At 68.4% G+C, this 57,067-nt stretch carries 54 protein-coding genes and 1 pseudogene; 19 read left to right on the top strand and 36 right to left on the bottom strand.

Annotation, left to right across the window (positions count from 1 at the left end):
• Positions 1-6: 6 nt before the first annotated feature.
• From ABZ671_RS14150 to ABZ671_RS14090, 13 genes are all read right to left on the bottom strand, one after another.
• Positions 7-1,281 (bottom strand): glycosyltransferase family 4 protein, encoded by a 1,275-nt coding sequence (locus tag ABZ671_RS14150; protein WP_357856609.1) that lies wholly within the window; start codon positions 1,279-1,281, stop codon positions 7-9.
• Positions 1,282-1,296: 15 nt separating this feature from the next.
• Positions 1,297-2,565, bottom strand: coding sequence for a PP2C family protein-serine/threonine phosphatase (locus ABZ671_RS14145; RefSeq protein WP_357856606.1), 1,269 nt, complete (start codon positions 2,563-2,565; stop codon positions 1,297-1,299).
• Positions 2,537-3,004: an ATP-binding protein gene (locus ABZ671_RS14140; protein ID WP_357856603.1), complete on the bottom strand. Its 468-nt coding sequence runs from the start codon at positions 3,002-3,004 to the stop codon at positions 2,537-2,539. Before ABZ671_RS14140 ends, ABZ671_RS14145 begins: the two co-directional genes overlap by 29 nt.
• A 5-nt stretch (positions 3,005-3,009) precedes the next feature.
• Positions 3,010-3,330, bottom strand: coding sequence for an STAS domain-containing protein (locus ABZ671_RS14135; RefSeq protein WP_357856600.1), 321 nt, complete (start codon positions 3,328-3,330; stop codon positions 3,010-3,012).
• A gap of 34 nt (positions 3,331-3,364) precedes the next feature.
• Positions 3,365-3,703, bottom strand: coding sequence for an STAS domain-containing protein (locus ABZ671_RS14130; protein WP_357856595.1), 339 nt, complete (start codon positions 3,701-3,703; stop codon positions 3,365-3,367).
• 234 nt (positions 3,704-3,937) lie between these two features.
• Positions 3,938-4,711, bottom strand: coding sequence for an SDR family NAD(P)-dependent oxidoreductase (locus ABZ671_RS14125; protein ID WP_357856592.1), 774 nt, complete (start codon positions 4,709-4,711; stop codon positions 3,938-3,940).
• Between the two features lie 234 nt (positions 4,712-4,945).
• Entirely contained in the window at positions 4,946-5,299 is a 354-nt protein-coding gene (locus ABZ671_RS14120; RefSeq protein ID WP_357856589.1) for an STAS domain-containing protein, read from the bottom strand.
• Positions 5,300-5,356: 57 nt separating this feature from the next.
• Positions 5,357-7,486 carry a glycogen debranching protein GlgX gene (gene glgX / locus ABZ671_RS14115; protein WP_357856586.1) on the bottom strand — a complete coding sequence of 710 codons (2,130 nt, stop codon included), beginning with the start codon at positions 7,484-7,486 and terminating at the stop codon, positions 5,357-5,359.
• Positions 7,483-7,854, bottom strand: coding sequence for an STAS domain-containing protein (locus ABZ671_RS14110; protein ID WP_357856582.1), 372 nt, complete (start codon positions 7,852-7,854; stop codon positions 7,483-7,485). Before ABZ671_RS14110 ends, glgX begins: the two co-directional genes overlap by 4 nt.
• A 93-nt stretch (positions 7,855-7,947) precedes the next feature.
• Positions 7,948-9,678: an AGE family epimerase/isomerase gene (locus ABZ671_RS14105; RefSeq protein ID WP_357856579.1), complete on the bottom strand. Its 1,731-nt coding sequence runs from the start codon at positions 9,676-9,678 to the stop codon at positions 7,948-7,950.
• A gap of 451 nt (positions 9,679-10,129) precedes the next feature.
• Entirely contained in the window at positions 10,130-11,524 is a 1,395-nt protein-coding gene (locus tag ABZ671_RS14100; protein WP_357856576.1) for a peroxidase family protein, read from the bottom strand.
• The gene (locus ABZ671_RS14095; RefSeq protein WP_357856574.1) at positions 11,521-11,841 is read right to left on the bottom strand and encodes a UBP-type zinc finger domain-containing protein; all 321 of its coding nucleotides are present in this window, start codon (positions 11,839-11,841) and stop codon (positions 11,521-11,523) included. The genes ABZ671_RS14100 and ABZ671_RS14095 overlap by 4 nt, the downstream gene beginning before the upstream one ends.
• A 34-nt stretch (positions 11,842-11,875) precedes the next feature.
• The gene (locus ABZ671_RS14090; RefSeq protein ID WP_357856571.1) at positions 11,876-12,772 is read right to left on the bottom strand and encodes an NAD(P)/FAD-dependent oxidoreductase; all 897 of its coding nucleotides are present in this window, start codon (positions 12,770-12,772) and stop codon (positions 11,876-11,878) included.
• A 684-nt stretch (positions 12,773-13,456) separates the two neighbouring features.
• Between ABZ671_RS14090 and ABZ671_RS14085 the strand changes: the two genes are divergently transcribed.
• A complete protein-coding gene (locus tag ABZ671_RS14085) occupies positions 13,457-14,641 on the top strand; it encodes an IS701 family transposase (protein ID WP_357856568.1) in 1,185 nt (394 codons plus the stop codon).
• Between the two features lie 208 nt (positions 14,642-14,849).
• Here ABZ671_RS14085 and ABZ671_RS14080 read toward each other — a convergent pair whose 3' ends face one another.
• The 10 genes from ABZ671_RS14080 to ABZ671_RS14035 form a co-directional block, all read right to left on the bottom strand.
• The gene (locus ABZ671_RS14080; protein ID WP_357856565.1) at positions 14,850-15,878 is read right to left on the bottom strand and encodes an aldo/keto reductase; all 1,029 of its coding nucleotides are present in this window, start codon (positions 15,876-15,878) and stop codon (positions 14,850-14,852) included.
• A 50-nt stretch (positions 15,879-15,928) separates the two neighbouring features.
• On the bottom strand, positions 15,929-16,408 hold the full coding sequence (locus ABZ671_RS14075) for a VOC family protein (RefSeq protein ID WP_357856562.1): 480 nt from the start codon (positions 16,406-16,408) through the stop codon (positions 15,929-15,931).
• A complete protein-coding gene (locus tag ABZ671_RS14070; protein ID WP_357856559.1) occupies positions 16,405-17,013 on the bottom strand; it encodes a DJ-1/PfpI family protein in 609 nt (202 codons plus the stop codon). The genes ABZ671_RS14075 and ABZ671_RS14070 overlap by 4 nt, the downstream gene beginning before the upstream one ends.
• Positions 17,006-18,589, bottom strand: a complete 1,584-nt coding sequence (locus tag ABZ671_RS14065; protein WP_357856556.1) for a GMC family oxidoreductase N-terminal domain-containing protein — start codon at positions 18,587-18,589, stop codon at positions 17,006-17,008. Before ABZ671_RS14065 ends, ABZ671_RS14070 begins: the two co-directional genes overlap by 8 nt.
• Before the next feature lie 12 nt (positions 18,590-18,601).
• Complete coding sequence (locus tag ABZ671_RS14060) at positions 18,602-18,976, bottom strand: nuclear transport factor 2 family protein (protein WP_357856553.1); 375 nt, start codon at positions 18,974-18,976, stop codon at positions 18,602-18,604.
• Positions 18,977-19,011: 35 nt separating this feature from the next.
• The gene (locus ABZ671_RS14055) at positions 19,012-19,464 is read right to left on the bottom strand and encodes a nuclear transport factor 2 family protein (protein WP_357856550.1); all 453 of its coding nucleotides are present in this window, start codon (positions 19,462-19,464) and stop codon (positions 19,012-19,014) included.
• Positions 19,465-19,466: 2 nt separating this feature from the next.
• Entirely contained in the window at positions 19,467-19,892 is a 426-nt protein-coding gene (locus tag ABZ671_RS14050; protein WP_357856547.1) for a nuclear transport factor 2 family protein, read from the bottom strand.
• A gap of 66 nt (positions 19,893-19,958) precedes the next feature.
• Positions 19,959-20,390 carry a nuclear transport factor 2 family protein gene (locus ABZ671_RS14045; protein WP_357856544.1) on the bottom strand — a complete coding sequence of 144 codons (432 nt, stop codon included), beginning with the start codon at positions 20,388-20,390 and terminating at the stop codon, positions 19,959-19,961.
• Between the two features lie 31 nt (positions 20,391-20,421).
• Positions 20,422-22,068 (bottom strand): thiamine pyrophosphate-binding protein, encoded by a 1,647-nt coding sequence (locus tag ABZ671_RS14040; protein ID WP_357856540.1) that lies wholly within the window; start codon positions 22,066-22,068, stop codon positions 20,422-20,424.
• A gap of 9 nt (positions 22,069-22,077) precedes the next feature.
• A complete protein-coding gene (locus tag ABZ671_RS14035; RefSeq protein WP_357856537.1) occupies positions 22,078-22,905 on the bottom strand; it encodes a type 1 glutamine amidotransferase domain-containing protein in 828 nt (275 codons plus the stop codon).
• Between the two features lie 348 nt (positions 22,906-23,253).
• On the opposite strand from ABZ671_RS14035, the gene ABZ671_RS14030 reads away from it, so the two are divergent.
• Genes ABZ671_RS14030 through ABZ671_RS14020 form a run of 3 tightly spaced genes read left to right on the top strand, consistent with a single transcriptional unit; the run spans position 23,254 to position 25,521 of the window.
• Positions 23,254-24,423, top strand: a complete 1,170-nt coding sequence (locus ABZ671_RS14030) for a low temperature requirement protein A (protein WP_357856534.1) — start codon at positions 23,254-23,256, stop codon at positions 24,421-24,423.
• 58 nt (positions 24,424-24,481) lie between these two features.
• Positions 24,482-25,111, top strand: coding sequence for a low temperature requirement protein A (locus ABZ671_RS14025; RefSeq protein ID WP_357856531.1), 630 nt, complete (start codon positions 24,482-24,484; stop codon positions 25,109-25,111).
• Positions 25,108-25,521 (top strand): low temperature requirement protein A, encoded by a 414-nt coding sequence (locus ABZ671_RS14020; RefSeq protein ID WP_357856528.1) that lies wholly within the window; start codon positions 25,108-25,110, stop codon positions 25,519-25,521. Before ABZ671_RS14025 ends, ABZ671_RS14020 begins: the two co-directional genes overlap by 4 nt.
• Before the next feature lie 47 nt (positions 25,522-25,568).
• Here the strand turns inward: ABZ671_RS14020 and ABZ671_RS14015 are convergent, their stop codons facing one another.
• Complete coding sequence (locus ABZ671_RS14015) at positions 25,569-26,354, bottom strand: hypothetical protein (RefSeq protein ID WP_357856526.1); 786 nt, start codon at positions 26,352-26,354, stop codon at positions 25,569-25,571.
• Between the two features lie 644 nt (positions 26,355-26,998).
• Between ABZ671_RS14015 and ABZ671_RS14010 the strand changes: the two are divergent.
• A pseudogene (locus tag ABZ671_RS14010) lies at positions 26,999-28,264 on the top strand (endo-1,4-beta-xylanase).
• Positions 28,265-28,517: 253 nt separating this feature from the next.
• A complete protein-coding gene (locus ABZ671_RS14005; RefSeq protein ID WP_357856523.1) occupies positions 28,518-28,997 on the top strand; it encodes a hypothetical protein in 480 nt (159 codons plus the stop codon).
• A gap of 8 nt (positions 28,998-29,005) precedes the next feature.
• On the opposite strand, the gene ABZ671_RS14000 is transcribed toward ABZ671_RS14005, so the two are convergent.
• Complete coding sequence (locus ABZ671_RS14000) at positions 29,006-29,683, bottom strand: DUF6308 family protein (RefSeq protein ID WP_357856520.1); 678 nt, start codon at positions 29,681-29,683, stop codon at positions 29,006-29,008.
• Positions 29,626-31,782, bottom strand: a complete 2,157-nt coding sequence (locus tag ABZ671_RS13995; RefSeq protein ID WP_357856517.1) for a UvrD-helicase domain-containing protein — start codon at positions 31,780-31,782, stop codon at positions 29,626-29,628. The genes ABZ671_RS14000 and ABZ671_RS13995 overlap by 58 nt, the downstream gene beginning before the upstream one ends.
• Positions 31,783-32,007: 225 nt before the next feature.
• Here ABZ671_RS13995 and ABZ671_RS13990 point away from each other — a divergent pair, with 225 nt between their 5' ends.
• From ABZ671_RS13990 to ABZ671_RS13975, 4 genes are all read left to right on the top strand, one after another.
• Positions 32,008-32,562 (top strand): Uma2 family endonuclease, encoded by a 555-nt coding sequence (locus tag ABZ671_RS13990; protein WP_357856514.1) that lies wholly within the window; start codon positions 32,008-32,010, stop codon positions 32,560-32,562.
• A 120-nt stretch (positions 32,563-32,682) separates the two neighbouring features.
• Positions 32,683-33,192 (top strand): hypothetical protein, encoded by a 510-nt coding sequence (locus tag ABZ671_RS13985; protein ID WP_357856511.1) that lies wholly within the window; start codon positions 32,683-32,685, stop codon positions 33,190-33,192.
• 225 nt (positions 33,193-33,417) lie between these two features.
• The gene (locus tag ABZ671_RS13980) at positions 33,418-33,852 is read left to right on the top strand and encodes an NUDIX domain-containing protein (protein ID WP_357856508.1); all 435 of its coding nucleotides are present in this window, start codon (positions 33,418-33,420) and stop codon (positions 33,850-33,852) included.
• Positions 33,853-33,865: 13 nt separating this feature from the next.
• Complete coding sequence (locus ABZ671_RS13975) at positions 33,866-34,465, top strand: GTP cyclohydrolase I (RefSeq protein ID WP_357856505.1); 600 nt, start codon at positions 33,866-33,868, stop codon at positions 34,463-34,465.
• Between the two features lie 10 nt (positions 34,466-34,475).
• Here ABZ671_RS13975 and ABZ671_RS13970 read toward each other — a convergent pair whose 3' ends face one another.
• Both ABZ671_RS13970 and ABZ671_RS13965 read right to left on the bottom strand, forming a co-directional pair.
• Positions 34,476-37,937: an NB-ARC domain-containing protein gene (locus tag ABZ671_RS13970; RefSeq protein WP_357856502.1), complete on the bottom strand. Its 3,462-nt coding sequence runs from the start codon at positions 37,935-37,937 to the stop codon at positions 34,476-34,478.
• 39 nt (positions 37,938-37,976) lie between these two features.
• Complete coding sequence (locus tag ABZ671_RS13965; protein ID WP_357856499.1) at positions 37,977-38,996, bottom strand: carbohydrate kinase family protein; 1,020 nt, start codon at positions 38,994-38,996, stop codon at positions 37,977-37,979.
• Between the two features lie 299 nt (positions 38,997-39,295).
• On the opposite strand from ABZ671_RS13965, the gene ABZ671_RS13960 reads away from it, so the two are divergent.
• Positions 39,296-39,895: a hypothetical protein gene (locus ABZ671_RS13960; RefSeq protein ID WP_357856496.1), complete on the top strand. Its 600-nt coding sequence runs from the start codon at positions 39,296-39,298 to the stop codon at positions 39,893-39,895.
• Between the two features lie 86 nt (positions 39,896-39,981).
• Here the strand turns inward: ABZ671_RS13960 and ABZ671_RS13955 are convergent, their stop codons facing one another.
• The 3 genes from ABZ671_RS13955 to ABZ671_RS13945 form a co-directional block, all read right to left on the bottom strand.
• The gene (locus ABZ671_RS13955) at positions 39,982-40,230 is read right to left on the bottom strand and encodes a hypothetical protein (protein ID WP_357856494.1); all 249 of its coding nucleotides are present in this window, start codon (positions 40,228-40,230) and stop codon (positions 39,982-39,984) included.
• A 68-nt stretch (positions 40,231-40,298) separates the two neighbouring features.
• A complete protein-coding gene (locus tag ABZ671_RS13950; protein ID WP_357856491.1) occupies positions 40,299-42,230 on the bottom strand; it encodes a hypothetical protein in 1,932 nt (643 codons plus the stop codon).
• A 121-nt stretch (positions 42,231-42,351) separates the two neighbouring features.
• Positions 42,352-43,323 (bottom strand): zinc-binding dehydrogenase, encoded by a 972-nt coding sequence (locus ABZ671_RS13945; RefSeq protein ID WP_357856488.1) that lies wholly within the window; start codon positions 43,321-43,323, stop codon positions 42,352-42,354.
• 263 nt (positions 43,324-43,586) lie between these two features.
• On the opposite strand from ABZ671_RS13945, the gene ABZ671_RS13940 reads away from it, so the two are divergent.
• Positions 43,587-44,174 carry a DinB family protein gene (locus ABZ671_RS13940; RefSeq protein WP_357856485.1) on the top strand — a complete coding sequence of 196 codons (588 nt, stop codon included), beginning with the start codon at positions 43,587-43,589 and terminating at the stop codon, positions 44,172-44,174.
• A 144-nt stretch (positions 44,175-44,318) separates the two neighbouring features.
• On the opposite strand, the gene ABZ671_RS13935 is transcribed toward ABZ671_RS13940, so the two are convergent.
• On the bottom strand, positions 44,319-44,444 hold the full coding sequence (locus tag ABZ671_RS13935) for a hypothetical protein (protein WP_357856482.1): 126 nt from the start codon (positions 44,442-44,444) through the stop codon (positions 44,319-44,321).
• A 296-nt stretch (positions 44,445-44,740) separates the two neighbouring features.
• On the opposite strand from ABZ671_RS13935, the gene ABZ671_RS13930 reads away from it, so the two are divergent.
• Genes ABZ671_RS13930 through ABZ671_RS13920 form a run of 3 tightly spaced genes read left to right on the top strand, consistent with a single transcriptional unit; the run spans position 44,741 to position 49,454 of the window.
• Positions 44,741-45,196: a hypothetical protein gene (locus tag ABZ671_RS13930; protein ID WP_357856479.1), complete on the top strand. Its 456-nt coding sequence runs from the start codon at positions 44,741-44,743 to the stop codon at positions 45,194-45,196.
• Positions 45,197-45,202: 6 nt separating this feature from the next.
• Positions 45,203-47,419: a hypothetical protein gene (locus tag ABZ671_RS13925; protein ID WP_357856476.1), complete on the top strand. Its 2,217-nt coding sequence runs from the start codon at positions 45,203-45,205 to the stop codon at positions 47,417-47,419.
• A 43-nt stretch (positions 47,420-47,462) separates the two neighbouring features.
• Positions 47,463-49,454 carry a LamG domain-containing protein gene (locus tag ABZ671_RS13920; RefSeq protein WP_357856473.1) on the top strand — a complete coding sequence of 664 codons (1,992 nt, stop codon included), beginning with the start codon at positions 47,463-47,465 and terminating at the stop codon, positions 49,452-49,454.
• Between the two features lie 154 nt (positions 49,455-49,608).
• On the opposite strand, the gene ABZ671_RS13915 is transcribed toward ABZ671_RS13920, so the two are convergent.
• From ABZ671_RS13915 to ABZ671_RS13905, 3 genes are all read right to left on the bottom strand, one after another.
• Positions 49,609-50,166 carry a dihydrofolate reductase family protein gene (locus ABZ671_RS13915; RefSeq protein WP_357856470.1) on the bottom strand — a complete coding sequence of 186 codons (558 nt, stop codon included), beginning with the start codon at positions 50,164-50,166 and terminating at the stop codon, positions 49,609-49,611.
• 63 nt (positions 50,167-50,229) lie between these two features.
• Complete coding sequence (locus ABZ671_RS13910; RefSeq protein ID WP_357856467.1) at positions 50,230-50,913, bottom strand: GNAT family N-acetyltransferase; 684 nt, start codon at positions 50,911-50,913, stop codon at positions 50,230-50,232.
• 290 nt (positions 50,914-51,203) lie between these two features.
• Positions 51,204-51,599: a hypothetical protein gene (locus tag ABZ671_RS13905; protein ID WP_357856464.1), complete on the bottom strand. Its 396-nt coding sequence runs from the start codon at positions 51,597-51,599 to the stop codon at positions 51,204-51,206.
• Between the two features lie 410 nt (positions 51,600-52,009).
• On the opposite strand from ABZ671_RS13905, the gene ABZ671_RS13900 reads away from it, so the two are divergent.
• A complete protein-coding gene (locus ABZ671_RS13900) occupies positions 52,010-53,725 on the top strand; it encodes a S8 family serine peptidase (RefSeq protein WP_357856462.1) in 1,716 nt (571 codons plus the stop codon).
• 113 nt (positions 53,726-53,838) lie between these two features.
• Here the strand turns inward: ABZ671_RS13900 and ABZ671_RS13895 are convergent, their stop codons facing one another.
• Complete coding sequence (locus tag ABZ671_RS13895) at positions 53,839-54,012, bottom strand: DUF397 domain-containing protein (RefSeq protein WP_357856459.1); 174 nt, start codon at positions 54,010-54,012, stop codon at positions 53,839-53,841.
• A gap of 731 nt (positions 54,013-54,743) precedes the next feature.
• Between ABZ671_RS13895 and ABZ671_RS13890 the strand changes: the two genes are divergently transcribed.
• The 3 genes from ABZ671_RS13890 (at position 54,744) to ABZ671_RS13880 (ending at position 56,707) form a co-directional block, all read left to right on the top strand.
• Positions 54,744-55,868 (top strand): hypothetical protein, encoded by a 1,125-nt coding sequence (locus ABZ671_RS13890; RefSeq protein ID WP_357856456.1) that lies wholly within the window; start codon positions 54,744-54,746, stop codon positions 55,866-55,868.
• A gap of 83 nt (positions 55,869-55,951) precedes the next feature.
• Positions 55,952-56,242, top strand: a complete 291-nt coding sequence (locus tag ABZ671_RS13885) for a hypothetical protein (protein WP_357856453.1) — start codon at positions 55,952-55,954, stop codon at positions 56,240-56,242.
• 102 nt (positions 56,243-56,344) lie between these two features.
• Positions 56,345-56,707 (top strand): hypothetical protein, encoded by a 363-nt coding sequence (locus ABZ671_RS13880; protein WP_357856817.1) that lies wholly within the window; start codon positions 56,345-56,347, stop codon positions 56,705-56,707.
• The last annotated feature ends 360 nt before the right edge of the window (positions 56,708-57,067 follow it).

The raw sequence follows: 57,067 nt of genomic DNA, 5'->3' as shown, positions 1-57,067 counted from the left end.
CGGCTGTCACGCCCCCTGCCGCAACAGGTTGCCCTCCGGAATTCTCAGCTCGGGGTACCCGTGCGCCACCAGCTCGGCGGCCCGGCTGGTCAGGAACGAGGACGTCCCGGCGGCCGCCGTCGCGTAGACCCGGCTGGTGCGCTCGGCGATGAGCGACCAGGAGAAGCGGTCGACCACCATGTGCTGCGCGGTACGCGCCATCCGCCGCGCGTTTCCGCCGTCGGCCAGCAGTTTTGACACGACGGTGGCCAGCGCGTCGGGGTTGGCGGCCGAGAAGTTCATCCCGGTCCGGCCCGGCTCGACGATCTCCTTGAGGCCGCCGGTCGACGCCGCCGCGATCGGCGTGCCGGTCGCCGCCGTTTCCAACGCGATCATGCCGAACGGCTCGTAGATGGACGGCACGACCATCGCGTCGGTGGCCGCCATCACCGACGGCAGGTCGCCGCCGAGGAATCCGGTGAAGGACACCGCCTGCTCCAGCCCCAGGGACTCGGTCAGTCCCACCAGCTTTTGCCGGTGTGGGCCGTCGCCGGCGACGATCAGGCGCAGCCCCGGGTGCTGCGCACGCACTGCGGGCAGCGCCGCGATCAGGTCCTGGACTCCCTTCTCGTACACCAGGCGACCGGCGAAGCCGATCAACGGCCCGTCCCCGGCGTACGCGCGGCGGGCATTGTCCGTCCGCACCGGATCGCTGCGCCACAGCTCGGGGTCGACGCCGTTGGCCACCACGTCGACACGCTGGTGCGGAACACCGAACAGCTGGTTGACCTCCCACCGCATGTAGTGCGAGCAGACCACGACCCGGTCGGACTCGTTGGCCAACCACCATTCGGTGGAGTGGATCGACCGGTTGGTGTCCGCGGGCAGCCAACCCTGGTGACGGCCCGCCTCGGTGGCGTGGATGGTGGTCACCAGGGGGATCCCCAGGTGTTCGCGGAGCGTCATTGCGCTGTGCGCGACCAGCCAGTCGTGGGCGTGGATGACGTCGAACCCGGCGGTGTCGGCGGCCCGCAACGCGGCGCGGGTCAAGGTGTGGTTCAGCGCCATCGTCCAGGCGAGCAGCGTCGGCCCGGAGAACGCGAACTGCGGAGGGTCCTCCGCCGCCCGGATGACCCGGACGCCGTCCACGTACTCCTCGTACGCGGCACCGGGCGCGTGCCGGGTCACCACTGTCACCTCGTGTCCGGCCTGCACGAGCGCCCTCGAGAGCGAATACACGTGCCGTCCCAGCCCCCCGACCATGACCGGCGGATACTCCCAGGACAAGAAGAGCGCCCTCATCGGGCCCTCACCCCTTCAGTCAAGACTCCCCCTTGGTTGTGGACGCGGTACGCCGGCTGGCCGGGCCCGGTCACTTTTCCCCTGCGACGGGCTGCGGTGCAGCCCCAGCATGGTCACGTCGTCGAACTGCTCGGCCGACCGGGAATGGGCGGTGATCGCCTGGACGAACCGGTCGACCACGACCGCGGCCGAACCGGGCTCGGCGAGCGTCTCGCGCATCCGGTCCTCGCCGAAGAACTCACCGTCGGCGTCCTTGGCCTCGGTGACCCCGTCGGTGTAGAGAAACAGCACGTCGTCCGCGCGCAGCGTCTCGCGTCCCAGTTGGAACTGGGCGTCGTGCATCAGGCCCAGGGCCGGCCCGGTGGGCATGAGACCGACCTGCTCGCCCCCGGACCGGCGGATCATCGGCGGATTGTGGCCGCAGTTGATGTAGACCAAATCGCCGCTTCGCGGGTCGATCACCCCGAAGAACAAGGTGGCGAAGTACGCCTGGTGCAGGTGGTTGGCGGTCAGGTAGTCGTTGGTGGTGCGCACCGCGTGCAGCGCCAGGTTGGCGCTGGCGTACGGCGGCTGGGCCTCGTCGCCGCCCCGCCACCCGCCCCGGGTGGCGTCGTTGGCGACCGCGGCCTGCCGCAGCAGGCTGCGGATCAGGGCCATGAACAACGCGGCCCCGACCCCCTTGTCGCAGACGTCGGCGATGGCAAAGCCGAGAAGGTTGCCGTTGATGATGTCGTACGCGTCGTAGAAGTCGCCACCGACCACGTGGGCCGGCGCGAAGTACGCGGCGATGTCCCATCCGTCGATCGCCGGCAGCGACGCCGGCAGGAAGCCTCGCTGGATCTCGCGGCCGATCTGCAGTTCCCGCTCGAACTCGCGCCGGTGCACGGCGGCCTCAATGCTGCGTACCGCCAGGCCCAGGTCCCGGCGCTGCCGTGAGGTGGCGAGGCGACGGCGGACCAGGTGCGGCTGGAACGGCGCCACCAGGAAGTCGAGGCCGTCCTCCACGTGCATCGTCAGCGCCTCGCAGTGCCCCTGCGAGAAGCACACCACGGCGGGTGGGCGTTCGGTGGCCTCGGCGAGGCGCTGGACGAGGCCACGCATGGTGACCACGTCCAGCGCCGCGTCGACGAGCAGCACGTCCGGCGTGCTTTCGACCGGCCACGAGTCGGCCAGCAGGGTCTGCGGCGTGCGGACGACCGACGGGATCCCCTCGTCCGTCAGCGCCCGCCACAGCTCCCGGGCTGCCGGGCTGCACTCACTGACGATCAGTGTCATCCCGGCCATGGCCGATCCGTCCATCCTCGTCCGGTCGAGCCCGCCACATGACGACGGTGGTCCGGTTGGCTCCGCCGACGTACTCGTGTGACGCCGCGTCCACGGCGTGCCGGATCAGGTACAGGCCCAGTTCACCCGGCTTCCGGTCCTGCAGGGGACGGTTCAACCCGGTCGGCGTACCCGCCTGAAAGGGATCGAAAGGTGGCGCGGTGTCGATGAGACGCACCCAGGCGCGCTCTGCGGACATGCCGCCTTCGACCACGATCCGGCCGTTGGGCCGGCCCGGCCCGTACCCGTGCCTGACGATGTTGACGAACAGTTCCTCCGTCGCCAGGCGGAGTTGGTAGGCCGCCTCGGGGCTGAGGCCGGCGTCAGCGGCCAGTCGCTGGACCAGCGCGGTCACCGGCTCCAGGGACTCCACGACCGCCGACACGGTGAGGGTCGGCATGACGCCTACTCCGGCACGTTGTCGCTGAACGTGACGCTCTGGTCGAAGCCGACCAGCCGGATGGTCTGGGCCACCCGCTTGCTCGCGCCGACCAGCACGACCCGAACGTCGTCGTCCATCTTCTGCCGGGCGTAGATCAGCTGCCGTAGCCCCGCCGACGAGAGGTAGTCGAGGTTGCTCATTTCCAGCACCAGTCGCCGCGGGTGGTGCGTGGCGGCCCGGTCCACGTTCTCCTGGAGAACCGGTGCGCCGTTGGCGTCGAGATCGCCGTTCAGCACGATGATCGCCGTCTCGTCCTGAGTGCTCAGGGTCGCGGTGAATCCCATTTCGAATCTCCTCCGGTTGAGGATTTCACGGTCATCAGTCTTTCCGCAGAACCGCGATTCCTTCGGTGACGCTGTCGACCACCTGGAAGAATCGCAGAAATCCGGTCGCGGAGAGGATGCCCCGGAGCGGATGCGAGACGCCTACCAATGCGATTGGAACGTCCTTCGTCTGCGCCTGCCGGTAAACCATCAGCATGGTGCGTAGCCCGGCACTGGACACGTAGCGGAGCTCGGCGAGGTCAAGCAGCACCGCGCTGCTCGTGGACAGGCCGCTCACCAGCCGGTCCTGCACGATCGATGCGGTGCGTGCGTCGAGTTCACCCATCAGGCTGACAATGGTCACCGAATCGAGCGTTCGTTGGGCGATCTGCATAGCTTCCTCCCCGGCCGGAAAGGCTGCGGAAACAGCCCCCGGACCATTTGCACCCAGCCGCTCAATGTCTCTGTACAGAGTCTTGTGGAACGGGCGCGGCCGACGCAACCGCATCCGCCCGCTGCACCCGGTGACATGGCGATAGCCCGCCGGTTTTCGTCAAGTCGGCCGGGCAGGCCGCCAAATCGGCGCTATTCACCAGGACATCGAATGAATCGAGGCTGGGGCGAGGCGTCAGTGCATCGCCATCCCGGTCAGCTCCGCGCACGCGGTCAGCAGCCCTTCCTGGAGGGACACCGAGAGGGTGGGCTCCGGCGGCTCGAGGAGCCGCATGTGTCGGAAGTAGCGTCCCGTGACCCGGGCTGCTGGCTCATCGCTGCCGGCCAGCCAGACCTGGGTGGCCGCGCCGGTCCGCAGGTCGGTCGGTGCCGAGGGGCCGCCCATCCGGGAGCGGACCCAGCCGGGGCAGACGGCGTTGCTGCAGACCTCCGGCTGCCGCCGCGCGACGGCGAACGCCAGGGCGATATCGGCGAGCTTCGAGTCGCAGTAGGCGCCCGTGCCGTCCCAGGGGCGTCGCTCGCGCTGCAGGTCGGTCAGGTCGATCGTGCCGCCCGAGGCCATTCCCGAGGTGAGGTAGACCAGCCGGTGAGGCAGCGGCATCAGCGCGGTCAACAGGTACGGCGCGAGCACGTTGACCTGGAAGACCCGTTCCAGCCCGTCCTCGGTGAGGGTCCGCCGCCGGGACCCCGAGTCGGCGATTCCGGCGTTGTGCACCACGGTCTCGAACGGGCCGTGGTCGGCGGCGGACTTGGCCAGGACCCGGGTCTGCTCCAGCGATGCGAGGTCACCGACGAGCACCGCCTCGGCTGCCGGCACCGCGGCCAGGGCCGCCTCGGCGCGTACGTCGTTGCGGGCGTGCAGGAAGACTTGGTGGCCGGCGTCGGCCAGCATGAGCGCGGTCTGCCGGCCGATGCCGTCGGCCGAGCCGGTCACGAGGATCTTCGCCACGAGTCAGCTCCCGATGGGGTCGTGGTGGTCATGGTCGTGCCGCCACGCGGCGGGGGCGGCACGCCAGCCGCTCGGCGGGCCCGACCAACTTTAGTGGCGGCGACGCCGCCGCGACGCCCTTCGGCCGTGCGAGGCCGGTGGCACCGCGCCACGCCGGGCGCGGTTCCGTTGTGACCGCACGCACAGATCGGCGGCACCGGGCAATCCCCGGTGCCGCCGATGGTGTCGGTGCGGTCAGGCGGTCGCCATCCCCGCTTCCCCCTCGCCGAACGGAGACCGATCGCTGAACTCGACGCTGTAGTGGAAGCCGACCAGCTGCATCGTCCGCTGGATCGCCTCGTTGGCGCCGACGAGCACGATCCGGCTACCGTCCGGCATCTTCTGCCGGGCGAAGATCAGGGTGCGCAGGCCGGCTGAGGACAGGTACTGCACCCCGCTCATGTCGAGCACGAGCTGGCTCGGCTGGTGCTGGGCGGCCCGCTCCACCTCCCCCCGCAGCGCCGGCGCGGTCAGCGCGTCCAGCGCTCCGACCAGGGTGATCAGAGCCGCGGTGCCATGGCGACGAAACGTGGTCCGAAACGACGTCAATGCATCCTCCCCCGTTGTTGGTGCTTCTCCTCGGACCGGCACCCGGCCTGGGCCGGTCTACACCCGCCGTCCGATCAGGACGATCGCGGAGCGGGGCCCGAGGTGCACCGAGTGCTGATTGTCGAGCGATGCCTCGCTACCCGGGGCGACGTTGCCCGGGGCAGCCGCGAACGTGTCGGCGAACAGGTGCCAGCTGATGCCGGAAGGAAGCTCCGGCAGTTGCAGGTCGTGCCCCTCCCAGTGGGAGTTGACCGCAACGTAGACATAGTCGGCAAGTCCCTCCGTCGTCAGTCCCGTCCTGAGGACTGCCAACAGGTGGCTGTCCGGGGCCCAGTCATCCGACCAGGCATGTACGCCGTGCCAGCTGATGTCCGGGTAGCCGAGGCCGTGGTGGTCCTCGCCGGTCGGATGCTGCCGGCTCCGCAGCAGGGGGTGGGCCATCCGGAACGCGATGAGGTTGCGCACGAAGTGGAACAGTTCACTGTTCCGCTCCGTGAGACCCCAGTCGAACCAGGTCAACGCGCTGTCGTGGCAGTACGCGTTGTTGTTGCCCTGCTGCGTCCGGCCCACCTCGTCACCGGCATTGATCATGGGGATGCCCTGGCTGGTGAGCAGCAGCACCATGGCGTTCTTCATCTGCCGCAGGCGCAGTCGTTGCACCTCGGCGTCGTCGGTCGGCCCCTCGACGCCGCAGTTCCAGCTGTTGTTGTCGTCGCCGCCGTCCCGGTTGCCCTCGCCATTGGCCTCGTTGTGCTTGGCGTTGTAGGTCACCAGGTCGTTCAGCGTGAAGCCGTCGTGGCAGGTGACGAAGTTGACCGAGGCGTTCGCCCCGCGGCGGGAGTACATGTCGGGCGAGCCGACCATCCGGGTGGCCAGGTCGCCGATCGTGTCGACGTCGCCCTTGAGGTAGCGGCGGACGGTGTCCCGGAACTTGCCGTTCCACTCCGACCAGCGCCCATAGTTCGGGAAGGAGCCGACCTGGTAGAGGCCGCCGGCGTCCCATGCCTCGGCGATGAGCACGCAGTCGCGCAGGACCGGGTCGAACGAGAGCGCCTCGATCAGCGGTGGGTTGGCCAGCGGGGCGCCGTCCTCGCCGCGGTCCAGGATCGCCGCCAGGTCGAAGCGGAAACCGTCCACGTGGTATTCGCTGGCCCAGTATCGCAGGCAGGACAGCACGTAGTTCCGCACCACCGGGTGGTTGCAGTTCAGCGTGTTGCCGGTGCCGCTGAAGTTGTAGTAGTAGCCCTCGGGCGTGAGGATGTAGTACGTCCGGTTGTCCAGGCCCCGGAAGTGGATGGTCGGCCCCTCCTCGTTGCCCTCGGCGGTGTGGTTGAACACCACGTCGAGAAGCACCTGGATGCCGGCGGCGTGCAGCTCCTTGACCATGTTCTTGAACTCGTCGCACTGCATGCCGAACCTGCCCGTGGCCGCGTAGCCCGCCTTGGGGGCGAAGAAGCCGACCGTCGAGTAGCCCCAGTAGTTCAGCAGCAGCTCGCCGGTGGTCGGGTCGACCCGCTGGTTCTCGAACTCGTCGAACTCGAAGACCGGCATGAGCTCGACGCAGTTGACCCCGAGAGACTTGAGGTAGGGGATTTTCTCCACCACGCCGGCGTACGTGCCGGGCTCGGCCACACCCGAGGACGGGTCGCGGGTGAAGCCGCGCACGTGCATCTCGTAGATGACCAGATCCTCCTGCGGGATCCGCAGCGGCTGGTCGTCGTCCCAGTCGAAGTCGTCGAACGCCAGCTTCGACCGGTACTGGTAGGGATCGTGCCAGTCGGGCTCGGCGCCCCAGACGTCGCGGCCGGACATCGCCCGGGCGTACGGGTCGGCCAGTATCCGCTCCGGGTCGAAGCGGTCGGCGATGTGGGGGTCCCGCGGCCCGTGCACCCGGTAGCCGTAGTCGAGGTTCTCGTAGTCCAGGCCGAAGACGGTGATCGCCCACACCCCGCCGATCCGGAACTCGTCCGGGATCGGCAGCTCGGCCAGGGGCGTGTGCTCGCCACGCCGGAACAGGACCAGGGCGACAGCCTCGGCGGTGCTGGAGTGGAGCGAGAAGTTCACCCCGCCGGGCACGAGCGTGGCGCCGAACGGCATGTGCCGTCCCGGGCGGACGCCGTAGCCGGCGATCTGGTGGGTGGGATACGAGTCGATCCGGTCCCGGACGACGTGCACCGGCGCGGTCATGCCGCCACACCCCGCCGCTGTTCCGTCCCCGCCTCGGTCCCGAGGGCCGCAAGCCCGCCGGCGAGGTCGTCCGCGACCGCGAAGAAGCGGAGGAACCCGGTGGCGGCCAGAGCCGACCGCAAATCGCGGTTCAGCCCCACCACGGCCACCCTGCCGTCGACGCACTGGGCCTGCCGGTAGATGACGAGCATCGTGCGGAGCCCGGCGTCGGAGACGTGCGACACCGCGCCGAAGTCGAGGAGGAGGGGCCGATGCTCCATCAGCATGGGCAGGATCTCCGCGTGCACGTCCCCGGCGGTCGAGCTGTCGAGGACCCCGGCGAGCCGGGCCACCGTGACGTCGTTGACGCTGTTCTTCGATATCTCCATGGCTTCTCCTGCCAAGAATGGTGGTGAGGGCGAGAGGAGGGTGGCGCCGCCGAGCCGGGTCCCCCACCCTGCCGACGGCGGCGCGGCGATCGGTCATTCCACCGGCGTGAGCTGGACCTTGACCGTCAGCGAGGACTCCGAGTCGGGCAGCGCCACGGTCATCGCGACCGGGTCGAAGCTCTCCCAGGGCTTGCCGTCGATCTCGACGTCGGTGAGCCGGACCCGACCGGGCGGCAGCAGGTCAGGCGCGACCCGCAGGGTCCGGTCGGCGTCCGGGCGGGGCTTGAACCAGAGGCTCAGCGGCTGCTTGGTGATGAGTAGGTTGGTGTAGACCGCGGCCAGATAGCAGAGCTCCGCGGAGTGGTACATGCTCATCGAGTGGCTGCCCTTGAGCCGCTCGGTGCCCAGCAGGTAGGGCATGCCGCTGGCCAGCACGTTGAAATAGACGGCACCCTCGTCGTGGTCCAGGAAGAAGGCGTTGTAGAAGGCGGTCGCCTGTCGGCCCTCGCGCTGGTTGGCCTCGCCGCCGATGCTGCCGAAGAGGATCAGGTACGCCAGGATCGCCTGCTCCTGCTGCCACCAGGCCTTGCGGTCGTGCCAGGCGAACCGGTGCCACTCCTGGCCGTCCTGGCGCACCCGCTCGACCACGTCGTACCAGCCGCCGCGCTGCCGGTCCGAGCCGACCGGCGGCATGATCTCGGCGATCTTCTCGGCCAACTCGCGGTAGCCGCGCTTCGGCGTGTGGGCGTACATGCGCATCAGGTTCCAGGCGATCTTCAGGTTGTGGCCGACGACCGCTCGGTTCTGCTGCCAGGTGTGCCCCAGGTCCTGGGACCAGTCGGTGAAGAACCGCTCGTTGACGAACGGGCTGGCGGCGTAGTCGGGGAAGTGCTCGACGATGGTGTCGAACGTCCGCTCCAGCATCTCCGCGTGCTTTTCGTCACCCGTGGCGAGCAGCAGATTCACCAGATACGCCGGAGCGTGGTCGCCCACGGAGTTCCAGTTCTTGCGGGACTTGTTGAACTTGAGCGAATCGTGGTGCGGGCTCATCAGCAGCGGGTCGATGTGGGAGAAGTATCCGCCGCCCTCGTAGTCCCGGAAATACTTCTCGAATAGCCGCAGCGTCGCGTCGATGTCGGTCGCGATCCGTCGGTCACCGGTCACCCGGAAGGTCTGCGTGGGGCCGGCGAGCGCGTAGATCTGCTCGTACATCGGGATGGCGTCGTAGTCGTCGTCGAACTCCGAGGTCAGCAGCTTCTTCTCGTAGTCGCCCTCGACCTTGACCCCGTGGTACCAGTACACGACGTCGGCGTCCGCGTCGACGAAGCGCATGTGCTTGCGCAGGTACTCGGTCCCCGCCTCGGCAGCCGCCAGGTAATCCTCGTTGCCGGTCAGCATGTAGGCGGAGGCCATGCCGTACACCAGTCGGGAGATCGTGTCGGTCTCCTGGACGTGGCTGTCGGTCTTCTCGCCGCCGAGCCGGATGTTCGTCCGGTAGTCCCGGTAATCGATCTTGCCGGTGCCGAACTGGGCCCTACGGTAGAACCGGGCCAGCGAGTCGATCTGGCGCACCCACCAGTCGGGCCGCTCGAAGTTGAAGTCGGTGACGCCGCGGCCGAGGAACAGCAGCCGCTTCGCCTCGTAGTGGTAGGTGCCGCCCTCGGGGTAGAAGACCCCGTAGGCGAACAGCTGGCGACCGGCGGTGAGCATATCCTCGACGTGCTCGCTCGCGTCCGCGTACGGCTCGTCCAGGTTGCGGAGCAGTTCCGCCGACATTCCGTCGGACAGACGCACGTCGACCCGCCTGTCATCGATGGTACTCATCGTGAAGACACCATTGTCGGGCAGGTATTCGACGACAGTCCCGGCAATCGTGTCCATAAACGGGAATTGCATGGTCTCACCCATGGACAACCAACCTTCCTTAGCGGCGGTGCAATCGACGGGTATCGGACACCGATATTCGGAACGGGCCCGAAGACTTCTGTGTCGCCCGCCGAACACTCTCGTTCCGGTTAGGTTGAATGGTGGCGAGACGGCAGTACAGCGTCAACGAAAGTCCCGTCGGCAGACCGCGAGGCACGGGATCGAGGGACATGCTTCGTCAAGTCGGACCCGAAGATGTTCGGCGGCGAGGAAATGATTGGCGACATCCCGCCCGCTATGAAAGCGACAGGTGCCAAACGGTACTTAGTCGGCATCCGCCAGAAAGCTCTTCTACGTAACGGGCCGGGACCTTCCGGTCCCGGCCCGCCCACCTTCGTCGGCTTTCCGACTACCGCCCCGCGAGTGGCGCCTGCGCGAACAAGAGAAGGTCGGCCAGGCCGAACTTCGAACCGGCCGACGGCAGGGTGGGCCGCCAGGCCGGGTCGGAGGTCAGGAACGAGTCCAGGTCCGCCCGGATCAATCCGATCAGCACCTCCGCGACGATCCGGCCGCCGACCGGGCCGAGCCGGTCTCCTCCGCCGCAGTACTGCGCCTCCTTGAGAATGTAGAGCCAGAGCGGCGTACCGCCGGCCCACTCCTCGCCGACCTGGATTGGGTCGAGCGGCTCCGCGTCGAAGAGGTGGGCGACCGCCTCACCACTCGGCAGGGCGGTCGCTCTTCCCCGCAGCATGTCCCGTACGGCCAGGGAGCGGTGCTCGGCGACGTCCACCTCCCCGGTGATCTGCTCAGGTAATGAGATGAGGCTCGCCGGCAGGCCGCCGTCGAGCCGCTTGGCGCGCTGCGCCGGCGGCCGGGACGGCAGATCGAACAACAGCGACCAGTCGAGCTGGTGCTCCGGACGGATCGGTCCGTGCCCGAACAGGTCGGGGAAGAGCGGATACTCCGGACCGCCCGGCTGGAGCCGGTAGCCGTGCCGGATCTGCCCGTGGCCGTAGCGGTACGCCGCGTCGGCGAACTCCAGCGGGATGAAGGCGGCACCCGGATCGGGCGTGAAGTACCGGGGCCCGTCGGTAAGCAGCTCGTCGACGAGTTCCGCGCCGACCAGCCGAGGCAGGAAGTCGTGGATCACGATCCACTGGTAGTGCCAGACGAGCGCACGCCGCGCCTCCTCGAAGATCTCAGACTCGGGCACGCCGTCCTCCCGCAGGCGGTTGACCAGCCCGTTGTGCGCGCGTAGGAAGGCCAGATGCAGCTGGGCGACGAAGCGGTGGACGTCGTTGCGCGGGTCGCCGACAAGGGCGGTGCCCTGCCAGTTGCGGGGCAGGTCCAGGCCGTCCGAGCTGGTGAGCAGCTTGGCCGGGTCACTGGTGTCGTAGAGGTACGGCGTGCCGACCGGCCCCTCGGCGTGCACCATCTCCAGGTTGAGCCGCGGCGAGCGCGCGTTGCGCAGGGCGATCACATCGGCCTCGATGCCCACCGGCGAGCGGTCCGCCGTGATGTCGTGGGCGACGAACTGGCCGAAGAACGGCCAGCCGGCCGCCTCGCCGCCGTCATCGATCGCATGCCCCGGGCGGCTCGGAAACCGCGAGGCGTCGCAGGCTCCGCCCGGTGTGCCGGCGGCGTAGAGCGCCTGGGGGTCGGCGATCAGCGGCGGCAGGCCGGGAAACATCCGTCCGTAGCGTGCCCCCTGCTCGGGGGCGTCGACCATCCGCCCGGGCGCCAGGCAGTGGTCCCGGATGGCGCGGAGGCTACCGTGTCGCGCCGTTTCCACCGCCGCGGTCACAGCGCCTCCTCGGGCAGGAGGAAGAGTTCGTCGACGTAGCACCAACCCCACTCCTCCCCCGGCTCGTACGAGCGCACCAGGGTGTGCGCGGCCTTGTGCCAGTGCGCGGTCGCATGCCGTCGCGGGGAGTTGTCGCAGCATCCGATGTGCCCGCACTCCAGGCACTCCCGCAGGTGCATCCAGCGGGTGCCCTCCCGTAAGCAGTCCTCGCAACCCCGGCGGGTGCTCGGCCGGACGTCGGCGACCCGGTCCAGGTGGTCACAGGTCCTCGTCGTCGGGTTGCCGTCGGCGTCTCCGGCCACGGTCCAAGCGGTCATTGGCGTAGCTCCTCGTGTCGGTTTCGGTCCGTGGTCAGTCCGCCTTGAGCTCCGGCGGGTAGAGGAAGTAGTTGGCCGCCGAGGCCGCCTGGGCTCCCTCGTGCACCGCGGCGGTGACCTGGTGGGAGTGCAGCGAGGTGACGTCGCCGGCGGCGTAGACCCCCGGCACGTTGGTCTTCTGCTCGCTGTCCACCCGGATCCAGCCGCTGGGGGCGAGCTCGACGCCGAGCTGTTGCGCCAGGCGGGTTTCCGGGGTGGCGCCCTGGATGCTGAACAGGGAGTCGAGCTCGAGTCGCTCGCCGCCCCGGGTGATGACGGCGACCATCATCCCGTCCTCCCCCTCCACCGACCGGATGTGGTCGTGCACGACGGGGATGCCGGCGTTGTTGAGTCGCTTCTGGAACTTCGGGCTGATGTCGAGGTACTCGCTGTTGGTCAGCAGCCGGACCCGGTCGGTCAGGCTGTGCAGCTGGAGGGCCTCACCGGCGGCGGCGTCGGTGTGCCCGACGACGAGTATGTTGCGCCCGCGGTTTTCGTAGCCGTCGCAGGTGATGCACCAGAACATGCTGCGGCCGACGTACGACTCCCAGTGTGGGAAGTGCGGGAAGTGGTCGAGCACGCCGGTGGCCAGGACCAGCACCCGGCCCTGCCACCGGTGGCCGCCCTGGGCCTCGGCGACGAAGCCTTGCTCGCCGTCTCCGCTGACCCGCTCGATCAGGTGGTGCACGAAGTGGATCCGGTTGTACCGGGAGAGTTGCTGCCGGGCGAGTTCGCGCAGCCCCACCGTGGCAATGCCGTCCGGAAACCCGAGGTAGTTTCGGTTTGTCTGGTGATGGGTCGAGCGGCCCCGGCCGTTGTCGAAAACGAGCACTTCACGGTTGTATCGAGCCAGATAGAGAGCGGCGGAGAGGCCAGCTGGCCCTCCGCCCACGATGATTGCGTCGGCACTGCGGGGAACCGGAACTGATCGCGTCACGATGATGCGTCCTTTGCGGTCGGAGCTCGTGGTTGATGCCGGCGTTCGGGACCAACAACGGCCGTCCGGCGTTATGCCGCCCCACGCCGATCGCACGTCGCGAGTGAATCACACGTCCGGCGGCGCCCACCGCATTCCGGGGAAAGGCGCGCGGACTACCGGAGGTCCGGGCTTGGATTAAGGCATGTCCGCAGGCCAGGGGCCGTTGCGCCGGGCAACGCCGAACCCTGGCACCTCGTCAAGTCTCCCCGCCAAGCAATTCATTCCGGACAGTCGGTTCGCATCCCGCATTCGATCATGACGGGAGAGTGCCGGAGGCTCCGGGGGCAGTTCCGCCGATCAGTGCACATCGGATCTTTCGGTCAGGCATCTGCCCTGTTCAGCGGAGTCCTCGACCCGATTTGAAACCCACCGTCGCGAGACAATTGCGTGACGTTACCGCACGGCGTCCCTTCCGACAGGGCCGAGGAGCCGGGCCCGCCACTCGCATGTCACCCACGCCGTCAGAATGCTGACTCTAGGATCAGTCAAGAACCGGGCAGCGACGCGACCCACGATTGGATGGACTCTGTCCGGAAGTGACCGACAATTGGCACGGCCACGATCAACAGGGGGAGGCATCAAGATGGTTGTGGCATCGTGAATGGCAATAGGGCGACTGACGAGGACTTCAGGGAGTTCTGTGCCGACGTGTTCGCCACACTCGGCCGAACGGACCAGCGCCAGGCGGCCGAGACCTACCTCAACGGGCTGCTCAGCTGCACTGGCCGGAAGTCAATCCGTCGTCTCGTCGCCGCAGCGCCAGGTCGCAGCGAACAGTCCCTTCAGCAATTCATCAACCAGAGTCCATGGGATCCTGATCCAATCCGGGAACGGCTCATGTACCGACTGGCCAAGGCCATTCGGCCGACCGCCTGGGTACTCGAGGAGGTTCACTTTCCCAAACACGGCCAGTACTCGGCGGCGGTCGAGCGGCAGTACGTGCAGGCCCTGGGTCGGGTCCGCAACTGCCAGCTGGCCATCACGGTCACGCTGACCGCCGGCCGGATCACCGTGCCGGTGAACTGGCGCCTGATCGTGCCCGATTCCTGGGGCCGGGACCACGAAAGAAGGGCCCGGGCCCGCATGCCGAGCCACGAACTGCCGCGGCCGTACTGGCAGTACCACCTCGAGGTGCTCGACGACATGGCCCTGGAGTGGGGCATGCCGGTGGCCCCGGTCGTCGTCGACACCAGCAACCGCGGAAACGTGGAGGCGTTCCTCGGCGCCCTCGAGCTGCGTCGCCAGCCGTACCTGGCGCAGGTCGCCAGCACCTTCCTCGTCGCCTACGACCAGCCGGCGAGGGCAAGCCATCCCAGCCGGGGCGCAGGCCCCGTGAACGGCTCGACCTCGACCTGGCGGGGGACCGCCGGCGACCTCATCGCCAGGACCGGTCACATCGCCCGGGAGACTGTCGAGTGGCGCAATGACGAAATCGACAGTGTCATGCGCTCCCAGTTCCTCCAGGTCCCGGTTCGGTCGTCCGTACCGGGCCGGGGTGCCGGCGCTGGGTCGACGCCGCCGGGTGCGCGAACGCTCATCGCCGAGTGGCCGCTGGGCAAGCCCGGTCCCCGCAACTACTGGATCACGAACATGACCGACCCGGCCCTGCCGGAGCTCGTCGAGCTCGCGAAGCTGCGAGAGTTGGCGACGCCCCGCATCGAGGAGTTCGCCGCCACGTACGGCCTGCGGGACTACGAGGGCCGCACCTTCGCCGGCTGGCACCACCACGTCACCCTCGCCACCGCCGCGTACATCTACTGCCTGCTGAACAGGCCTGGGTGACAACCCGGCTCCCGCGGCCAATTCGTCGAGCGCGGCCGACCCGTCGAACGCTGACGGCGCCGGCCGGGCCGGACGAGCGCAGGTCGAGCCCGAGCGCCCCGCTTCGCGGCGAGGGTCCGACCGACCCCGACGGAGCAGTCAGGAAAATGGTGATGCGGTGCCGGCAACGACCGGCACCGCATCACCGTCTTGGGGCCGCGGGCGAGGATCAGGCGCGCCCTCGACCGAGGAAGTCGACCCGTTGGCCGACCGGACCGTAGACGAAATCCCGCATGGAGCTGATGAAGTCACTCGGAAACCCGAGCTGGATCGCGCTGGCCTCGTCCAGCCTCCGCACCGACTCGTCGGGAAGCTCGAGTTCGGCCGCCGCGAGGTTGTCCATCAGTTGCTCCAGCCGGCGGGCGCCCACCACCGGGTGCACGTGCGCCCGGGAGGCCATCAGCCAGGCCAGGGCGACCTGTGACGAGGACACACCCAGTTCGTCGGCGACCACGTCCACCTCGCGGGCGATCCGCAGGTCCCGCTCGCTGAGGTCGTCCTTGCTGACCCGGGTGTGCGTGGTCGGATCCGAGCGGGTGAACTTGCCGGACAGGACTCCCCGGGCCAGCGGCGACCAGGCCGCGACGCCCAGGCCCAACTCGTCGGCCATCGGAAGCAGCTCCCGCTCGGCCTCGCGTTCGAGGAGGCTGTACGGCAACTGGAGCCCCACGAAGGGACTCCAGCCGCGCAGCTCCGCGATCGTGTTCGCCCGGGAGACCACCCAGGCCGGCGTGTCCGACATGCCGACGTAGAGCACCTTGCCGGCCCGGACCATGTCGTCCAACGCGCGCATCATCTCCTCGATCGGGGTGCCCCGATCCCAGATGTGCACCCACAGCAGGTCGAGGTAGTCGGTGCGCAGGCGCTTCAGGCTCTGCTCGACCGAGCGTACGAGACTTTTGCGGTGGTTGCCCGACGCGTTCGGATCGGCGCCGTCGTTGGACAGCGTGTACTTGGTGGCGACCACGAACCGGTCGCGGTCGGCGCCGAGGAGGTCGCCGACGATGCGTTCACTCGCTCCCTCGGTGTACTTGTTCGCCGTGTCGATGACGTTGCCACCGGCTTCGGCGTACGCACTGAACAGCTTGCGGCACTCCTCGACCGGCGCTCCCCAGCCCCAGTCCTCGCCGAAGGTCATGGTGCCGAGGATCAACTCCGACACCCGTAGCCCCGACTGGCCGAGCGTTCGGTACCTCAATGGCCCTACCCCTCCCATAGCGCACTGTCTGTTATGGGCAGAGGCTACACTCAGTGCGCATCACGTTGCGGCATGCGGCCGTGGCGGTGCGCCGCGGCAAGACTGGCCGGGTCCTGGTCCCGATACCCCTGGCTCACCTCGACGACCACCCCGTCCGGGTCGGTCAGCCAGATACTGCGCCAACCCGGGATGAAGTCGTCGAATCGCAGCGGGCCGAGGGAGACGGGGACCTCCGTGCCGATCCGGTCGAGGAAGGCCGCCAGGTCGTCGGTCTGGAACGCGACGTGCCGGGCGATGCCGACGTGCGGCGGGCCGTCCCCGGTCGAGGTGATCGGTGCGGGCTCCGGTGAGGCGAACAGCTCCAGGTAGACCGACCCCTGCCGGAGGAAGATGATCTCCTGATCCCCCAGCGGTACGACCCGCGCCCGCTGGAAGCCGAACCAGCGTCGGTAGAACTCCTCGGTGGTCCGCTGGTCGGCGCAGTTGAGCGCCACGTGCGACCAGCGCAGCGCCGGCGCCGGCGCGGTCATGCCGCCACCCGCCGATCGGTGAGCATGTCGATGATCTGCCGGGCGAAGAGGTGGGCGTGCATGCCCGTCCGGCCGGTGACCAGGTCGTCGCCGTCGATCACGACGTCCGCGTCGACGTACTCGGCGCCCATGTTGCGCACGTCCCCGACGAGGTTGTTGTGGCAGGCCACCTTGCGTCCGCGGATGGTCTGCGGGATCGGCGCGAGCAGCCAGAAGCCGTGGCAGATGACGCCCTTGAGGACGCCCGGCTCCTGGAAGGCGCGCCGGAGCAGGTCGACCGCCGGCGCCAACTCGTTCACGTCCTCGGTGTAGCGCAGCCGGTCGGAGACCATGCCCGAGGGCACGATCACCGCCGCGTACGACCGCAGCTCCGCGTCAGAGATGCCCTCGACGCTTTCCCGCGCCGTGAAGGGCGCCCGCCACTCGTGACCGTGGAAGGTGATCTCGGGCTGTCCCCAGAGACGGGTGAGGAAACGGACCTCCGCACCTTCCTCGGCGAACCGGCGATGGTAGTAGTGGATCTCGGGCTCGAAGTAGTCGCTCTCCACCAGCACGGCGATCTTCGTGCCGGACAGCGGGCCGTCCCGCAGGAGAAGGTCAGACATCGCGGGCCTCCTTGATCAGGTCGGCGGCCCGCTCGGCGATGGCGACGATGGCGGTGTGGCAGTTGCCGGAGGGCACCGCTGGCATCACGCTCGCGTCGACCACCCGTACGCCCTGCACGCCGTGCACCCTGAGCTGCGGGTCGACCACGGCGAGGTCGTCGATCCCCATCCGGCAGGAGCCCGCCTGGTGGTGGTAGCAGTCGGCCCGGTTGCGGACGAACTCCCGGATCTCCGCGTCGGTCCGGACGCCCGGTCCGGGCATCAACTCGCCCTTCAGGTGCTCCTTGAACGCCGAGGTCGCGAAGATCTCCCGGCTCAGCTTGAACGCCCGCACCAGCCGGTCGAGGTCGGACCGGTCGCCGAGGTAGTTAGGGTCGATCAGTGGGTGGGCGAACGGATCGGCGCTGGCCAGCCGGATTGTGCCCCGCGAGTTCGGCCGCACCACGCCGGGCAGGATGGAGACGGCGTTCGGGTGATTCTGCCCCACGATGATGTCGAAGGGCACGTGCACGAACGCCAGTTGGAGGTCCGGCGCCACCATGCCCGGCTGTGAGACCGTGAAGAGCGCCGACTCGGACAGGTTCTGCCGGCCCGGGCGCACCGGGTCCGCGGTCTCCGCGATCAGGCCGGTGAGCACGTGGTTGTGGAAGTTCTCCCCCACGCCGGGCAGGTCCGCCACCACCGGGATGTCGAACTGCCGCAACTGGTCGGCCGCTCCCAGCCCGGACAGCAGCAGCAGCTTGGGCGACTCGATCGCGCCCATGCAGACGATCACCTCGCGGGCGGCCCGCACGTCCCGGTCACCCGGCTCGGCACGGTCGACCCCCGGCAGTTCACGTCCGTCGCCGACGGTCGCCGCTGGCGACTGCTGCCGGTAGCGCACGCCCACGCAGCGGGTGCCTTCGAAGACCAGGCCGGCAGCCTGGGCGTCGGGGCGTACGGTGAGGTTCGGGCGGCCCAGCGCCGGCTCGAGGAAGGACTTCAGCGCCCCGCGCCGTTCACCGTCCCGCACGTCGAGGTGGTGCCAGCCGGCGCCCATCATCTGCGGCCCGTTGAAGTCAGGCACCTCCGGGTGCCCGAGTTCCTTGCAGGCGTCGATGAACACCCGGGACATCGGGTTGGCGTCCGGCCCACCCGCGTTGGTCACGGTCTGCGGCCCGCTGGTGCCGATCCGCGGGTCCGTCAAGTCCTCCTGCGCCTCCAGCTTGCTGAAGTAGGGCATCAGATCGGCGTACGACCATCCGGCCGCGCCCTGGTACGCCCAGTTGTCGAAGTCCGAGGAGTGCCCACGGACGTGCATCATGATGTACAGGTTGCTGCTGCCGCCGAGCAGCTTGCCGCGCGGCTCGTAGACGGTCCGGCCGTTGAGGCCCGGCTGCGGCACCGTCTGGTAGCCCCAGTCGATCGGGCTGCCGAGCAGGGTGAACCAGAGCGGCGCGGCGTCCACGTTGGCGGGCACGTGGCTCCCGCCGGCCTCCAGGACGAGGACGGTGACGTCCGGGTCCTCGGAGAGGCGGTTCGCCAGCACCGAACCCGCGGTGCCGCCGCCGACGACGACATAGTCGAACTGTTCCATGATCCGCCGCCCTCAGTCGTTGGACAGGACGGCGCGGAAGGGCACCGTGTCGTGGAAGTTGGCCATGTACGTGATGAGCCCGTCGACCACGCGGTAGTAGTTCACGACGTCCGCCTCCACCGTTTCCCCGGAGGGGGTGGTGGCCGAGATGTGCGAGACGACCGCTGCCTGATCGCCGTCGACGACGATGTGCCGGGGCACGTTCTGGAACCTGGCGTACATTCCGGGGAAACCCTTCATCATGTCCCGCAGGGTGTCCCGGCCCTTGACGGGACCCGCGAGCTGCTCGTCCATGACCTGGTCGGCCGCGAACAGGTCACACCACGCGTCCCAGTCGCCGGCGTTGGCGAGCTCGTAGTACCGGTTGACAACTTCCCTCGTGTTCATCGGTGCCCTTCCGCATCCGCGTGGCCGCGCGCCGGCTACGCCCCGACGCGCGTGGCGTCGGTGGCCAGTTGCGACCAGAACTGGTTGAACTGGGTGGTTCCGTCACCGAAGATCGCGCCGCGACCCTCGATCACCTTGTCGTCGCGCCACCGGAGCAGGTGAACCACGTCGATCTCCAGCCGGTCGTACGGCGAGGTGCTGCCGTCCTTCGCGGTGACCCGGGCGCCCACGTTGTGCGAGACGTCCGCGGACCACTCATCGGCCAGGAGAATGGCCGAACGGGTCATCACGAAGCTGCCGCCGGAGAGCTTGCCGACCTGCTCCATGAAGCCGAAGAAGCCGTCCAGTCCCTCCCACCAGCCGGCGAGCTGGTGGTTGCCCGGGACGAGCCAACGCATGTCCTCGGCCCAGTACTTCGCGACCTCGGCCCGGTCACCGGTGGCGAGCGCCTGGTAGGCGGCCTCCACCAACTCCTTCGTGACGGCCATGGTCAGTCCTCCGCGAGCCGGCTTGCGACGCTCTTCAGCGTGAAGCGCGACCACATGTAGCGGTCCACGCCGTGCTGGTCGGCGGTGTGCACCTGGACCGTCTTGATCCGGCCGTCCTCGATCCCGTAGGTGGTGCAGGTCGGGAAGAGGTACTCCTGGCCGTCCGCGTTGCCGTGCCCGTGGTGCTTCTCCACGACGGTGCCGTCGTCGAGCTCCCCGAAGTGGACGTCGTCCACGGTGATGCCGGCCTTGAAGAGGTCACCGAAGAAGGCGATGACCTCGTCGACGCCCTTCATCGTGCCGGACAGCGGGTGGTGCCCCGGCATGGCCCAGGTGACCTCCGGGTGGAAGACCTCCGCCCTGATCTTGTCCATGGCGCCGTTGCCGAAGTGTTCGTACATCTTCAGTACGAGAGCGGTGTTGGACATTGTTTCCTCCCTGTTGGTGGATCGCCCTGGCCGTTCCAAGGCGTGACTCGCCGACACCGTCGTCGACTAGAGCGAGGCCGATCCCGGCATCGGGTCGAGGCGGTCGACGGTGTAGGTCTTGATCTGCGGCGCACTCGCCGGGCCGGCGACAACCTCCCAGGTCTGGTAGGCGTCGAAGCCCAGCCACTGGCTCTTCGCCGCGGGCGGAGTCCAGATGCTGGCCTGCCAGTTCACGACGACCTTCAGGTCGGCGCGGCCGATGTTCAGGTTGCTGACGTCGACGGAGGTGACGGTGTGCACCTCGTCGAAGAACCGGTTGGTGACGGCCTTGTACCAGTCGGCGAAGCCGCCGTGTCCCCGCGCGGTGGCCTCGGGGAAGCGCATCTCCAGCCCGTCGGCGGCGAGGTACGTCAGCGCCTCGTCGAGATCGACGTGCCGGTCCAGCGCGGCGTACCAGTCCGCCACCATGGCACGGATCGCCGCTTCGGTGAACGCCATTTCCACTCCTTCTCGGTGTTGTGCGAAGCGGTCAGGACCGCAGGGTGTCGTCGGTGGCCAGGTCGATCAGGAACGGCCGGCGGGAGGTGAGCAGCCGCCCGACCGCCTCGGCGACCTGGTCCGGCTTGTCGACCCGCATGCCGTCCGCCCCGAAGGAGCGCGCCAGCCCGACGAAGTCGACCTCGGGGTGGGAGAGGTCGAACGAGCGTGGGTACTCGTGCCGGCCGATCGCGCGCTCCGACCAGTACTGCTCGATGTTCCGGTTGAGCAGCTCGTACCGATGGTTGTTGCAGACCACGAACGACGCCGGCACGTCGTGCCGGGCGGCCGTCCACAACGCCTGATACGTGTAGAGGCTCCCGCCGTCGCCGCTGAAGCTCACCACCGTCTTGTCCGGGTGGGCGATCTGCATCCCCACCGCGCCGGGAATGCCCACCCCCAGGGAGCCGCCTCTGGTGAGGTGGTAGTGGCCGGGCAACCGTGGTCGGAGGTGACGCGTGAGGTAGGGCGAGGCGGTCAACGCCTCGTCGAACACCATGAGGTCCGCCGGCGCCCGGCGGGCCAGCTCGGCCAGGAAGGCGGCGATGAGCGTGCCGTCGTCCGGCTCGATCTCGGGTCGTTCGGCCCGACGGCGGGCGATCCGGTCCCGCGCCGCGGCGTCCTGGTCCGGGGTACGGAGCCGGTCGAGGTGATCGGCCAGCGCGGCCAGGGTGAGCTTGGGATCGGCCACCAGGCCGAGGGTGACCGGATGGTTCTTGGCGATCTCCCAGTCGTCGAGGTCGATGTGCACCACCGGGGTATCCGGGTGGAACGGGCTGCTCAGGTCCGGGAAGACCTCGGGGAAGACGTACGTGCCGACGATGAGCACCGCGTCCGCGTCCGCCACCGCGGCCCGGCTGGCCGAGCCGAACATGTGCCCCAGCGGGCCGCGTGCCAGCGGGTGGTCCGCCGGCAGGTGGGCCTCGGACGAGTCCACGAACCACACGTCGGCGCCGAGCTTCTCGGCCACCCGGGTCAGCTCCGGCTCGGCGCCGGAGACCGAGACGCCGTCCCCGACGAGGACGAGGGGGCGCTCCGCCCCGGCCAGCAGGGCGCCCGCCCGGGCAACCAGGTCGGGCGCCGGCAGCGTCCGGGTCTCCGGTACGACGGTGGGCAGCACCGGCTCGTCGTTGAGCGCGTCGAGCACGTCCATCGGCAGGGCCACGAAGACCGGTCCGCGCGGCGGTGTCAGCGCCGTCTTGACGGCCCGCCGCAGCACCCTCAGCAGCGAGCGAGGGTCCACCACCCGCGTCGCCCACTTGGTCACCGGCCGTGCCATCGACACGAGGTCGGCGGCCATCTGGGCGTCCATGGCGTCGTACGCGACTCCGGCCTCGCCGGCGATCACCACCAGCGGCGTGTGCCCCCGCTTGGACTGGTACATCATGCCGATGCCGTTGCCCAGGCCCACCCCGCTGTGCAGCTGGAGCACGGCCGGCCCGCCCGTCGCTCGGGCGTATCCGTCGGCGATGCCGGCGGCGACGGTTTCCTGGAGCGTCAGGATGTAGTGGAAATCCGGAAACCCCTCCAGGGCGTCGAGGAAGCCCTGCTCGACTGTTCCCGGATTGCCGAACATGTGGGTGATCCCGTCGGCGAGGAACTGTTCGATGATCGCTACTTTTCCGGGACGTGCCGCCATGGAAATCCCCTACCAACCGTACCGGCGGAGTCCGTGCTCCAGCATTTCCACCATTTTCTCGCCGGTCCGGAACGAGTCCGGCGTCGACCGTCCGGTGACGAACGGATAGTCGACCACGACGGACACCTCCTTGCCGAAGTTGCCGTGGTAGGAACCGTCCGGACCGGTGGCGTCCCGCAGGATGTATTCCAGCGGGTACGGCGGCGGGCCCATGTTGAAGTCGGTGTTCAGGAACCCGGTGCCGTCCTTGTAGTCGTATTCCTTGCAGTGCCCGGTGACGTGCTTGCCCCAGATGATGCTGCGGCGGTCCTCCCAGTCCCGGGCGAAGGCCAGGCAGGCCACGCCGTAGCATTCGGCGCCGATGACCTTGCCGGCTCGCAGGAAGGCCAGGATCAGATCGTGCACCCGTCCGTTGTTGGCCAGGTCGACGATCGGCCCGCTGCCGCCCACGACGAGCAGCGCGTCGTACTCGGCGATCGCCTCGACGAGCGAGTCGCCGACCGCGCGGTTGTACGCCTCCAGCTTGCGCAGGTAGCCGTTCTCGCTGGTGTACGGCCGGTCCGGGATCCACTCGGCGAGGTTGAGGGGGTTGTCCAGCCGCGCCGCCGCGTCCACCTCGCGGGCGAGCTTGGCGACCTCCTCGGTGACCACGCTGCGGCCAAGCGGCGGGTCGATGAAGTCGGGCTGCAGGCTCGGCGGCAGGGCGTGCGGCCGACGGCCGGTCGGGGTGGCGAAGACGACCTCGTAACCACGCTGGTCGAAGTGACTCAACGGGCCGACGAGCTCCTCTCCCCAATAGCCGTACTCGGACAGCAATACCAGAATTTTCTTTGTCACGGCGACTCCCGAGTTAGGGGATTTCCTGGCGGCGGCGCCTTGTGTGCCAGGCCGATCGGCTCTTTCCGAATCGGATCCTCGGTCGCCGGGCGACATCCAGTCAACGCCGGGAAAAGCCATCCGGCGCAGGACGCGGGATTCGGTCCCAAGCTTCGTCAAGTCGGCCGCATGGGGTCTGATCTGTGCGGTGGTAGTGGGCTCAACCGGGCGTATGGCCGATATGGGAGCCAGTCCCCCAGCCGACCCGCGGAACGCGTACTTCGTCAAGTTGCCGACACGACTCCCGGTAGTACATTCGCCGGCCGGAAGGACGGCTCGGAAGGAGTCTCGGATGGCACAATCAGGCGCATGACCGAGGCATACCTGACGGACGCCGAGCCGCCGAAGCCGGTATCACCGTTCGAACTGTTCTTCGACCTGGTCTTCGTGTTCTCATTGACGCGGGTGACCAGTCTCGTCTTGGGGCACCCGGATGTCGCGGGTGTCGGCCGGGGCCTGTTGGTGCTGGCGCTGCTCTGGTGGGCCTGGGGCGCGTACGCGTGGCTGACGAACACTGTGAACATCGACACGGCGTCCTCCCGGGCGGTGATCCTGGGGGCGATGGCAGCCATGCTCATCGTCGCCGTCGCGGTGCCCCAGGCGTCCGGCCGCAACGCGCTGGCGTTCGCGCTGGGCTACTTCGTCGTGCGGCTGCTGCACCTGGTGCTGTTCGCGGTGGCCGGCGGCGCCAACCGGGCCGCCATCCTGCGCCTCGCGCCGGGCAACCTGGCCGCGTCGGTCCTGCTCATCATCGGCGTGTTCACCCCGACTACCGTACAAATGGGACTCTGGGCCCTGGCCGTGATGATCGACTACGGCACGCCGCTGATCACCGGCGTCGGTGGCTTCACGGTGCACGCGGGGCACTTCTTCGAGCGGCACACCCTTTTCATGATCATCGCCCTGGGCGAATCGGTGATCGCCATCGGCGCCGGCGTACTGCACACCTCGGGCAGCATCACGCCGATCGTGGCCTGCAGCATCGTCCTCGCGCTCGCCGCGATCAGCGGTCTGTGGTGGTCCTACTTCGACTGGGAGGCCGGGGTGACCGAGCGGGTCCTGTCGAGCTCGATGGGGTCCCGACGCGCGCACCTGGCCCGCGACCTCTTCAGCTATCTGCACCTGCCGCTGGTCACGGGCGTCGTGTTCGCGGCAGTCGGAGTGGAGAGCGTGACCTCACACCCGCTGGACCCGCTGCACGGCGTTCACGCCCTGGGCCTCGGCGGCGGGGTGGGGATCTTCCTGTTGGGGCTCAGCGCGGTGTGCGGTCGGCGGGGTCACCGCCCTCGCGTCGACCACCTGATCGGGGGGCTACTCAGTCTCGCCACGATCCCGGCGTCGACCGTCCTGCCCGGCCTGCTCACGCTCGGGATCCTCGTGGTCATCCTGCTCTTCATCGCCTTCGTGGACCGCCGCGCCCACAGCCGCTCCGGGGTCGGCGAACGGACGGACACCGTCGTAGTGCCGGTCCCCCGGTGAGCGGCATTTGCCGTAAATTGCTTGCGAGACTGGCCGGGTGCCGAGGCAGGTAGATGCGATGCGACCGGACCGGATGCCGCGAGGGGTGTGGCGAGTACGGGAGGGCACCCGCGTCTCCACCACGGAACTCATCTTCGACCTGGTTTTCGTCTTCGCGTTCATCCAGGTCACGACCCTGATGTCCAACAACTTCACCGGCCTTGGTGTGGTGCGCGGAGTGCTCGTGCTGGCCGTTCTCTGGTCCGCCTGGTCGGTGTCGGCCTGGCTCACCACCCGGGTACGGGCCGACTTCGGCGTGGTACGCGTCGGCTTTCTCACGGTGATGGCGGTGTTGTTCCTGCTCGCGGTGACTGCCCCCGAGGCGTTCACCGACCTCCCCGGCGGCTTGGACGGGCCGCCGGTGTTCGCCGTGTGCTATCTCATCGTGCGATCGCTGCTGCTGGCACTGCGCTGGTACACCCTGCCCGCGGCGCGAGGCCCGCAGCTGGCGGCGCTCGGGGTGCCGATGCTCGGCCCCGGTCTCATCCTCGTCGCCGCGTTCGTACCGCAGTGGATCTCTCACCGCACCGAGCTGATCGACCTCGCGACGTCGCGGCCCTCGCCGGCGAGCAGTCCCTGCAACAATGCCCGCCCGGACAGCGGCCCAAGATCGCCCGCGACGCCTACACCTACCTGCACCTGCCGATGATCGTCGGCATCATCATCCTCGCCCTCGGACTGAAAAAGGAGCTGGGCTACGGGTCACCGGAGAGCTACCGCCCGGGAACGGCGTTGTCGGGCGCCGCCCTGTACGCCCTCTACGGCGGCGTGGTGCTCTTCCTGCTCGCCCAGATCTGCTTCCAACTGCGGGTGACACGACTGTTGACCAGGATCATCTGGCCACGACTGGGGGCCGCAGGGCTGCTCGTCGGGCTGGTCCCGATCGTCAGACGGATGCCGGCGCTGGAGGTACTGGCCATCCTCACGGCAACCTGCATCACACTGATCATCGTCGAGGTGGTGGTGGCGGACGGGCAACGACGCCGGCTCCGCGAAACCGCCCTCCTGGAGCCGCCAGAGGCCAACCGGCAACAACGTGCCGGGCCAAGCACATCCTGACCCCGCCCGTGGGCGTCAAAACGCTGTCTGCGCCTGCATCCGCCTCCCTAGATGCGCTCGCCGTACAGTTCAGCCAGCTCCCGGTACGTCTCCCGAACCGTGATGAGGGCGCTCGGATCGTCAGCGACGTTCTCGGCAGCGATAGCGGCGAGCTCGAGTGCGGTCTGGATCCGGGCCAACTCCGCCTCGGTCTCCTCCCACAGTGCCCACGCTTTATTCCGCTGTTCGGCCAGCGCCTGAGCGGCAGGACTGCTCGGCGGCGCGTTCGGTGCGAGCTGTTGCTGGCGGACAACCCGAGGGCGAAGCTGCTGCCGACGGCTGAGAACGTTGGCGGCCTCCCACAACGCCTGCGCGATCAGCCGCCCGCCCTCAGCCGGCTCGATCACTTTCGCGACGGCAGGGAGGGCACGCCCGGCACGCTCGGCCAACCCCACCAGGCCAAGGAACTCCCTGCGCTCCTCCTTGGTGTGCAGCGTCAGGTGAAGCGCCGGGAACGCCGCCCGTTCCGGTGCCACCACCTGGGGAGGCGCGGCCTCCGACATCATCGCCGCCGAGCCGAGCCCCAATACCAGCACCGCCAGGACGAAGACCGCCAGCGGCGGCATACCGCTGAGGAAGAGCGCCCAAGCGCCGATCAAGGTCAGCGTGGCGAGCACGATGACACCGGCGACATTGGGTGGCCTCTGGAGCACCGGTACCGCTCGCAGGTCGGTGATGCTTCCCCACTCGTATCTGAGCGGTGCCCGGGAAATCTTGAGCGGTGCGAGGGCGACAACCGTCGTCGAGTCGTCTGCGGCAATCCAGAGGTGAAAGGGTGGCGCGGACGGGGACACCTGGGCTCCTCTCGGCAGGGGTCGGGAAGTCAAGGATGCCCTTGTTGTGGCGGATCAAGCGAGGTCGATCAGATCCAGCACGACAGGCGTGACCTCCTTGACGAAGGGCACCGCCTTGGCCGTAACGCCCACCACCGCGACGCAGCGGAACTCCAGCCCCTTCATCGCGTGCATCGTGGCGAGCCGGACCCCTTGAGCGTCGTTCTGAACCGTGCGCAGACCGCGATCTCGCTCGGCCCGACGCCCTGTTCCAGGATCAGCCGCAGACCGTCACCCATGCACTACCTCGACGGCGACCGGTACGCCGTCCGCGCGACCATGCCGCTCGCCTGGGTCCTCAACACCAAACCAACGGAGCACGACCTCGGCTGACCAGCGGCGACGACCAAGCTGCAGCAACCAGATGGGTCGACTCTGACCCGATCCGCCACGGGCGTCAGCCACCCCGACCTAGTGCTACGCCGCGTTAGTTGGGGGCTGTCCGGCCGGGGCGTGCTGGTGGTCCTAGACAACACCGCCACCACCTGCCCGGTGTCGGACCGCTGCGCTCGGCCCAGCTGGCCGAATCGACGCTCTTGGCTGCTTTCGGATCGGCGCGCGATCATGGGCAAGCATGATGACGATCCCGGCGAAGGAGAAGTGCCATGTCCGAAAACAACCTGCAACACCGTATGGGCAAGGCCATCCTCGTCGTCCGCGGGCCTGACGGCCAGCCGCTCGCCGACCAGGTCGTGACGGTTGCCCAGAAACGACACTCGTTCGCGTTCGGCAACATCGGCTTCGACTTCGTCGACCTGGTCGGCGCCGCCGAGCCAGAGGCGGCTGCGGAGGTCGAGGGCTCTGGCGGCACTAACGACGGAGACCTGGAGGGGCTCGGCAACCTGTGGCTGAACCTTTTCAACACCGCGACCCTGCCGTTCTACTGGGGCAGCTACGAGCCACGACGGGGCGTCACCGACGCCGAGCGCCTTACGAAGACGGCCCGGTGGTTGGCCGAACGCGGCGTCACGGTCAAGGGGCACCCGCTCGTCTGGCACACCGTGCAGCCGCCGTGGCTGCTCGACCTTGACCTCGACGAGGTCGAGCGACTGCTGCGGGCCCGGATCCGTGACCTGGTCGGCGGGTTCGCGGGGCTCATCGACGTCTGAGACGCGATCAACGAGGCGGTCATCATGCCCGTGTTCGACAACGGCGACAACGCGATCACCCGGCTCGCCCGGGCCCGGGGCCGCATCTACCTGGTGCGGTTGGCATTCGAGGAGGCCCGCGCGGCCAACCCGGCAGCCACCCTGGTGCTCAACGACTTCGACCTCAGCTCCGCGTACGAATGTCTCATCGAGGGTTTACTCGAAGCTGGCGTCGGCATCGACGCGATCGGGTTGCAGACCCACATGCACCAGGGGTACCGGGGCGAAGAGTACATGCAGCACATGCTCGACCGGTTCGCCCGGTACGGTCTGCCGCTGCACCTGACCGAGACCACGCTGGTCTCCGGCCACCTCATGCCACCCCACATCGAGGATCTCAACGACTACCAGATCCCGGACTGGCCGACGACCGCCGAAGGCGAGGCCCGGCAGGCCGAGGAGATGGTGCGGCACTACCGGTCCCTGGTCGCGCACCCGGCGGTCCAGTCGATCAACTACTGGGGGCTCACCGACAACGGCGCCTGGCTCGGCGCGCCCGCCGGCCTAATCCGCGCCGACGGCAGCCCCAAGCCGTCCTACGACGCCCTCGACGCGCTCATCAACGGCGAGTGGTGGCTGCCGCCCACCGACCTGCGCACCGACGCCAACGGCACGGTCACCGTGGAGGGATTCCTCGGGAACTACACCATTACCGTCGGCGACCACACCGCACGGTTCAACCTCGGCCCCACCCAGGTTACGGCAACCGTGGACCTCGACTAAGCCGCCGACTACCGACGGTGGTCAGCGCATGGAGGCATATCGCTTTCGCGGCTTCGTCATCTTTTGGCGCAGGCCACGGCACACCTGCCCGGCTGGCAGGTCACCAACCGGCATCACCCGTACCGCAGCGGCGTCGGGAACAACAGACCGCACCACGACGGAGCTCCGTTGAGTAGCCGTGCTCAGGACGCCGTCCCAGCAGCGCCCGCATACTTTCCCAGTCGCTTGAACGAGCCCGGGAAGGCTGACAGAGATGACGAAGCAAGGCCGCACGTCGATTCTCATCGCGGCACTCGTATTGATCCTGGCCACGCCGGTCGCGTCCTGGGGGCTCATCGGCGACCTCAGCAACGCGGCGGCTCGCCAACTCGCCGCCGAGGGCGTCGAGCTGGACTACGTGATCCGGCCGCTGGGCCTGGGTCCCGTGGGCGACCGCATCGTCGGTCTCCTGGCCTGCATCGGCGCGCTCGGCGCGCTCGCCTGGTTGATGCTGGCCACCCCCAGCCGCCGGCTGGATTCCCGGTGGTGGTGGGTGCTGTTGCCGCTTGTCGTGGCCGGCGTCCTCGTCGGCTTCGGCTGGCGGGTACTGACCTCCGGGGCACTCGGCGCGAACATCGGAGCCGGCCTGACCGTAATCTTTGGTGGCCCGCTGCTTGCCGCCCTGCTGCTTGCCGCCGCCGTTGCCGCAGTACACCACTGCCTGATCAGGATGCGGCGCAACAACAGCTGTTGAGTCTGAGGTCAGGGCAGCCGTAGCCCGGGGCATGCCTTACCGCCATGGCCGTCTCGATGCCGCATCCAGAGCACGACGTCAAGGACCCGTAGTCGGCCAACCGCCGCCGGCAGGTCGGCCCGCGCGTGGAGGGCGTCAAGGCGCTGCGCCAGGACGCCACCTTCCTCACGGAACTTGCCGTGCAGCCACTCCCAGAAGCCGGTCCCTGTGCCGAGGGCACAGGACACCACCTCGTCGTAAACCGGCACGAGCTTCGGGCGTTTGCGGGCAAGTAGCTTGCCGGCGATGACCCAGCCGATGTCGTGCGCCTCGCGCAGCGTCTGCCATGCTTTGTCCGCGTGGCCGCCCTTCACGATGAGCGGGAACGCCTCGTCGGTGCCCAGCTCGGTGTCGACGGGGATGTTCGCCAGTTCCGCCGCCAGCCTTCGGCCGAGCTGTCCCTGTGACAGGTCGAGCGCCCGGCGCGGGCGTACCTGCACGCTGAGCAGTTCCACCGCGATCAGGTCCTCGGCGGTGACGGTGTTCGCGATCTCAGGACGGCAACCGCCGCCGCCGAGTCGTTCGAACTGCCCACCGGTGAAGCCGCATCGCCATCCGCCAGGAAGTAGCGCTGAAGGTCCCTTCGAGATCAGATGGGCTGGCTGCCGGAGGCGAACGACAGGAACGGGCTCGGCTCGCCGCTCCACGACACGTACAGCGCCTCCCGGGCGCGGGTGCTGGCGACGAAGAGCAGGCAGCGTTCCCTGAGCAGGTCGCTGTCGTGCTGGATCTGATCGACCTCGCTCGGCGTGACCTCCTTGGCGAAGGGCACCGCCTTGGCCGTAACGCCCACCACCGCGACGCAGCGGAACTCCAGCCCCTTCATCGCGTGCATGGTGGCGAGCCGGACCCCGTCGACGTCCGCCCCGGGCTGGTCCCGCACCCGCACGGCCGGGATGCCGGCGCCGGTCAACTCGTCGTACACGGTGTTGAGCGTGGTGTTGAACCGTGCGGAGACGGCGATCTCGCTCGGCCCGACGCCCTGTTCCCGCCACTCCCTCACCCGTTTGACCAGCGCCGCGACCTCGGCCTGCGGCGTCGGATGCCCCTGCGCGTGGGGGCGTTTGCCGTGCAGCAGCGACCGGTAGCCGGTGAGGCTGTCCTCGCCGTCGCCGCCGAGGTCGTCGACGCGCGACCCGACGAGCACCCGGGTCGACCAGGTGAGGATCTCCTCGGTGCTGCGGTAGTTGATGCGCAACCGGCTGCTGCGCCCGGTCACGGAGATGCCGAGGGCGCTGAGCGACACCCGGGAGTCGTAGATCCGCTGGTGCGGGTCGCCGGTGATGAACAGGTCATCCGGGCCGGGCGCCACCGCGGCCCGCAGCACCCGCCACTGGGCGGGGTGCAGGTCCTGCGCCTCGTCGACCACGACGTGGTCGAACCCGTGGACGGCACGGTCGGCGTCGGCGAGCAGCTGCGCCGCCCGAGCGCAGATCTGCAGGTGGGTAGCGGTGCCGGCGGCGGACAGTTCGGCCTGGAACATTTCCACGGCGTCCCAGACCCGATCGCGCTGCCGCGTGCCCAGCGCCGATCCTCTCCCGCGCCGGCTGGCTGTGCGATAGGCATCCCGGCTGCGGATGTCCTGGGCGAGGATGACGTGCCGGAACTCCTGGGCCAGGAACTGCTCGCTCCAGGGCAGGGTCAGCTTCCGGCACACCCGTCGCCAGACCTGCCGTTCGTCGGCGTCCCCGATCGGGGTCGGCACCCGGCCGGCGAGGGTGCGCACGGTGCGGTTGGCGAAGGCGTTCACCGTGGTCACCTCCACCCGCGCAAGCTGCTTCTCGTCGTCGAGGAGCAGCGCCAGGTGCTCCCGCAGGGTCGCGGCCAGGGCGTTGGTGTACGTGGTGAGCAGCACCCGGGCGTCGGGCGTACGGGACAGCAGGTGCTTGACCCGGTGCAGCGCCGCCACCGTCTTCCCGGTGCCCGGCCCGCCGGTAACCTGGGCCGGCCCCTGGTAGGAGACCCGGTAGGCGACCCGCCGCTGGGATGGGTGCAGGAAGACCCGCCAGGCGGCGAACGGCTTGTCCAGGATCTCGGCGAGTTCGTCGGGCCGGGTGACCAGCGTGATCCGGCTGGTGGTGTTCGCGATCGCCATCGCGAGGCTCTCGCTCGGCTCGGGCGTGGCGTCGGCCGGCCGACGCTCGGCGACGAGGTCGCGGTAGACCTCGTCGGGCGTGAAGCCTTCGGCGAGATATTGCAGCACCTCGAACTGGTCCTCGGGCAGCAGCGTGCCGAACGCCTCCAGCTGCGGCTTGTCGATGATCGTGCGGACCGCCCGCAGCACCTGGTCGTCGATGCCGAGGTCGCGTAGGACGGTGTCCGAGTGGCGGGCGAACAGCAGCGTCGACGCCTGCGCCGCCGCTTTCTCCAGCGCCGGCGTGAGCTGCTCGATGGCGACGGCGTTGCGGACCTCCAGCGCCCGCGTCGCCGTGTTCACCGTGTAGAGCCGCTTCGCGGCCCAGGTGTACGCGTCGTCGTGCCGCACGACGTTGAGCAGCAGGAAGGTGTCGGTGCCGTCGTCGGGCGCGAGGACCACGCCGCGCCAGAAGTCGTTGATCCGGATGGTTCGCATCCGCGGGTCCCGGGCGTTGTGCACCGACTCCAGGTGCAGGCCCTTGTCGGCGTGCAGCTCGGCGACGGTGAGCTGCTGGAACTTCTCCATCGCCTTGCGTACGCCGGCCTTGACCGGCTTCTCCAGGACGTCGAAGCTCTGCCAGAAGGTGTGGGCAAAGGCGAGCTGGGGCACGAGGGGGTCTCCAACAGGGGGCCAGGCGGGGAGGGAGGCGGCCGAGCGAGGCGAGAATCCAGACCTCGGAGGTAACCCGGCCACCCAACCAGATGCGCAACGCGAACCTGCGGATGAGTCAGAAACACGACTCAGCCGGGCCAGTCGGCCGTCCTGGTGACAGCAAACGTCTTGCGCCGGCCCCGCCAGGACCGGAGCCAGGCTGCGGGCCGGTACGATGCCGACATGAGCTCAGAGGCGGTTGGCAGGTACATGCCCCCGGTCGTGACGCTCGATGACCTGACCGCGATGATGGCCGCGGACGAACACCACCGGTACGAGATCAGCCCTGAGGGAGTCCTCTCGATCATGCCGCCGCCGGGATACGCCCATGCCATCATCGCGACCCGGCTCATGGTGTGGCTCGCCCAGGACGGTATCCCGGCGGACCGCATCGCCCAGGCAGTAGGGCTGCGCATCCCTGGTCGACACGGCGGCATCGGCGGACGCATCCCCGATCTGGTCGTCTGGAGCAGGGCCCAGGCCGACGGGGTCTGGCTGCCGGTCGCCGACGTACTCCTCGTCGTCGAGATCGTTTCACCCGGCTCCGAGGGCGTGGACACGGTGACCAAGCGCAGCGAGTACGCCGCCGCCGGCATCCCGCAGTACTGGGTGGTCGACCAGGATCAGGCGCAGACCGTCACCATGCACCACCTCGACGGCGACCAGTACGCCGTCCGCGCGACCATGCCACTCGCCTGGGTCCTCAATACCAAGCCGGCGGAGCACGACCTCGGCTGACGCGTTCGCAGGTAGGTCTCTGCCGCCTCGGGTAGAGCATCGTTGGTCATTCGAGAAGCCGTTGTCCACGTTCTAAACACGGACCCGTTCCCCGCCCACGTCCCGGTCCGGGGTTTCGAGGTGGTCGCCTGGACGTCCGGCTTCCGCCGGCCGCGCGGGCGGATCAGCAGCCTTCGCGATGCTCGGCATCGCACCGAGACCACCCTGGTCTCCGGCCACCTCATGCCACCCCACATCGAGGATCTCAACGACTACCAGATCCCGGACTGGCCGACGACCGCCGAAGGCGAGGCCCGGCAGGCCGAGGACGTGGTACGGCACTACCGGTCCCTGGTCGCGCACCCGGCGGTCCAGTCGATCAACTACTGGGGGCTCACCGACAACGGCGCCTGGCTCGGCGCGCCCGCCGGCCTAACCCGCGCCGACGGCAGCCCCAAGCCGTCCTACGACGCCCTCGACGCGCTCATCAACGGCGAGTGGTGGCTGCCGCCCACCGACCTGCGCACCGACGCCAACGGCACGGTCACCGTGGAGGGATTCCTCGGGAACTACACCATTACCGTCGGCGACCACACCGCACGGTTCAACCTCGGCCCCACCCAGACGACTGCGACCGTGGACCTCGACTGAAGCCAGCTGTCCGCGACGGCCGACTCCTTATCGGTGCGGATCGGCGGCCGTGGAATGCGCGGCCTGACGTCGGCATCGTGAAACGCCTGCACGCCTGCGCTCGCGCGACCTGGCTTCGGGTTACGGTTGTCAGGTGGACGCGGTGTCTTCGGTCTGTTCCGAATGGACATCCCCTTCCATAGACGCAAACATCGGTGCAGATCCGGTAAACGACAGGAGGCACTCATGGGACCGGAAGACCGACTGCGCGACCCGAACCTGGCGGCCATTCAGAAGGTGGGCGCCGCCATCGTACGCGACGGAAAGATCATGGTGGTCCGCAAGAAGGATCAGCCGTCTCCGGAGTACTTCATGCCGGGCGGCCGCATGGAGGAAGGCGAGACCCAGCGGGAAACGCTGTTCCGCGAGATTCGCGAGGAACTCTGCGTTGACATCGATTGCTTTGAGTACATAGGCTCCTTCGAAGATCGGGCGGTGTTCGAAGGAACGCCGATCATCATTCACGCCTATCTGGTGACCGTGATCGGCGAGCCGACGGCGGCCAGCGAGGTCAAAGAGTACAAATGGATCGATCAGCACCACGAGCGCCAGGGCCTCGCTGTCAGCTCGATCATGGGAAAGCAGGTGATTCCCGCTCTCGTCAAGGCAGGCCGTCTGTAGGAAGCATGTGGAGGTGGGCGTGGAGCACAGTCGTCCCGGCGTCGATCGGGCCAAGCTCGAACAGGCACAGCGACTGATTGCGGAAGCCTTCGGCGAGGATTCAGCAGAGGCCCTGCAGCTATCCGCCAGCCGTTTCGCTCGCTGGCAGGAAGCGGCCCTGTCCGCGCCCCGGGAAGCGTACGAGGCAGACAAGGTGCGCCTGTTCGACGCGCCAGCTGAGAGCCATGTCGGGCTCATCACCATCAAGGCCACCGCGTACTCGGCCTGCGAGCACCACTACGCGCCCGCATGGCTCAAGGCGACAATCGGCTACGTTCCAGACAAGACCTTCATCGGCTACTCGAAGATCGTGAAGATGTTCCGATACTTTGCCTGCCGATACACGATGGACGAGCGCCTGTGCAACGACTTCGTCAATGAGTTCATCGCGCGCGTGTCGCCGCTCGGGGTGGGTCTCGTGCTACGAGGCAAGCACTTCTGTGTGATCTCGCGCGGCGGGCTGGAAAGTGATTTCCCCACCGTTTCTGCCCTGTGGGGCAGCGTCAAGGACGACGAGCAGATCAGGCGGGAGTTCTATCAGCACTGCTACAGCTCATGGGAGACCGGCTCGTGATGGCGAGGAGTCAGGGCAGGTAGTGCAGGAGGTAGGTGCCCCTGCCGCCCACGGCGCAGAGCCGTAGGCCGTTGGGGTGCCACGCCACCCACGCAAGTGGGCCGTCCACTCGTAGCGCGCACACGCACGCCCCGGTCGCCACCTGCCAGAGCCGGACGGTCTGGTCGTTGCTCACCGTCGCCAGCAGCGAGCCGTCCGGCGAGAAGGCGCACCGGTCCGCCCAACTCGTGTGACCGCTCAACAACGCGTGCTCGGACCAGTCGGCGGTCCGCCACAGCCGGATGGTTCGGTCACCGCTGACCGTGGCGAGCAGGCGGCCGTCCGGTGAGAAGGCACAGCTATGGACGCCCCCCGTATGTCCGGTGATCGCTCCGGCGTGTCCGTCCCATAGCCGCCACAGGCGTACGACGCCCGCGGCCGTCCCTGCCACCAGCCACTCACCGTTGGGTGAGAACGCACAACTCCGGAAGCCGCTGCCAGGATCACCGAGGGTCGCGTACGGCTTGGCGTTCGTGACCGACCACAGCCGTACGGAACGGTCGGCGCTCGCCGTCGCGAGCAGGGTGCCGTCCGGCGAGAACGCACAGCTTCGAACCCAGTCGGTGTGGCCGGCGAGCATTGCGTACTGCCTGCCGTCGGCGGCGCTCCAGAGCCGGACGTCGCCCTTGCTGGTGGTCGCCAACAGCCCGCCGTCCGGCGAGAACGCACAACTGATCGCACGGCTGTCATGCCCGTACAGGACATGCGCCGAAGCGCCGGTGTCGGCGTTGCGCACCAGGACCTGACCGCTGTAGTCCGTTGTCGCGATGAGTCGCCCGTCGGGCGAGAAGGCGCAGCTGTTCACCTTGCTCGCTCCGCCAGCCAGCAGCCGCAGCGTCGTCCGGGCGCTCGGCTGCCAGATCCGCACGGTCTGGTCGTTGCTCGCCGTGGCGAGCATCGTGCCGTCCGGCGAGAACGCGCACGCCCAGACCGCGCCGGTGTGCCCGGTGAGAAGCGCGGGCTCCGGGCCGGCGTCCAGCTGCCACAGTTGGACCATTCCATAGCTGGTGCCGGCCATCTGGGTCCCGTCCGGCGAGAAGGCGCAGCTGTCGATCTCGTCGCCGCGTCCTCGCAGGATTCCGGCCTGCTGCCAGCTCGACGTGTCCCACAGCCGGACCAGGCCGGTGGTAGCCGCCGCCAGGAGCGCTCCGTCGGGGGCGAACGCGCAATCCCAGACCGTGCTGCCCGGATGCGGCAGCACCGCGACCGGGTGTCCGGTGTCCACCCGCCACACTCGGACGGTTTCGTCGTTGCTGGCCGAGGCGAGCAGGCGCCCGTCGGGGTGGAAGGAGCAGCTGCGGACCTCGGCCGTGTGTCCGCGGAGCGTGGCCATCGGTGACCAGTCGGTGACTCGCCAGAGCCGCACGGTTCCGTCGGCGCTGGTGGAGGCCAAGATGGTGCCGTCGGGCGAGAATGCGCAGCTTCGCACCCAGTCGGTGTGACCGTAGAGGGTGGCCAGCGGCTCTCCGGTGCCCGGGTGCCACACTCGTACGGTCCGGTCGGTGCTCGCGGAGGCGAGCATCGTCAGGTCTGGCGAGAACGCGCAGTCCCAGACACCGCCCGAATGCCCCCGCAGCACCCGCTGCTGCTGTCCGTCAGCAACTCGCCAGATCCTGACGGTCGCGTCGTCGCTCGCGGTGGCCAGCAGAGTCTGGTCGGGTGAGAAGACGCATCCGGTAACGCCGCCGCTGTGGCCGGTCGCTGCCGTCTGGTCTTCGGCCATGTCGGGAAGCGGCCAGGCCGGTTCCAGTCGAGGACGTGCCAGGCGAGCCCGGTAGGGTTCCAGCAGCTCCCGAAGGCCGTCTATCCCATGCAGTCTGCTGGCCAGCGTGGCGTCCAGCGCGGCCGGTGGGTCGATCGGGCCAAGCAGCGCCGCGGCGCGCGCGAGGTGCTGGCCGAGCAGCCGGGCGAGGGGCGTGTCGGTCAGGTCCAGGTCAGCCTTAACGGCGACGACCGAGCCGAAGCGGCGGATCTTCGCCGCCACCCACCGCAGGTCGGTGACGGTACTCGCCAGTTCTGCCGTTCTGCCCGCGTGCCGCAGATGGTAGGGAAGGTAGCGCCACAGGTAACCGGCGTCGTCGGGCAGCTGCCACCACGGCGTCACTGCTTGCTCCGGCCGCAGTCGGCTCGCGGCGGCGTCAACGAGCCGGTCGTGGGCCGCCGACCATTCCTGTGGGCTGCGGCGGCTGTGCAGGAAAGCCCGCATGACGTCGTGCAGCAATATCCGCGCCGCCGGCTCGTCGAGCCGGTAATCGGCGAGGAGACCCAGCCCGGCCAGTTCCTCGCACAGGCCGTGGACCCGCGTGCCGCCCCACAGGATCTCGAGCATGGATACGGGAATTTCCACGTCCTCGGGGAAGATGCCGAGGTCGAAGTAGCGCTGTTGGTCCTGCGGTGTGAGCATGTGCAAACTTGCCGCGACGGTCGCGCTCACGGCCCGGCTCCGGTCGGCGGGTTGCGCCGGGTCGAAGGCGGTGGGTCCGTCCCGGACGAGTTGCTCGATCAGGTCGTACGCGGCAGCTGCGGGCGGTTGCCCGCGTGTCACGCGCTGTCGCAGCACGCCGTTGACGAGATTCAGCAGGACCGGCCAGCGTCCGGCCAGGGTGGCGAGCCGCCCGACGAGTTCGTCCGGCACGCCCGGCACACCGTCAGTGACCAGCGTGCAGGCCTGCTCCAGGGACATCGCGTCCACGGGGATGCGGACCCCGTCGGACGGCAGTAGGTCGGGCATCCGGGTCGTCACCAGGCGTGCGGTGTGTCGCCCGCCGAACCGGAACGGCCGGAGCTGCGCCTCATCCCACACGTCGTCGACGACCATCAGGAGCGGCGGGTGCTCATCCAGCAGCCTCCCGAGTTCGGCGCCGGCGGCCTCCGGGTCGGCGATGATCGACCGTTCCCCGGTCAACGCGAAGATCATGTCGTTGATGCGCATGGCCAGGTCGGCTCCCCGTACCTCCTGGCCCACTGCTGTCCACAGCAGACCGCCGGGGTAGCGCTCCTCGATCTCCGGGCGGTGGCTCACCCAGACGGCGAGCCGGGTCTTGCCAAACCCGCCGGCGCCCTTCAACTCCGTCGTCAGGGCCACGTTCATCGCTCCTGGGCCGGTCAGCACCCGCAGCAACTCTGTTCCCACGTCGCGGCGCTCGATCATCCGATCCAACGGAGGCGCCATCCGTGGTCGACGGCGGGGCGGGGCCGGCAAGCCGCTTGGCGGATCCGCTGCTCGACGTTCACCGACGACGGTCAGGACGAGCCCGATCACGGTCGCCGGCAAGGCCAGGATGTTGGCCCACCCGGCGGCATCGGTGAGATTGCCGTTGGTCAGCGCCCAGACCGGCAGAGCAACGCAGACGACCGCCAGGGCGAGGGCGACCGTGCCGATTCCCAGCCGGGCCTGCCAAGATCGTACGGGCTGCGGCCTGCGCCACCTCATAGCACCATCCTGATCTGCTGGCACCGCACGGTGAATCAACTACAAGCGGCGAAGGGTGTGCATCGCTGAAACTGCCGCCCGCCGGAGGGTCTCTTCTGGCGCGTCGCCCGACACTATCCCGGCGGCGAACATCCCGGCCGCCGCATCACCCGCGCCGGAGGTATTCACGATCTGCCTGCGGCGCACCGGAATGGCGGAAACCCTGGTCTGGTGGCCCTCCCAGGTGGCCGCCATGCCGCCGGCACCCATGGTCACCAATGCGTAGGGCACGGTGACGGCGACCTGGTCGAGCAGCCGCTCAACATGCTCGTCGCCCTGTCCCACCTCAGGGTACAGGGCCCCGTACTCCTGCACGTTGCCGCACAGCGCGGTCAGGCAGCCGGTACCGATGTAGCTGCGAACCCGTCGCGCCCGGTCACCGGTCAAGATGGTGTGGTTTCCCAACGACATGAGCACCGGGTAACGCTTCGACTCGATCAGGCGGTCGAGGTACCGGCCGAACGCGTGGGAGCCAAGGTTGTAGGCGTCGACCAGCACGAGCGTCGGCGACAGAATGTCAAGATCAACGTGGCTGAGCTCGTCGGCGACGCCGGGAAACATGGCCAACGTCCGTTCCGCCTGGTCGTGACTGCTCAGCACAAAAACCATCGGATTGTCACCTACGACGGGGACGACGTGATGCTCAATCCCTACCGCTTCAATCGAGGTACGGAAAAACCCGGACAACGGATCAAGGACATCACCGTGGACGCCAACCGTGGACACGAACGTACGGCGCAGACCACTCCGAGCAGGCATGGCCGCCAGCGCGTTGGCGACGGTGGAGCCCGGACGGATGGCCAGGTCCGGGGACAGAGCCCGGTCACCCTGCCGCAAGACGTCGTTGACGTCGGCGCCGAGTATCACGGCCAAAAGTGAACTCGCAACCTTTACGTCGATGCGCTGCCATTCGCCCGGCTGGGCACCAACAAGGGCCAGGCAGTGCCGCCACGTGTCAGCAGGCAGCCTTGCCGCGATATCGACGATGCTCGGGGCCAGACCGACAATGTGCTGCGGCACCTCCGCCCCTTCCGCGAGATGAGGGCATCGCCACTAACGTCCGACGAACACGTGCTCGCCGTCCGCCGAACTGTATGCGTTCCGGTCACCCGGTAGAAGATCCTCGAAACGAAACGGTCAGGAACCCGACACGATGTCTGCCGCCATCGACCAATCGTTGGTCGAAGAAAACGAATGGCCGCTTCCGGGGCGGCCCAGCCGCCGCATAGCATCGAATGCCTTACCTGGCCGGGCCAACCCCTTACTCGGGTTGTCTTGCGCGGCGCACCGCAACGGAGACAGTTGGGCGTAACGGGGCCTTGAGTGACAACGCGCGTTGGCCGGCTGCGATCGGCGCGATCGCGGCGATGCTAGGCGTCGTCGTCGCGGCGGCCGCCTATCTGTGGCCCCGCGAGGCCGTCCCGCAGTCGTCCCATCAGCCGCAGACCACCACCTTGACGACCGCTGACGCCGCTGCCCCCGCAACCGCCCAAGAGGACCGTCCCACACCCACACCCACGCCTCCACCTCCACCGAAGCACGATGTGATCCGCTGGCAGGGCCGGATCACGATCAACACCATCGGCAAGTCGACCAACGGGACGGAACTTGACCCGGTCCCCCCGCACCCGGGAAATGGCACCTCGGCCGACATCAGCAGCTGGCTTGAACCAGGGCAGATCAGCGGCAAATGGGAGGAGCTCAACCTGGCGGAATGGACCGGCTCGGCGTTCCCGACGCCCAAGCAGTGCTCCGATCAGATCGACGCCAATCCCGTGATGTACCTCCGGGTTCGAAAGGGTTCCGTGGTCTGCGTACGGACGGCGGAGGGACGCATCGCCGCCCTCAAGCTCGTGAAGGTGTCTGCCGAGTTCCTCGAGCCGCATACGGCGGACGCGACGATCTGGGAGCTGCCCTGAGCGGTCCGGGCAGGCGGCTCGGCCCGTCGACGTTGTGCCCCGCGCCGCGTCGGCGCGCTTCGGGTGGCCTGCCGAGTTCGGCTGCTTCAGAAGGAACCAAACAAGACTATGCCAACCGCAGCACCCGGAATAACACCGAACAGCGCCGACACAGTGCCGGTGAGGACCGAGGAGGCAATCCAGCGCCTGAGCAGGCCGATCGTCAGCATCGTAATGACCAGCGAGCCCGCGAGAATCAACCCGCCGAAATACACGGTCAGGGTGATCCAATCCAGGCAGATCCGTGAGCAGTCCCGGACAGCCGGCGCCCTTGGCGCGAGAATCGCAATGCTCACGGCCAAGTGCCACACCAGCGCGACCAGGAGGCTCCACCCGAACGATGCTGGTCTCCTCGGGAGGCCACTCACTCGACGCCCTTGATCACCAGGTCGAACAGCGGCAGCTGGCCCACCTCCGTTGACTCCTTCACCGCCTGCTCGGCGGCGGCTTTCAGCTCCGGTGTGAGCTTCGCGGGCAGCTCGACGTGCAGCGTGACGCGCTCCGGTGTCGCCTTAATCATCCGGTAGTACACGTTGGGCGCTACGGGATTGGGGTCGCGGGCGGGCATCCGCGATGACGGGTTGTGAATGTCGTTCCACATATCATTCAACGCGCGCTTGACGACTTTGCGCACATGCTCCGGATTGACGTTACCGGGCTTGATGGTCTTGATGCTGATCCACCGACCGCCCTTGATTGTCTGGTTCACGATCATGACCTGGTTCTTCTTCGGCCCCTCGAACGTCAACTCCTCCGCCGCCACTCCGCCCTCAACGCCGTCGAATGCCGGGAATTTCGGCGGCGCACTGCGCGCGTTTGGGTAGTCCCGGCGCAGGATCACCGGCTCCGCCAGCTCGCCGATGCTGGTGGCGTAGCCCGAACCGGGCGCCGTCGGCGGCATTCGCCCCTTCACGACCTGTGCGCCCTTCATCCAACGCGAACTCAGCCGCGCGCCCTTGAGCGTATTCAGCGAGTTGATCGCGGTCGCCTGCGCGAACGGCAGCACCACGTCCAGGAAGAACTGCACGACGAAGATCCCGTTCGCCAGCACGTCGTCGAACAGCACGGTCTCCTGCTGCCGGCGGACTTCCTGCTTGACCTGCCACAGCACGGGCAACGTGCTGCGGTTGCGCACGGCGGGCCACAGGAACCCGCCAGGCCCCGGGCGAGCCTGCCGAAGCTGTTGATCGGCGTCCTCGGGCGTCATCTCGTCGTCGGTGATCGAGTTGATGTCGATCTCCACGTCGAACAGGTCGCCGAACCGGACGATCCGCGACAGCTCCCGTGCGTCAACAACCTTGTACTTCGGCTGCCACGAGTACCCGGTGACCGACGCGTCCACGTACAGGCTGCGCCCGCCCGGCGTGGACACGCGTTCCAGCAGGTAGCGGATGCGGTCCGGGTCGGCGATGCCGTCCGCGGCGCGCAGGTTGTCCCGGATGCGCGGCACGGCGCCGGGCACGCCCCGCAGGAACCGCAACTGGTCGAACTCCTGCATCCCGTTGAACTCGCGGAAGAACTCTGCCCACGCGTTGCCGTCGACCAGGTCGATCAGCCTCCGCTCCCGACTGTCCGGCCCGGCGAGCCCGCGTTTGCGGTCGATCTCGGCCAGCGCCGTGCTCGCGCCCCGGATCCCCGATGCCTCTTCGCGGTGGTCCAGCAGCGCGTCCAGCGCGTCCCGGTTCATCGCCGACACCAGACCCGCCTGCTGGCCCGGTGTCGCCCGGCCGAGGATGTGGAACGCGGATTCCGGCGGCGTGGCGAAGTTGCCGCTGCGGATCGCCCAGAGCAGCTTCCCGCTCAGCCCCTGGAACGCCGGGTTCGCCTGCGGGATCGACGCGTTGGTCAGGCCGAGGTGGATGCGCGGCCGGTCGAAGCCGCCGCCGTGCTCTTCCAGGTTGGCGGCGAGCTTCTGGCGCTCGGCGGCGGTGAGCTGACGCAGCAGCCGAACCATGTCGTCCATCGAAAGCCCGTTCAGCACGTAATACGCGCCGGGCGGGTCCGGATTTTTCCAGTTGTCGGCGGCAACCGCAGCCTTGACCCATCCGACCCGGTCTCCCAGCCACGACCGCTGCACGACCAGCCGCGATACGGCCGCGTTACCCGCCGCCCGCTGGAGCCCATGCAGCTCCGATGTGGACATGGGCTCGTACGGTGGTCGCGGTTCGGGCGTAGGCACGTGCGATGGCCGCAATGCACGTTTGTGGTTCCATCCGTGGGCCATGACGCCTCCCCTTTGGATCGTACGGGCCGCGTGGCGGTTCCCGACGGACCAAATGGGCAGACTCCCAGCCACTGAAGTGCTCTCGGCGAGCCCGACAACGTCGGGATGCGAACGACCCGATGATTACGTTGAATGACGGCGGGCTGCCCCCTCCAATGCCGGTGGCCCTGGCCGGCGCTGCTGGCGCAGGCCCTCAAATCAGCAACAAGGTCTTCCCCACGGCGGTGCGGTTCTCGACTGCGGTGTGCGCGTCGGCGGCAGACTCCAACGAGAAGGTCTGACCGATGATCGGCCGGATGAGTCCCGCTGCAGCCTGCGACATCATCCGCTCCGCCCATCTCGCCACATTCGGCTGGAAACCGAAGAGCTGCTCGATGCCGATCACCCCCACGTCCCTGCGGCCAGCCTCCGCCGGATCGATGCGCGTGATCTCGCCGCTGGAAGCGCCGTGTATCGAGAAGCGGCCAGCGTGGGCCGTCACCTCGAACGCGGCCCGCCCGATCTGGCCGCCGACACCGTCGAACACCACATTCGGTCCCGCGCCGCCGGTCGCCTCGCGCACCCGCTCGGTCCAGCCTGGTTCGGAATAGTCGACCACCGCGTCGGCGCCGAGTCCCCGAACCACATCGAGCTTCCGCGATCCGCGGGCGGCTCCGACGACCTGCGCACCCGCCGTACGGGCGAGCTGCACCAGCAGGCTGCCCACCCCACCCGCCGCCGCCTCGACCAAAACCCGGTCACCGGAGCCGATCCTGGCATGTTCGACCAGCCCCTGCGCAGTGCTGCCGTCGCTATAAAGAGCGGTGGCCTCCGACAGGCCAAGACCGTCCGGAACCGGGAACAGTTCCCCGATCGGCGCCACCGCCCGCTCGGCGAAACCGCCGGTCTCTCCCGTGCCGGCGATGACACGCCGCCCCAGCCACATCGGATCTACCTGCGCGCCGACCGCACTCACGCGCCCGGCCACCAAGCCGCCCGGCACATACGGCAACCGCGGCCGTTCATGCCACCTGTCGGTGCCACGCCGGATCTGGGTCTCGACGAACGTCATGCCCGCCACCGCCACATCGACCACGACCTCGCCCGACCCGGGCACCGGATCCGGCGCGTCGCCTGGAACCAGCACCTCGGGACCCCCGAAACCGATCGCCCGAACCACCCTCATACCACCTGCTCCCATCCGTTCGCCGACGCGAACACCGACAGGATGGAACCTCAGGTTCGGTTGAGGTCAACCGGGCAACACTTACGAGACCAGGTCCCACCGACTACCTCTCCTGCTTCCGTTTCCAGTGTGGTCCCAGGGTCAGGTGTGCGCACCGGCCGCGATCCGCGCGCTACGCAGGGTTACGTGACCGCTCGCGACTCACAGTGATCTTGCGGGCGGAACATCGCACGACGGCTCGGCGCATGAGGCAGACTGGCGGCATGGCTGACTTGGGCGATGCGAAGGCCGCGCTGCACCACTACCTCCAAGCGACTCGCGAAGACCTGATCTGGAAGCTCGACGGGCTGAGCGAACGCGAAGCCAGGCTGCCTCGCACCGCGACCGGCAACAACCTGCTGGGAGTCCTCAAGCACTGCCTCAATGTCGAAGCCGGCTACTTCGGGCCTACCTTCGGGCGCGAGTTCCCGACGCCTGAGGAGCTGGTCCCCATGCAGGCGTTCGAAGAGGACCCGCAGGCAGACTGGTACGCACGGGAGGACGAGACGAAGGATGGGCTGATCGACCTGTATCGCCGTGTCGGGGTGTTCGCGGATCAGACGATCGAACAGCTACCGCTCGACGCGCCGGGGCGGGTGCCGTGGTGGCCAGGCGGACAAGCCGTGACGCTGCAAAGAATCATCATCCACGTGACCTGCGACCTCGCTCGTCACGCCGGCCACGCCGACATCATGCGCGAGCAGCACGACACGGCGATTGGCCTGCGGCGGGAGAACACCAACATCCCTGACAACTATGACTGGCCGGCGTACGTCACCAAGCTGACGAAGCTGGCTGACCGCTTCGGATAGCCGCCCGGCCCGGTGGCCGCGGAGCCGGACCCACCGAGCACGGCTCCGTCCGGGCCTTGCGTGCCGAGCCCCAAGACCAGGGTCGCCAGGAAGAAGGCCGCCAAGAAGTCGTCCCGCGCGGCCCGGCAGTCGCCGGCGGCACCCCTACCCTGCGCTGCCGGTCGCCGGGTCGAGCTTCCGGCGCAGATCGGCTGCCTCATCGGTGCGGCCGAGCCCGTCGTACACGTCGGCGAGCGTCTCGTACGCCGCGCGCAGGTATTCAGCGAGCACCTGCGGCGGTTGCTCGGCCAACGACCGGTAGAGACGGATCGCATGGGTTGACGCCGGACGCCAACGAGGTCGTCTCGGGCTCGCCACGTGGATCGGGTAACCGACAGTGGGTGGTTCGCACTGTCCCACGCCCATCTCTGCCCCTCCTGACATGGGAAGACATCAACTTTGACAGCCGGTACGGCCTGAAAACGCCTCATGGCGAATGAGTGATCATGTTGCTAGCGTCATGCCCTGTCCCGCTGGTCGACGCGGTGACCCGACATCTCTTCTCCCTTCCGGCCACTGGAGGAACCATGACGACGACGGCTACCGCAGGCCTGGTGCTGAACATCGACGGCAAGGAGGTGCTGCTGGCGCCGCGGGATGTGTCGGACGCGCTCAAGAAGGGCGCGAGGTACACGCTGGCCGAGCGGGTGTCGCTCGGTACGCCGGGTGAACTCGTGCACTTCCTGGAGGGCAACTTCGGCGCGTCGGGCTTCTCGGTGCCGTCGCTTCCCGCACCGCTGGACTCGATCGCGGGCAAGCTCGCCAACCTCAACGTCTCCATCGAGAAGTTCGACCTCACGATTCCGCCCAGCAAGGACGACAAGGGGGTGGACCTGCCGGAGGGCACGCGGAAGGAGACCTCCTTCACGATCGGGATGGCCGCCGTGTGGTCGGACGACGAAATGGTCAACCTCATCCCCGGCAAGCTGGCGGTCAAGGGCGTGTATCTCCAGGTGGTCAAGGACGACGCGCCCAGCGCCTAGCCAACGATGACGACGACCAGCGCCCTGTTCCTGCTGTACACGCTGGCCTTCGATGCCGGCGGCCAGCCGGTCCGGCTCCGTGGTGTCCTGGCGGTCGCACCGGGTGAGGCGCGCTTCGTCGTCGGGGCGGCCGTGCCGTTCGACGAGATCGGCGGGTCCTGCCCCGAGGCTGTCACGACCCGGATCGACAGTCCGCTCGGCCTGACCGGGGTGACGCTGACGGAACTGGCCGCGGAGGGCAGGATTTACCGGCGGCCCGTAGGACCAGACGCGGGCGAAACCGCTGTCGACCTCGCGGTGCGAGCGACTGCGGTTTTTCCCGGGCTGCCGGGGCTGGAGCTGGCCGGCGCGATGGTGCTGGAGGACGGCGACGTACGACTGGTGCTGGTCCACCTGTCCGCCGACCGTCCGATCACCATGACCGAGTTCCTCGGCTCCATCCTGGGCAGCGCCGTGCGTTGGGCGGCCGTGGTGACCGACCAGCTCGCGTTCCGCGCCGGGCATCTCTACTGGTTGCAGACACCCACGGGAGGCGGTGACAACTACACCTACGACTACGCGCCGACACCGAACGCGGCACCGGTCACCTTCCAGCCCGGCTACCACATCGAGGGCACCTTGCGGCTCTTCGACCAGTACGACTTCCTGGTCTCCCTGGTCGTATCGAACGGCGAGACCAGGTTCGGCGCCACCACCCTGAACCCGATTGATTTCGACTTCGTCACCCTCCACGGGCCGTACCTGGAATTCGCCATCGCGGGCGGCGACCGCTACCTGCGGGCGCGCACCACGGTGAGCATCCTGGGGACCCCGATCCAGGGGGAGATCCGCGCCGAGTACGACACCGGCCGCAACGCCTTCGCCGGCCGGGTGACGGCGGAGCTGACCGGGGTCCGCCTGCCGCTCCGTGACACTCCCGTCGACCTGCGACTGGGGGTGGCCTTCAGCTGGGGGCGGGGCGGTGCGGGCGACTCGGGCTTCCGGATCACGGAGATCAGCGGCCTGCCGGATGGTGCGCTGGACATGCTGGACCGGTTTCGTTACCTACTCAACCCACCCTTCGGCTCGTGCGGGAAGATCGTCGAGGAATGGCTCGGCGAGACGCTGCGGGCCCGAATCACCCCGGCGTTGGACGGCAGCCCGACCCGGCAGGGCACCAACACCATGCGGGTGCCCCTGAAACTGGCCTACGCGCTAGAGGTAGACGGCCATTCCATCGTCGAGAACTCGATCAGCTTCGCGGCGGTCTTTGACATCCCGGTCAGCCTGGACGAGCTGCCCCGCAGCATCTGGCTGTCGCTGTTCAACAGCATCGCGGACATCGCTCAGTCGGTTATCGCCCAGCCGGCCACGTACGAGGCACTCGCCCTTGAGGCGGGTCGCCGAGGTGGCGCGTCGGCGTTCGCCCGCTTCATCTGCCGCGCGCTGGAGAAGGGGCTGGAGGATGTTGCCAAGACCCTCGCGAGGGTCGCCAAGACCATCGTCGCGGACACCATCGCGGCCATGGCCGAACTGGCCGGCGCACTGGTCGCCGTGGCGCTGCTGGGCGTCGCCGCCGTGGTCAGCTTCTTCGAGATGGTCTGGGCGGAGATAAAGAGCTGGTTCGGTGGCGGCGACAGCAAGAAGGAGGAGGCTCGCGAAAAGGTACGCGCCGTCAGGGCCCAGGTGGAGGAGGCGGTCAACGACGCCAACCGGCAGATCGACGACGTGTGCCAGCGGATCAGCGCCTCGACCCTGCGCACCACCCTCGACGACGCCGGCCGGGTAGCCACCAGGGTCACCTGGAAGGTGTCCGAAGCCGATCTGCGGGACACCGGGAGGCTCTCCTGCCACCTGCAGTACCTCTCCGGAGAGGCCGGTGAGCCGAGCGGGACGCTGCTGCTGGACGTACCCGACCCGGCGTTCCCGGACACCCGGTCCGTGGCCTTCGGTGCCGGTGTCGACTACCGGATGAACGCCCGGATCCAGACCGCGCTCACCGGGATCACCTTCATCCGGCCTGAGGTTCTTGCCAGGATCGACGAGGCCGTTGATCAACTCCGCGGCGTCGGTGACCGCGTGGCCGCGGACTTCGCCGACTACCTGCAGTCCCTTCGAAGCAGGTACGACGGCTACAACCGTAACGGCGTCCAAGGCCCCTGGGTGTACGCGACGACGGACGTGCCGACGTGGCTGACCATCGGTCGGAGCCGGATCGGCTTCAACACCCGCCTCTCCAGGTGAGCACCAGTCTGCGCGCGGACGGCGCGCGGGAAAGGACAGGAACGTGACCGACGGCCCGCCACCGCTGATCCTGCGGCCGGTCTACCAGCACAATCAGCTGCTCACGGTGGACGATTTCGTCCGCGAGCAGACCCTGCACGTCGCCAGCCGGCAGTTGCAGACCCGTGCCCTTTTCCGGCCCGGGACCTTGACCGGGCTCACCGTCGCCCCCGGGCCGTCGCCAACCGGCACGGGCGCCGTCGCGAGCGTGACGGTGTCATCGGGGGCGGCCCTCGACGACCAGGGCCGATTGATCCTGCTCATCGACCGCGCCCAGTTCGAGGGGGCCGCGATCACCGCGGTCGACGGCCAGTTCACGCTGCCGCTGCGCGCACCGCGTCCCGTCTCCCCCGGGCAGCAGGTCAGCGTGCGACTTGTCGTCGGGTTCCGCGAGGAGCCCGTGCCCGGGGCGGCCAATCAGGCTCGACCGACGCCCGTGTTCTCGCTGGTCACACCGGAGCGGCCGGAACCGCCCGAGTCGGCCGTCGTGCTCGCCGAGGTGACCCTGACCGCCGCAAACGCGGCCGAGCAGCCCGGAACGCCGGACGACCTTCTCCTGGCCGTCACCGTGGACACGGCGGTCGGGTGGACGGCCACGCTCAGCCCCGGGCGGCTCCCGCCGATCCCCGCGCAGCGGATCGTGGGCCCACTCGGGCCGGAGCAGATCCCCGCGCTGTCGGAGATCCTCACTCGCCTCGCGGCCGTGGAGGCGGGGCGGACGCCGCCACCGGCACCGGTCCCGCCCACCCCACCGTTCCGTGGGCTCTATTTCAACGGTACGAACGCCAGCGTCGACCTGGGCAACCCGAGCAAGATGGCGAAGTTTCCGGCGCTGACCGTGATGGCCTGGATCCGGCCAGAGGCCGGCGACGGCATCCGCAACATCGTGGCGCACGGCTACGCCGACCCGCCCGCCACCGAGATCTACTTCCGCCTCAACGGCGGGCGATACCAGATTGGCTGTTGGTCGCCGGACTCGTTTGCCGAAGCGCCGATCCCCGGGGGCGACCTGGGACGGTGGGTGCACCTGGCGGGCAGCTACGACGGCGCGACGTGGCGCCTCTACCGCAACGGAATCCAGATCGCCAGCAAGGCCATGGCACCCGGCCCGCCGGTCGTACCGGGGCCCTGGTCGATCGGCGCCCGAGGTCCCGCGACCGAACGCTTCTTCCAGGGGCACCTGTCCGCCGTGTCGCTGTGGCGGGCGGCGCTGGACCGCACCGAGATCCGCCGATGCATGTCGGGCCTCCGCCCGGAGCAGCCGAACCTGGTCGCGTTCTGGCCACTGGATCCGACCATTCCCGTCCCGCCGGACCCAATTCTCCTGCCGCCGCCCTCCGGACCGCCCGTGATCGTGCAAGCGGCCAGGCCGCCTGCCATGCAATTGAACTTTCGCCCGCCCGAAGGAGGATTCAAGCCGGCTCTGGTCCCGGTGCCCGCCAAGCCCAGCATTCCCGCGAACGCCACAGTGGCGGATCTGGGGCCGGGTGACCCGGCGCGGGGAACGGTACGCGGAGCTGAGTGGCGGACGGTGGAGCCGCCCCCAACGGTCGTGCCGCAGCACGTCGTCCGTACCCGCTGGCGACGACTCGCCGGAGTCAGCGCCGCGACCGCCCGCAACGCCGCCCACGACGACGGCTGCGCCCCGGGGGCCTTTCCCGCCGTGGCCACCCTCGTGGCCGCCGGCTACAACCTGCCCGAGGCCGTCGCCGCAGCCGGAGCCACCGCGCCGGGTGACCTGCCCGGCGACCTGGCACGAGTGCTCGCCGACCCGAAGGCTCTCGCCGTCGAGCTGAAACGGGCCGAGGTTTCCGGCGGTGAGGCGTTGCCCATCCTCAGCGGCTGCTGCGCCACGACGCCACCGGCCAGTCTGCTGAGCGCCGCCTCGGCCGCCGGATACCTCCCCGGCCAGCTCATGGACGTGGCCGTGGCACTCTACGTCGACCTGGACCCGGCCGCCGTGCAGCAGTTCGTCGGCACGCTGCCCGGTCACTGACCGGCGGCTCGGCCCGTCGAGCGGCCAGCACCACGCCGGGCACGAGGTCGGGGCGGGCGTCGGCGCGGATCGTGTCCGCCTCGAACGTGGAGAACCCGAGCCCGCTGATCCGCACCGTGCTGCCGGTGAGCTGGCGGCGATGGAATTCTGTGATTCAGCGGGCGCGGCGGTAGTGCATGGCCACCGCGCCGTTGCGGAGCGGCTCCGCCGAGAGCAGCTCGAGCCGGCGTGTGCCGGGCAGCCCGCCCTGGTACAGCGTCGGGCCGTGGCCGGCGATCCTGGGATGAACGAGCAGCTGGTACTCGTCGATCAGGTCCAGCCGGTCGAGCTCGGTCGCGAGCTTGCCGCTTCCGAGGAGGACCCCGGCCGGGGTCGCGTCCTTGAGCTTCTGCACGCCCTCGCGCAGATCGCCGGCGATGTGGTGGCTGTTGGTCCACGGGAAGTCGTTACGTGTCGACGACACCACGTACTTGGGTTTGGCCTCCAGCTTGACCGCCCACTCGCGGATGGCCGGCGGCGCCTCCTGGTCGCCGCGCGCGACGGCTGGCCAGTAGCTCTCCATCATCTCGTAGGTGACGCGACCCCACAGCATTGCCCCGGCTGCGTCCATGAGACGGGTGAAGAGGGCGTGCGTCTCATCGTCGGCGATCCCCTCCTGGTGGTCGACGCAGCCGTCCAGGGTGAGGTTGAGGCTGAAGGTGAGGAGACCCATAGCCGGCGAGTCTAGTGCCACGACACGGCGTCGCGGCCTATCGGCCGCGATTATCCGCGCCGTTCAGGAGGGGTACGCGTTGCCAGGCGTCGTTGCGATCAGTACATCGGCAACCGGCTGCCAGCCGAGCGTCCTGTACAGACGCTGACCGTCCTCGCTGGCGACGAGAATGCCCTGCTCGGCGCCTTCACCGATCGCGGCACGGGCGAGTGCACTCATGACCGCGCTGGCTAGGCCCTTGCGGCGATCAGCCGGCATGGTTTCGATCCGGTCTGCGACCGCATCCGTACCGGCCAGTCCCATCGTCCCGCGCGCACCGACCTCTCCCGACTCTCGCCGTACCGTGGCTGTGACCACGCTGTCGCCTCCAGGCGAGTCGACCTGGGTCAGTAGCCGGTACGGTGCCGCGAGCATGTTCTGCGGATGCCCGCGAAGATCGGCCGTCATCAGCAGTTCCGAGTGCTTAAGCACAATCAGGCCGGCAGCCGCCAAAGCCGAGGCCGCCCTCACCGGGTCGGTGGTGGGCACGGTCAGCCACGTGACGGCGTCCTCGCCAGCGACCAGCTCAGCCAGCGTGGACAGCGACGCGAGGTCCTCGCCGGCATCGAGCGCGACATACTCGATGTCGCGGCCGGGCTGCATGCACCGGACCCGCAACGCGCCGCCTACGTCTTCCGCGACGGGCAGCGCACGAGCCACGCCCCAGCCGCGCTGCCAGCGGACGATCAGATCTCGCAGGTTGCTCACCCAGCGAGTAGATCACCTGCACCTGAGTGACCCGCCACACTCTGAGACGCAATGAGCCCGAGATCACGTGCGCGGATCTGGCACCGCGATCCGAGCGGCGGCCGACGATGACGGTCGCCTGACGGTCAGCGCGTCGCTGCCGGGTGCGGCGTTCTCCGGAGCCCGCCACCGATCCCAGCGGGGGCTCCGGAAAGCCGCTGTTTCGGCGGGGGCGATCTGATCAGCGGTGATCAGGGCTTGGCCGGCGGCGTGGTGGTCGCCGAGGTCGTGGTAGGCGCGGCTGATGTCGATCAGGTGGGCGGCGCGGTGTTCGGCGGGTAGCCGACGCCGGTGTCGGCCGGGCTGGTGGTGGTGAGGTGGCGGGCGTTGTCGAGTAGGTCGGGCAGCATTCGTAGTACCTGGGGGTGGTGGGCGTGTCGATAGGCCTCCCACGCATGCCCGACCTGGCGGGTCAGCTCGTCGGCTGAGGACAGTGTCGTCCGGCCGGCGGTGAGTGCGGTGGTGTCGTAGCGGGCCAGTGCGGCGCGTACACGTTTCAGGGCTTCGGCGGCGGGGCCGGTTGGCTCCGGCCATCGGGCGGCCTTGGAGAGCAGGATTTCCGGGGTGACGCCGAGGACCTCGGCGACCGTCTCGATGGTGGAGAAGCGGTCGAGGACCGGCAGGCTGTCTCCCTCCTGATATTGCACACGGGTGGCGGCGCCCCAGGCAGCTACGTCGGTTGGAGTGGCGTCCGGTCGTCAGCCGCTGCCCGTCCACCACCAGATACTCCGCGACCCCAGTAGGGCCGTTGTGGGGCTGGGCGCGAGCACGAGGGAACTGATGGAGTGGGTGGCGTTCGCGTCGTCGAGCCGGTCCTCGGCCAACTTCAGGATGTCGTTCCAGAGCCGGAGCAGCGCTAATCGGGTTGCAAACAGCTCGCTGGGCAGGGTGGAGCGTCAGCCGGGGGTGATCGAGGCTAGTGGATCATCAGACTGGAGTCAATGGCGGATTCCCGTCATTTCATTTGCTGATTTCAATAGATAGCGTTGGCTGCATTGCAACTTGCAAGAAGGGAATGCAGATGACAACACGGAGCTACCGTTATCGGCTAGCCACGGTGGGGCTACTGGCGACGGCACTCGCCCTCTCCGCTACGGGCACCGCTGCCGCCGCACAGCCTGAAGGTGAAATCGTCCAGGCGGGCGGCCCTACCGCGGTGCAGGACAGCTACATTGTCGTTCTGAAGAAAGACATGGTCACCCGCGCGCAAGTCGCCGACAAGGCGCGGGACATGGCGCGCACGCACGGCGGCAAGGCCGGCTTTGTCTATGACGCGGCACTGCGCGGTTTCGAGGTTTCGCTGAGCCAGTCGGCGGCCCGCCGGCTGGCCGCCAACCCGGCGGTCGACTGGGTGCAGCAGAACCATACTGTGTCGGTGCAGGGAGTCCAGCCCAACCCCCCATCGTGGGGGCTGGACCGCATCGACCAGCGCAAGCTTCCGCTTGACTCCAACTACTATTACCCGAACAAGGCCAGCACCGTAAATGTCTACGTCATCGACAGCGGCATCCGGCTACGCCACACCGATTTCGACAATCGCGCCGTAACGGGGTTTGACGCGATCACGCCGGGTGGCGACGCGAATGACTGCGACGGGCACGGCACGCACGTGGCCGGCACCATCGGCGGCACCAACCACGGAGTGGCCAAAGAAGTCAAGCTCCATGCGGTTCGCGTGTTTGACTGCGCGGGCAAAGGCACAGTGGCTGACGCCATCGCCGGTGTCGACTGGGTCACCAAGAACCACGTCAGCCCGGCCGTGGCCAACATGAGCCTCCGCGTTCTCTACGGCAGCCTCGCGCTCGACACCGCAGTGACCAACTCGATCAACTCCGGCGTCACCTACGTGGTCGCTGCGGGCAACGACTACATGGAAGCCTGCGACGTCTCGCCGGCGCGGGTGAACGAAGTGATCACCGTCGCGGCCACCACCAACAAGGACGCTCGTCCTTCGTTCTCCAACTATGGCAAGTGCGTGGACATCTTCGCGCCCGGCTCGGACATCACCTCCGCCTGGGCCACCAGCGACACCGCTACCGACACGAAAAGCGGCACCTCGATGGCCTCGCCGCACGTCGCCGGGGCCGCCGCGATGCTGTTGCACAGCCACCCGTCCTGGACACCCGCCCAGGTCAAGGCTCAGCTGATCAAAGACGCCACCCCAGATGTGGTGACCAACGCGGGCCCCGAGTCGCCGAACCGACTTCTCTACATCCCGGGGCCGCAGATCAAGCTCGAGATTCCCTTTGTGTTCGTCAGGGACCGCTTGGACAAGGACCCATTCTGGCGCTTGAAGGAATACGTAGACCTCGGATTTGGTCCCATCGTGATCTGCCCTCGCTGCTTCGGACCAGTGCTCGGAGTCCCGAAGCTGGATCTCCCTCTCGACCGGGAACGGATGCTGTACGGCATGGTCATGGCCGGGATGCAGAACCTCGGCCGCGCCCACACCACCGAAAGCCCTGAAGAAGCCCGCCGCTACCAGGAGGAGGCACAGGCCAGCTTCCGCAAGGCCGTCGAACTGACTGAAAAGCAGTCCTTGCGGTTCAGCCCCGTCGGCTACCAGTCGGACGAGAAGGAAGAAATCGTCCCGGCCGAGAACCAACCACTGGCCAACCTCGCCAGCAACCTGACGGAGGGACTCGCCGTGCTGCGGGAGGCCAACGCAGGCGGATCACCCGAACTCGTCGACAAGGCCATGCGGCTGCTCAACACCGCCTACGCCGACTTCGTTAACGCCGCCGAACTGGGCGGCCTAAACATCGACCGCTAGCGCCACAGCCGAACTCCCGCCCGACATCCGGTCTATGCGTCGGGCGGGAGTTCGGTGGACTACACCCACGCGGCGCAGGCCCGGACGGCAACCGGGCCTGGGCCCGCACGCTTTCAACGCGACGAGGAGGCCACGCGGACGAACGCGGCCCAGGAGTCGGGGGCGAAGACGAGGACCGGACCGGTGCGGCGCGCGCCGGTCAGGCTGGTCCAGACCTCCTCGTACGCGGAAATCTCCTTCTTGCGGTCGAGGTAGAGCGCGCCGGTCAACAACTCGCGGTAGACCACCGACGGCTCCGGCTCGACGCGGTTGCCGGGCGGTCTGCAACAGCGCGGGGATCCGCGCGTCGGCGTGCTCGCGGAGCCGGCCGGCGGCGGCCTCCAACCCGGCGTACAGGTCGAACCAGCGAACCCCACCCCTCGGCCGGGCCGCTCCCCCGGCGCTCGTCGTGCCGCTCGCCGGACGGCCGCGGATCGTCACGGTCCGCGCACCGGTTCCGCGCCGCAGCCGCCCGCCGCCGCTCGGGCCGCTCATAGACCACCGCGCCGTCGCACCGCGACGTCACCAACCCATCGGGTACGCCGCCCGCAGCGCCCGGCCGCCGCCAGCGCCCCGGCACGTTGTCATCCGGCACGGCCCCCGTGGTCTCTGATCAGCGGGAATTCTACCCGCCACATCGATCGGTGCCGCTTCCTGATCTGCCGCTGACTGCGTGTTACGCAGCGTCACTGTCGATCGATCAAGAGGATGCTCGCTCTTGGTCGATGAGCGGGCGTGCCGGACGCCTGGGTCGTCAACGCCCACCGCAGCGCGGCTGCCTCGGCGTGATCGCTTGATCATTGGCGGTGGCCTCGGTTCGTCCAGCGAGACAAAGGTCATCGCCGCCCGAGCCGGAATTTTGCCCACGAAGCGGACAGCGGTTCGGAGCTTCTTCAAACGCCCTCCGCTGGTTACGAATTGATTCATGTGATCGAGTCATGTCGATGACAAAGTATCGACAATTACCGGACACACTCGAATGGTTCCGATCCGCCCCGGCGGCGGGCATGCTGTATTCAACGCCTCGAAAGGCGTCAATGTCATCTGTGGGAGGAGTAGAATGCAGCTTCCGGAATTCCGGCGTGTGGCCATGGTTGCCACGTCTGCCGGACTTGTCACGGCGCTGGCCCTGGTGGGCGCCGCCCCCGCCCAGGCGGCACCGGCGGGCGCCGCCAACGACGTATCGGTCAGCACGGTGGCCGCGAGCGCGTCTGCCGCGGCGCGGAGCGGACTGCAGGTCGCCGACCAGTCCAGCAACTACTGGACGCCAGAGCGACTGCGTACCGCCGAGTCGGCGGACGTGCTGGTCGAGAAGGCCGGGGCAACGTCCGGCGCGGGCTTGCAGCCTACCGGTGCGGCCCAGTCCACGCCGCCCGCCGGGCCCAGCGAGCGGGCCGCCACCGGCGGCCGGGCCTCCGCCGGCGGCCCGATTTCCACCCAGGTCAACGCCTCTACCACGGTTGGTAAGGTCTTTTTCTACAATCCAGCCGACAGCAAAAACTACGTCTGCTCGGCGGGCACGGTGAACAGCGGTTCCAAGTTGCTCGTGATGAGCGCCGGGCACTGCGTGCATGGCGGCAAGGGCGGCCAATGGATGCAGAATTGGATCTTCATCCCCTACTACAACTATGGTGCCGAACCGTACGGCCGGTGGTCGGCCAAGTATCTGACCACGTTCAATGCCTGGATCAACGACAGCAACCTTGACCGGGACGTGGCCTACATCACCATGTGGCCGAATGGTTCGGGTCAGCGGCCGGTGGACGTACTCGGCGGAAATGGCATCTCGGTGAATTACAGCTACGAGCAGGCGGTCACCATCCTGGCCTATCCGGCGGCGCCGCCGTACGACGGTGGGTGGCAGCAGTACTGCCAGGGCACCACGTATCGGCCGGGGATCTGGCCGTTCCAGGAGAACAAGATCGCCCTCAACTGTGGCTTCACCGGCGGCTCCAGTGGCTCGGTCTGGCTGCGGCTCTACAACGGCTCCGTGGGCTACGTCAACGGGATCATGAGTACGTTGGGCAGCGGCGGGGTGAACAAGAGTTCGTACTTCGACACCGCCGTGATGGACGTCTTCAACTCGGTGGCGGATCGCACCTGAGTCACCGACCGGGTGACGCCGGCCCCTGACCGTGATCCGATGGATCCGGTCAGGGGTGGCGCGCGTCCAACAAGCAGATCGTCATGCCCTACTGGGAGCAGCTGATCCGGCTGGGCCGTGTCGACGGAGAGGGGCGAGCCATGAAGCTGGGCTGGGTCGCGGCGGCTGGTGTGGCCGTCGCGGTCATCGTGGTGGCCGTCGCGGTCGGGGTGGTGACCGCACTCGGTTCCGGGCCGGAGGAGCAGTCGCCGGCCCCGTCGAGCACCGGCGTCGACTCGGGCACGACAAGCACTCGGCTGCCCGTTCCGGACGACTCGTACTGGGATCCGGCTCGGATGGCCAGCGCCCAGCCGGCTCCGATGCCCTCCGACTGACGTCGGCGCCAGCGACCGGGCTTGGCGCTCTCGGCGCGGACGCGAGAAGGATCAGGTGAGAAGGCCGTCGGATCATGGACAAGCCCGCCGCAAGCGCGAGGCGTGGCCGTCGATTCGGAGTGGGTCGCCGGGTGCTGGGCGGCGCTACCAATTACCGCCGACTACATCCGCATCGCCGATGAGATCGTCGCCGACATCAGAGCCAAGAAGCTCAAGCCGGGGGACAAGCTGCCCTCTATCGCGCAGCTCGCCGCGATGCGCAGGAGACCCCGGCGACTGGCGACATGGTACGTCGACGACATCGACCAGATCGTTGACGAACTCGTCTCGTCCGGCGTCGAGTTCATCCGCTATGACCAGTTCGAACACGATGCCAAGCGCATCACCGCTCGGGCCGGCGGTGGACGTATCGCGTGGTTCCAGGACCCAGACGGCAATACCTTTGCCCGCGAAGCCGACGACTGACAGACAGGGCGTCCGCCCTCTCCTGCTCGGCTACGCCCGACGCCGAGCCCACCGAGCCGGTAACCGTGACCAGACCCCCGCTGCAGCCAGGTGACGCGGACCCCGGTCAGCGGTCGGCATGCTCGCTCATGCTTGATGTGCAGGTAATCCGAGGGCCGCGGATCAGGCCGCCACCGAGCCCGGCGACGGGTGCCCGAATCCACGCCACGGGCAGACGACTCGGCCCGTCGATTTGCGTGTCAGCGTTGGATGAGTCCGATGGTGGTGTCCGCGGCCAGTGAAAGATCCCCATAGGCGGCCATTTACCGCCCCGCTGATGGCCAGGGTTCTCCCCGTGGATGGCCAGATATCTCCCCGCTG

Origin of the sequence: Micromonospora sp. NPDC006766 (assembly GCF_040636055.1) — a bacterium.
In the GTDB taxonomy this organism is placed as follows: Bacteria; Actinomycetota; Actinomycetes; order Mycobacteriales; family Micromonosporaceae; genus Micromonospora.
This window is presented reverse-complemented; position numbering and strand designations above follow the sequence as displayed.

Coding starts and splice junctions, on each gene's coding strand:
- ABZ671_RS14150 (WP_357856609.1), bottom strand. CDS start 1,281: ATGAGGGCGCTCTTCTTGTCCTGGGAGTATCCGCCGGTCATGGTCGGG.
- ABZ671_RS14145 (WP_357856606.1), bottom strand. CDS start 2,565: ATGGCCGGGATGACACTGATCGTCAGTGAGTGCAGCCCGGCAGCCCGG.
- ABZ671_RS14140 (WP_357856603.1), bottom strand. CDS start 3,004: ATGCCGACCCTCACCGTGTCGGCGGTCGTGGAGTCCCTGGAGCCGGTG.
- ABZ671_RS14135 (WP_357856600.1), bottom strand. CDS start 3,330: ATGGGATTCACCGCGACCCTGAGCACTCAGGACGAGACGGCGATCATC.
- ABZ671_RS14130 (WP_357856595.1), bottom strand. CDS start 3,703: ATGCAGATCGCCCAACGAACGCTCGATTCGGTGACCATTGTCAGCCTG.
- glgX (WP_357856586.1), bottom strand. CDS start 7,486: ATGACCGCGCCGGTGCACGTCGTCCGGGACCGGATCGACTCGTATCCC.
- ABZ671_RS14110 (WP_357856582.1), bottom strand. CDS start 7,854: ATGGAGATATCGAAGAACAGCGTCAACGACGTCACGGTGGCCCGGCTC.
- ABZ671_RS14105 (WP_357856579.1), bottom strand. CDS start 9,678: ATGAGTACCATCGATGACAGGCGGGTCGACGTGCGTCTGTCCGACGGA.
- ABZ671_RS14095 (WP_357856574.1), bottom strand. CDS start 11,841: ATGACCGCTTGGACCGTGGCCGGAGACGCCGACGGCAACCCGACGACG.
- ABZ671_RS14075 (WP_357856562.1), bottom strand. CDS start 16,408: ATGACCGCGCCGGCGCCGGCGCTGCGCTGGTCGCACGTGGCGCTCAAC.
- ABZ671_RS14070 (WP_357856559.1), bottom strand. CDS start 17,013: ATGTCTGACCTTCTCCTGCGGGACGGCCCGCTGTCCGGCACGAAGATC.
- ABZ671_RS14065 (WP_357856556.1), bottom strand. CDS start 18,589: ATGGAACAGTTCGACTATGTCGTCGTCGGCGGCGGCACCGCGGGTTCG.
- ABZ671_RS14060 (WP_357856553.1), bottom strand. CDS start 18,976: ATGAACACGAGGGAAGTTGTCAACCGGTACTACGAGCTCGCCAACGCC.
- ABZ671_RS14055 (WP_357856550.1), bottom strand. CDS start 19,464: ATGGCCGTCACGAAGGAGTTGGTGGAGGCCGCCTACCAGGCGCTCGCC.
- ABZ671_RS14050 (WP_357856547.1), bottom strand. CDS start 19,892: ATGTCCAACACCGCTCTCGTACTGAAGATGTACGAACACTTCGGCAAC.
- ABZ671_RS14045 (WP_357856544.1), bottom strand. CDS start 20,390: ATGGCGTTCACCGAAGCGGCGATCCGTGCCATGGTGGCGGACTGGTAC.
- ABZ671_RS14040 (WP_357856540.1), bottom strand. CDS start 22,068: ATGGCGGCACGTCCCGGAAAAGTAGCGATCATCGAACAGTTCCTCGCC.
- ABZ671_RS14030 (WP_357856534.1), top strand. CDS start 23,254: ATGACCGAGGCATACCTGACGGACGCCGAGCCGCCGAAGCCGGTATCA.
- ABZ671_RS14025 (WP_357856531.1), top strand. CDS start 24,482: ATGCGACCGGACCGGATGCCGCGAGGGGTGTGGCGAGTACGGGAGGGC.
- ABZ671_RS14020 (WP_357856528.1), top strand. CDS start 25,108: ATGATCGTCGGCATCATCATCCTCGCCCTCGGACTGAAAAAGGAGCTG.
- ABZ671_RS14005 (WP_357856523.1), top strand. CDS start 28,518: ATGACGAAGCAAGGCCGCACGTCGATTCTCATCGCGGCACTCGTATTG.
- ABZ671_RS13990 (WP_357856514.1), top strand. CDS start 32,008: ATGAGCTCAGAGGCGGTTGGCAGGTACATGCCCCCGGTCGTGACGCTC.
- ABZ671_RS13980 (WP_357856508.1), top strand. CDS start 33,418: ATGGGACCGGAAGACCGACTGCGCGACCCGAACCTGGCGGCCATTCAG.
- ABZ671_RS13970 (WP_357856502.1), bottom strand. CDS start 37,937: ATGAGGTGGCGCAGGCCGCAGCCCGTACGATCTTGGCAGGCCCGGCTG.
- ABZ671_RS13945 (WP_357856488.1), bottom strand. CDS start 43,323: ATGAGGGTGGTTCGGGCGATCGGTTTCGGGGGTCCCGAGGTGCTGGTT.
- ABZ671_RS13940 (WP_357856485.1), top strand. CDS start 43,587: ATGGCTGACTTGGGCGATGCGAAGGCCGCGCTGCACCACTACCTCCAA.
- ABZ671_RS13930 (WP_357856479.1), top strand. CDS start 44,741: ATGACGACGACGGCTACCGCAGGCCTGGTGCTGAACATCGACGGCAAG.
- ABZ671_RS13925 (WP_357856476.1), top strand. CDS start 45,203: ATGACGACGACCAGCGCCCTGTTCCTGCTGTACACGCTGGCCTTCGAT.
- ABZ671_RS13915 (WP_357856470.1), bottom strand. CDS start 50,166: ATGGGTCTCCTCACCTTCAGCCTCAACCTCACCCTGGACGGCTGCGTC.
- ABZ671_RS13890 (WP_357856456.1), top strand. CDS start 54,744: ATGGTTCCGATCCGCCCCGGCGGCGGGCATGCTGTATTCAACGCCTCG.
- ABZ671_RS13885 (WP_357856453.1), top strand. CDS start 55,952: ATGCCCTACTGGGAGCAGCTGATCCGGCTGGGCCGTGTCGACGGAGAG.